At 42.2% G+C, this 57671-nt stretch carries 57 protein-coding genes and 5 pseudogenes (2 of these 62 running past the window's edge); 42 read left to right on the forward strand and 20 right to left on the reverse strand.

All coding sequences use genetic code 11. The features are described 5' to 3' along the window. The 14 genes from AC0L6H_RS15175 to AC0L6H_RS15240 all read left to right on the forward strand — a co-directional run. A protein-coding gene (locus AC0L6H_RS15175; RefSeq protein WP_473389961.1) for an efflux RND transporter periplasmic adaptor subunit crosses the window boundary here: on the forward strand, positions 1 to 1522 show its 3' portion. 95 nt of this gene lie to the left of the window's left edge; 1522 of the gene's 1617 nt are visible here — the last part of the coding sequence; its start codon lies beyond the left edge, outside the window; it ends in the stop codon at positions 1520 to 1522. Then, positions 1522 to 4644, forward strand: coding sequence for an efflux RND transporter permease subunit (locus AC0L6H_RS15180; RefSeq protein ID WP_473389962.1), 3123 nt, complete (start codon positions 1522 to 1524; stop codon positions 4642 to 4644). Before AC0L6H_RS15175 ends, AC0L6H_RS15180 begins: the two co-directional genes overlap by 1 nt. 44 nt (positions 4645 to 4688) lie before the next feature. Next, the gene (locus tag AC0L6H_RS15185; protein ID WP_473389964.1) at positions 4689 to 5093 is read left to right on the forward strand and encodes a copper resistance CopC family protein; all 405 of its coding nucleotides are present in this window, start codon (positions 4689 to 4691) and stop codon (positions 5091 to 5093) included. 12 nt (positions 5094 to 5105) lie between these two features. Further along, positions 5106 to 6041, forward strand: a complete 936-nt coding sequence (locus AC0L6H_RS15190) for a copper resistance D family protein (RefSeq protein WP_473389965.1) — start codon at positions 5106 to 5108, stop codon at positions 6039 to 6041. Between the two features lie 40 nt (positions 6042 to 6081). Then, positions 6082 to 6567: a YybH family protein gene (locus AC0L6H_RS15195; protein WP_311360277.1), complete on the forward strand. Its 486-nt coding sequence runs from the start codon at positions 6082 to 6084 to the stop codon at positions 6565 to 6567. Between the two features lie 212 nt (positions 6568 to 6779). After that, on the forward strand, positions 6780 to 7133 hold the full coding sequence (locus AC0L6H_RS15200) for a hypothetical protein (RefSeq protein WP_473389967.1): 354 nt from the start codon (positions 6780 to 6782) through the stop codon (positions 7131 to 7133). Between the two features lie 34 nt (positions 7134 to 7167). Beyond that, positions 7168 to 8391 (forward strand): APC family permease, encoded by a 1224-nt coding sequence (locus tag AC0L6H_RS15205; RefSeq protein ID WP_473389968.1) that lies wholly within the window; start codon positions 7168 to 7170, stop codon positions 8389 to 8391. A 95-nt stretch (positions 8392 to 8486) separates the two neighbouring features. After that, the gene (locus AC0L6H_RS15210; protein ID WP_311360716.1) at positions 8487 to 8918 is read left to right on the forward strand and encodes a MerR family transcriptional regulator; all 432 of its coding nucleotides are present in this window, start codon (positions 8487 to 8489) and stop codon (positions 8916 to 8918) included. A 175-nt stretch (positions 8919 to 9093) separates the two neighbouring features. Then, entirely contained in the window at positions 9094 to 11307 is a 2214-nt protein-coding gene (locus AC0L6H_RS15215; RefSeq protein WP_473394555.1) for a heavy metal translocating P-type ATPase, read from the forward strand. A 12-nt stretch (positions 11308 to 11319) separates the two neighbouring features. Next, entirely contained in the window at positions 11320 to 11673 is a 354-nt protein-coding gene (locus AC0L6H_RS15220) for a cupredoxin domain-containing protein (RefSeq protein ID WP_411693880.1), read from the forward strand. A gap of 82 nt (positions 11674 to 11755) precedes the next feature. Continuing rightward, a complete protein-coding gene (locus tag AC0L6H_RS15225; RefSeq protein WP_411693881.1) occupies positions 11756 to 12043 on the forward strand; it encodes a YHS domain-containing protein in 288 nt (95 codons plus the stop codon). Then, a complete protein-coding gene (locus AC0L6H_RS15230) occupies positions 12040 to 12300 on the forward strand; it encodes a DUF5676 family membrane protein (RefSeq protein WP_411693882.1) in 261 nt (86 codons plus the stop codon). Before AC0L6H_RS15225 ends, AC0L6H_RS15230 begins: the two co-directional genes overlap by 4 nt. Positions 12301 to 12342: 42 nt before the next feature. Further along, a complete protein-coding gene (locus AC0L6H_RS15235; protein WP_473389970.1) occupies positions 12343 to 12885 on the forward strand; it encodes a methyltransferase family protein in 543 nt (180 codons plus the stop codon). Between the two features lie 340 nt (positions 12886 to 13225). Next, positions 13226 to 13588 (forward strand): cation transporter, encoded by a 363-nt coding sequence (locus AC0L6H_RS15240; protein WP_473389971.1) that lies wholly within the window; start codon positions 13226 to 13228, stop codon positions 13586 to 13588. Positions 13589 to 13673: 85 nt separating this feature from the next. Here the strand turns inward: AC0L6H_RS15240 and AC0L6H_RS15245 are convergent, their stop codons facing one another. Beyond that, a complete protein-coding gene (locus AC0L6H_RS15245) occupies positions 13674 to 15797 on the reverse strand; it encodes an SDR family NAD(P)-dependent oxidoreductase (protein WP_473389972.1) in 2124 nt (707 codons plus the stop codon). A 364-nt stretch (positions 15798 to 16161) separates the two neighbouring features. Between AC0L6H_RS15245 and AC0L6H_RS15250 the strand changes: the two genes are divergently transcribed. The 9 genes from AC0L6H_RS15250 to AC0L6H_RS15290 all read left to right on the forward strand — a co-directional run bounded on the left by AC0L6H_RS15250 (position 16162) and on the right by AC0L6H_RS15290 (position 23573). Continuing rightward, positions 16162 to 17340 carry a porin gene (locus AC0L6H_RS15250; RefSeq protein ID WP_412970995.1) on the forward strand — a complete coding sequence of 393 codons (1179 nt, stop codon included), beginning with the start codon at positions 16162 to 16164 and terminating at the stop codon, positions 17338 to 17340. A gap of 168 nt (positions 17341 to 17508) precedes the next feature. Beyond that, the gene (locus AC0L6H_RS15255) at positions 17509 to 17883 is read left to right on the forward strand and encodes a c-type cytochrome (protein ID WP_473389974.1); all 375 of its coding nucleotides are present in this window, start codon (positions 17509 to 17511) and stop codon (positions 17881 to 17883) included. Between the two features lie 94 nt (positions 17884 to 17977). Then, complete coding sequence (locus AC0L6H_RS15260; RefSeq protein ID WP_412970997.1) at positions 17978 to 18415, forward strand: hypothetical protein; 438 nt, start codon at positions 17978 to 17980, stop codon at positions 18413 to 18415. 63 nt (positions 18416 to 18478) lie between these two features. Beyond that, complete coding sequence (locus tag AC0L6H_RS15265) at positions 18479 to 18835, forward strand: hypothetical protein (protein ID WP_411694577.1); 357 nt, start codon at positions 18479 to 18481, stop codon at positions 18833 to 18835. After that, positions 18804 to 19718: a hypothetical protein gene (locus AC0L6H_RS15270; RefSeq protein ID WP_473389975.1), complete on the forward strand. Its 915-nt coding sequence runs from the start codon at positions 18804 to 18806 to the stop codon at positions 19716 to 19718. The genes AC0L6H_RS15265 and AC0L6H_RS15270 overlap by 32 nt, the downstream gene beginning before the upstream one ends. Beyond that, complete coding sequence (locus AC0L6H_RS15275) at positions 19715 to 21673, forward strand: 2Fe-2S iron-sulfur cluster-binding protein (protein WP_473389976.1); 1959 nt, start codon at positions 19715 to 19717, stop codon at positions 21671 to 21673. The genes AC0L6H_RS15270 and AC0L6H_RS15275 overlap by 4 nt, the downstream gene beginning before the upstream one ends. Then, on the forward strand, positions 21674 to 22432 hold the full coding sequence (locus AC0L6H_RS15280; protein ID WP_473389978.1) for a hypothetical protein: 759 nt from the start codon (positions 21674 to 21676) through the stop codon (positions 22430 to 22432). It abuts the gene before it with no gap. Continuing rightward, positions 22432 to 23223, forward strand: coding sequence for a hypothetical protein (locus AC0L6H_RS15285; protein WP_473389979.1), 792 nt, complete (start codon positions 22432 to 22434; stop codon positions 23221 to 23223). The genes AC0L6H_RS15280 and AC0L6H_RS15285 overlap by 1 nt, the downstream gene beginning before the upstream one ends. 185 nt (positions 23224 to 23408) lie before the next feature. After that, positions 23409 to 23573 (forward strand): hypothetical protein, encoded by a 165-nt coding sequence (locus AC0L6H_RS15290; protein ID WP_473389981.1) that lies wholly within the window; start codon positions 23409 to 23411, stop codon positions 23571 to 23573. Between the two features lie 169 nt (positions 23574 to 23742). On the opposite strand, the gene AC0L6H_RS15295 is transcribed toward AC0L6H_RS15290, so the two are convergent. After that, positions 23743 to 24366, reverse strand: a complete 624-nt coding sequence (locus AC0L6H_RS15295; RefSeq protein ID WP_008467336.1) for a recombinase family protein — start codon at positions 24364 to 24366, stop codon at positions 23743 to 23745. Between the two features lie 350 nt (positions 24367 to 24716). Here AC0L6H_RS15295 and merR point away from each other — a divergent pair. The 9 genes and pseudogenes from merR to AC0L6H_RS15340 all read left to right on the forward strand — a co-directional run bounded on the left by merR (position 24717) and on the right by AC0L6H_RS15340 (position 31010). Next, positions 24717 to 25089: pseudogene (merR, locus tag AC0L6H_RS15300) on the forward strand (Hg(II)-responsive transcriptional regulator). Positions 25090 to 25279: 190 nt separating this feature from the next. Beyond that, positions 25280 to 25627, forward strand: coding sequence for a mercuric transporter MerT family protein (locus tag AC0L6H_RS15305; protein WP_016899520.1), 348 nt, complete (start codon positions 25280 to 25282; stop codon positions 25625 to 25627). 46 nt (positions 25628 to 25673) lie between these two features. Then, on the forward strand, positions 25674 to 25958 hold the full coding sequence (merP, locus tag AC0L6H_RS15310; protein ID WP_008110847.1) for a mercury resistance system periplasmic binding protein MerP: 285 nt from the start codon (positions 25674 to 25676) through the stop codon (positions 25956 to 25958). After that, a complete protein-coding gene (gene merC, locus AC0L6H_RS15315; RefSeq protein ID WP_008467331.1) occupies positions 25958 to 26377 on the forward strand; it encodes an organomercurial transporter MerC in 420 nt (139 codons plus the stop codon). The genes merP and merC overlap by 1 nt, the downstream gene beginning before the upstream one ends. 20 nt (positions 26378 to 26397) lie before the next feature. After that, entirely contained in the window at positions 26398 to 27837 is a 1440-nt protein-coding gene (merA, locus tag AC0L6H_RS15320; RefSeq protein ID WP_008467329.1) for a mercury(II) reductase, read from the forward strand. A 113-nt stretch (positions 27838 to 27950) separates the two neighbouring features. After that, positions 27951 to 28235, forward strand: a complete 285-nt coding sequence (locus tag AC0L6H_RS15325) for a MerR family transcriptional regulator (RefSeq protein ID WP_473389982.1) — start codon at positions 27951 to 27953, stop codon at positions 28233 to 28235. 156 nt (positions 28236 to 28391) lie between these two features. Then, entirely contained in the window at positions 28392 to 29918 is a 1527-nt protein-coding gene (istA, locus tag AC0L6H_RS15330) for an IS21 family transposase (RefSeq protein WP_473394556.1), read from the forward strand. A 20-nt stretch (positions 29919 to 29938) separates the two neighbouring features. Then, complete coding sequence (istB, locus tag AC0L6H_RS15335) at positions 29939 to 30724, forward strand: IS21-like element helper ATPase IstB (protein WP_473389983.1); 786 nt, start codon at positions 29939 to 29941, stop codon at positions 30722 to 30724. A 79-nt stretch (positions 30725 to 30803) separates the two neighbouring features. After that, positions 30804 to 31010, forward strand: coding sequence for a MerR family DNA-binding protein (locus AC0L6H_RS15340; protein ID WP_473389985.1), 207 nt, complete (start codon positions 30804 to 30806; stop codon positions 31008 to 31010). A gap of 169 nt (positions 31011 to 31179) precedes the next feature. Here the strand turns inward: AC0L6H_RS15340 and AC0L6H_RS15345 are convergent. The 4 genes and pseudogenes from AC0L6H_RS15345 to AC0L6H_RS15360 form a co-directional block, all read right to left on the reverse strand. Further along, positions 31180 to 34179, reverse strand: a pseudogene (locus AC0L6H_RS15345) (Tn3 family transposase). A 244-nt stretch (positions 34180 to 34423) separates the two neighbouring features. Next, positions 34424 to 35353, reverse strand: a complete 930-nt coding sequence (locus tag AC0L6H_RS15350; protein ID WP_473389986.1) for a hypothetical protein — start codon at positions 35351 to 35353, stop codon at positions 34424 to 34426. Positions 35354 to 35650: 297 nt separating this feature from the next. Next, on the reverse strand, positions 35651 to 36223 hold the full coding sequence (locus AC0L6H_RS15355) for a manganese efflux pump MntP (RefSeq protein WP_473389988.1): 573 nt from the start codon (positions 36221 to 36223) through the stop codon (positions 35651 to 35653). A 40-nt stretch (positions 36224 to 36263) separates the two neighbouring features. Next, positions 36264 to 36623: a DUF3147 family protein gene (locus AC0L6H_RS15360; protein ID WP_473389989.1), complete on the reverse strand. Its 360-nt coding sequence runs from the start codon at positions 36621 to 36623 to the stop codon at positions 36264 to 36266. Positions 36624 to 36710: 87 nt separating this feature from the next. Between AC0L6H_RS15360 and AC0L6H_RS15365 the strand changes: the two genes are divergently transcribed. The 9 genes and pseudogenes from AC0L6H_RS15365 (at position 36711) to AC0L6H_RS15405 (ending at position 45368) form a co-directional block, all read left to right on the forward strand. Further along, positions 36711 to 37109 (forward strand): BlaI/MecI/CopY family transcriptional regulator, encoded by a 399-nt coding sequence (locus AC0L6H_RS15365; protein ID WP_473389990.1) that lies wholly within the window; start codon positions 36711 to 36713, stop codon positions 37107 to 37109. Further along, a complete protein-coding gene (locus AC0L6H_RS15370) occupies positions 37096 to 37269 on the forward strand; it encodes a hypothetical protein (RefSeq protein WP_473389992.1) in 174 nt (57 codons plus the stop codon). The genes AC0L6H_RS15365 and AC0L6H_RS15370 overlap by 14 nt, the downstream gene beginning before the upstream one ends. Before the next feature lie 12 nt (positions 37270 to 37281). Continuing rightward, positions 37282 to 38070: a M56 family metallopeptidase gene (locus tag AC0L6H_RS15375; protein ID WP_473389993.1), complete on the forward strand. Its 789-nt coding sequence runs from the start codon at positions 37282 to 37284 to the stop codon at positions 38068 to 38070. Positions 38071 to 38079: 9 nt separating this feature from the next. Continuing rightward, entirely contained in the window at positions 38080 to 39393 is a 1314-nt protein-coding gene (locus AC0L6H_RS15380) for a TolC family protein (RefSeq protein WP_473389994.1), read from the forward strand. A gap of 11 nt (positions 39394 to 39404) precedes the next feature. Continuing rightward, positions 39405 to 40640: pseudogene (locus AC0L6H_RS15385) on the forward strand (efflux RND transporter periplasmic adaptor subunit). Positions 40641 to 40649: 9 nt separating this feature from the next. Next, positions 40650 to 43787 (forward strand): annotated as a pseudogene (locus AC0L6H_RS15390) (efflux RND transporter permease subunit). After that, positions 43777 to 44472 (forward strand): HupE/UreJ family protein, encoded by a 696-nt coding sequence (locus AC0L6H_RS15395; protein WP_473389996.1) that lies wholly within the window; start codon positions 43777 to 43779, stop codon positions 44470 to 44472. Before AC0L6H_RS15390 ends, AC0L6H_RS15395 begins: the two are co-directional and overlap by 11 nt. Positions 44473 to 44490: 18 nt before the next feature. Next, positions 44491 to 45021, forward strand: coding sequence for a hypothetical protein (locus tag AC0L6H_RS15400; RefSeq protein WP_411694612.1), 531 nt, complete (start codon positions 44491 to 44493; stop codon positions 45019 to 45021). A 20-nt stretch (positions 45022 to 45041) separates the two neighbouring features. Continuing rightward, a complete protein-coding gene (locus AC0L6H_RS15405) occupies positions 45042 to 45368 on the forward strand; it encodes a DUF6488 family protein (protein WP_473389997.1) in 327 nt (108 codons plus the stop codon). A gap of 186 nt (positions 45369 to 45554) precedes the next feature. Here AC0L6H_RS15405 and AC0L6H_RS15410 read toward each other — a convergent pair whose 3' ends face one another. The 8 genes from AC0L6H_RS15410 to AC0L6H_RS15445 form a co-directional block, all read right to left on the reverse strand. Further along, a complete protein-coding gene (locus tag AC0L6H_RS15410) occupies positions 45555 to 45971 on the reverse strand; it encodes a hypothetical protein (RefSeq protein WP_412971010.1) in 417 nt (138 codons plus the stop codon). A 75-nt stretch (positions 45972 to 46046) separates the two neighbouring features. Next, on the reverse strand, positions 46047 to 49157 hold the full coding sequence (locus AC0L6H_RS15415) for an efflux RND transporter permease subunit (RefSeq protein WP_473389999.1): 3111 nt from the start codon (positions 49155 to 49157) through the stop codon (positions 46047 to 46049). Between the two features lie 63 nt (positions 49158 to 49220). Beyond that, the gene (locus tag AC0L6H_RS15420; protein ID WP_473390001.1) at positions 49221 to 50156 is read right to left on the reverse strand and encodes an efflux RND transporter periplasmic adaptor subunit; all 936 of its coding nucleotides are present in this window, start codon (positions 50154 to 50156) and stop codon (positions 49221 to 49223) included. Continuing rightward, the gene (locus AC0L6H_RS15425; protein ID WP_473390002.1) at positions 50153 to 51481 is read right to left on the reverse strand and encodes a TolC family protein; all 1329 of its coding nucleotides are present in this window, start codon (positions 51479 to 51481) and stop codon (positions 50153 to 50155) included. The genes AC0L6H_RS15420 and AC0L6H_RS15425 overlap by 4 nt, the downstream gene beginning before the upstream one ends. Before the next feature lie 67 nt (positions 51482 to 51548). Then, a complete protein-coding gene (locus tag AC0L6H_RS15430; RefSeq protein WP_411694618.1) occupies positions 51549 to 51923 on the reverse strand; it encodes a hypothetical protein in 375 nt (124 codons plus the stop codon). Positions 51924 to 51998: 75 nt separating this feature from the next. Further along, the gene (locus AC0L6H_RS15435) at positions 51999 to 52895 is read right to left on the reverse strand and encodes a cation diffusion facilitator family transporter (protein ID WP_473390004.1); all 897 of its coding nucleotides are present in this window, start codon (positions 52893 to 52895) and stop codon (positions 51999 to 52001) included. Further along, entirely contained in the window at positions 52882 to 53247 is a 366-nt protein-coding gene (locus AC0L6H_RS15440; RefSeq protein WP_412971013.1) for a DUF3703 domain-containing protein, read from the reverse strand. Before AC0L6H_RS15440 ends, AC0L6H_RS15435 begins: the two co-directional genes overlap by 14 nt. Then, on the reverse strand, positions 53244 to 53885 hold the full coding sequence (locus AC0L6H_RS15445) for a cation efflux transmembrane domain-containing protein (protein ID WP_473390005.1): 642 nt from the start codon (positions 53883 to 53885) through the stop codon (positions 53244 to 53246). The genes AC0L6H_RS15440 and AC0L6H_RS15445 overlap by 4 nt, the downstream gene beginning before the upstream one ends. Before the next feature lie 81 nt (positions 53886 to 53966). Here AC0L6H_RS15445 and cadR point away from each other — a divergent pair, with 81 nt between their 5' ends. Further along, complete coding sequence (gene cadR, locus AC0L6H_RS15450; RefSeq protein WP_411694623.1) at positions 53967 to 54356, forward strand: Cd(II)/Pb(II)-responsive transcriptional regulator; 390 nt, start codon at positions 53967 to 53969, stop codon at positions 54354 to 54356. 412 nt (positions 54357 to 54768) lie between these two features. Here cadR and AC0L6H_RS15455 read toward each other — a convergent pair whose 3' ends face one another. The 6 genes and pseudogenes from AC0L6H_RS15455 to AC0L6H_RS15480 all read right to left on the reverse strand — a co-directional run. Then, positions 54769 to 55506 carry a MauE/DoxX family redox-associated membrane protein gene (locus tag AC0L6H_RS15455; RefSeq protein WP_473390007.1) on the reverse strand — a complete coding sequence of 246 codons (738 nt, stop codon included), beginning with the start codon at positions 55504 to 55506 and terminating at the stop codon, positions 54769 to 54771. A 35-nt stretch (positions 55507 to 55541) separates the two neighbouring features. Further along, positions 55542 to 56050, reverse strand: a pseudogene (locus tag AC0L6H_RS15460) (DUF305 domain-containing protein). A 36-nt stretch (positions 56051 to 56086) separates the two neighbouring features. Beyond that, positions 56087 to 56500, reverse strand: coding sequence for a two pore domain potassium channel family protein (locus AC0L6H_RS15465; RefSeq protein WP_411694626.1), 414 nt, complete (start codon positions 56498 to 56500; stop codon positions 56087 to 56089). Positions 56501 to 56521: 21 nt separating this feature from the next. After that, complete coding sequence (locus tag AC0L6H_RS15470; protein WP_473390009.1) at positions 56522 to 56905, reverse strand: copper resistance protein B; 384 nt, start codon at positions 56903 to 56905, stop codon at positions 56522 to 56524. A 1-nt stretch (position 56906) separates the two neighbouring features. Beyond that, positions 56907 to 57287, reverse strand: a complete 381-nt coding sequence (locus AC0L6H_RS15475) for a copper resistance protein B (protein WP_473390011.1) — start codon at positions 57285 to 57287, stop codon at positions 56907 to 56909. Between the two features lie 9 nt (positions 57288 to 57296). Further along, positions 57297 to 57671, reverse strand: the 3' portion of a protein-coding gene (locus AC0L6H_RS15480; protein WP_473390012.1) for a copper resistance system multicopper oxidase. 1464 nt of this gene lie beyond the right edge of the window; the window shows 375 of its 1839 coding nt (coding positions 1465-1839); its start codon lies beyond the right edge, outside the window — the gene reads right to left on this strand; its stop codon occupies positions 57297 to 57299.

Consider the following 57671-nt stretch of genomic DNA (forward strand, 5'->3'; position numbering starts at 1 on the left):
CGCAGCAAATGCCGACAATGCCGATAGCAACGCCCCCTTATATTGGGTCGCCCCTATGGATCCGAACTATAGAAGAGACGCACCCGGTAAATCACCAATGGGAATGGATCTTGTGCCGGTATATGATGATGGGGGCACGGATGAGAGTCCCGGCACTGTCACAATACATCCAAATGTAGAGAATAACTTAGGTGTACGAACGGCGTCTGTGGAGAGAAAAAGCTTACATGTGCCAATTAAAACGGTGGGTTATGTGCAATACAATGAAGACACACTTGTGCATATTCACCCACGTGTTGAAGGTTGGATAGACGAATTATATGTAAAAGCAGCTGGTGAATACGTTAAAAAAGGTGAGCCTTTATACGCGCTCTATTCACCCGAGTTAGTAAATGCGCAGGAGGAATTTCTGCTTGCTCGAAACCGCAATAACGCCAATCTACTGCAGGCTGCTACCTCTCGGCTTGAAGCGCTTCAAATGCCAGCTCAAGCGGTTAAGCAACTCAAGCAAACCGGTAAAGTTCAACAAACCATCACGTTTACCGCCCCTCAAACAGGCTTTGTCGATAATCTGAATATCAGACAAGGCTTTTATGTTAAACCTGGTGTGACGATATTATCTATTGGCGCGTTAGATGAAGTATGGGTGGATGCGGAGGTATTTGAACGTCAGTCGAACCAGATTGAGAAAGGCTTAGCGGTCACCATGACGCTTGAGTATTTGCCAGAAAAAGTGTGGGAGGGCGAAGTTGATTATGTTTACCCAACATTAGACAAAGACACAAGAACGCTAAAAGCGAGATTACGTTTTGACAATCCCGAGTATTTCTTGAAACCCAACATGTTTGCACAAGTCACCATCCATTCCGATCTGGATGATGAAAACCTTTTGGTGCCCACTGAAGCGGTTATTCGCACTGGAAAGCAAGACCGAGTGGTACTTGCTTTAGGTGAGGGGCGCTTTAAATCTATCGAAGTCAAGGTTGGCAATATCGTCAATGAATACACGGAGATTTTAAGCGGTCTAAGAGACGATGATGTAGTCGTCACTTCTGCTCAATTCTTATTAGATTCTGAAAGCAGCATTTCGTCTGATTTTAAACGAATGGAAGAGGCCGAATCCATGCCATCTAAGGTATGGACTACCGCAACTGTCAACAGTGTGATGGCAGAGCATAATATGGTGAATCTTGATCATGCGGCAATTGACGAATGGGATTGGCCTGAAATGACAATGGATTTTTTTGTTGACCAAGATTTGGACATTACCAAGTTAATGCCTGGCATGTCATTGCATTTACAAATTACAAAGACAGATTCAGGTGATTACTTAATTACACAAATCCATATTGTGGATGAAGACGGCAACATGATGCACATGGAAGGTATGGACGATATGGATGATATGGATGATACAGAGTCTATGGAAAATATGGAGAGTATGGATCATTCTGGTCACTCGATGGGCACAGACAATGCAGATAAAGAGATGGATCATTCAGGTCACGGAGGACAGTACTAATGATTGCAGCCATTATTAGGTGGTCTGTCACCAATCGATTTTTTGTATTGCTTATCACCATAATCATTGTTGGTGGAGGCTTGGTCGCTGTAAAAAACACACCAGTAGATGCACTACCTGATTTGTCAGATGTGCAAGTGATTATTAAAACAAGTTACCCTGGGCAGGCACCTCAAGTTGTTGAGGATCAAGTAACTTATCCTCTTACTACCGCGATGCTATCGGTGCCTGGTGCCAGAACCGTGAGAGGTTACTCATTTTTTGGTGACTCTTATGTCTACATCATTTTTGATGACGATACGGATTTGTACTGGGCACGAAGCCGCGTACTCGAATACTTATCCCAAGTTGCTCCTAATTTACCTGAAAATGCTAGGCCTCAACTAGGACCAGACGCTACGGGTGTGGGTTGGGTGTATCTTTATGCCTTAGTCGATAGAACGGGCCAACACGATATTAGTCAGTTGCGCAGTTTACAAGACTGGTTTTTAAAATTCGAGTTACAGACAGTTTCTGGCGTATCAGAAGTATCTTCGATAGGCGGGATGGTTAAGCAGTATCAGGTCAGAGTGGATCCTGAGAAGCTCAGAGCCTATGGCATACCCCTTTCTCATATTCAAATGGCCATTAAGCGCGGTAATCAAGAGGTTGGCGCATCGGTTATTGAGATGGCTGAAGCCGAATATATGGTTCGTGCTACCGGGTACATCGAAAATAAACGAGACATAGAGCTTATTCCCTTGGGCGTAAACAACAATGGCACGCCATTGTTGGTCAAAGATATTGCTGACGTGCAATTAGGACCACAAATGCGCCGTGGCATTGCTGAGTTAAATGGAGAAGGTGAAACTGTTGGTGGAATAGTTGTGATGCGTTATGGCGAAAACGCGCAAAAAACCATTGACGGGGTAAAAGCTAAGCTTGAGGAACTTAAAAAAGGTTTGCCAGACGGTATTGAAGTGGTGACAGTTTATGATAGGTCTGCATTGATTGAACGCGCAGTCAATAATCTTGGTTTCAAGTTATTGGAAGAGTTTGCTGTGGTTGCCGTCGTATGTATCGCCTTTTTATTTCATGTTCGTTCATCGCTAGTAGCAATTGTGAGTCTACCGGTTGGTATTCTCGTGGCGTTCATCGTCATGTATTTTCAAGGGATCAATGCCAACATCATGTCGCTAGGGGGGATTGCCATTGCTATTGGCGCGATGATTGACGGTGCCATAGTTATGATTGAAAACATGCACAAACACATGGAGCGAACGCCACTTACTAAAGAAAACCGATGGCAAATTGTGGTTGACTCGGCTGTGGAGGTTGGCCCGGCGTTATTTTTTAGCCTTCTTATTATTACAGTCAGCTTTGTCCCAGTGTTTACGCTAGAAGCGCAAGAAGGGCGGATGTTTTCCCCTTTAGCGTACACAAAAACCTATGCAATGGCGGCCTCCGCTGCACTTGCCATAACATTAGTACCCGTATTAATGGGGTATTTTATAAGAGGAAAAGTACTACCTGAGCATAAGAACCCTGTCAACAAGGGCTTGTCTTGGCTGTACATTCCATCGTTAAAAACCGTGCTGCGTTTTCCAAAGCTGACGCTTGTTGGCGCATTGGTTGTGCTAGTCATTGGTTTTTGGCCGGTCAATAAAATTGGCAGCGAATTTATTCCGCCGCTTGACGAAGGTGATTTAATGTATATGCCCACCACATATGCTGGCATATCCATCGGTAAAGCAAGGGAGTTGCTGCAACAAACTAATAAGCTTATTTATACCGTGCCCGAAGTAGAAACGGTGTTCGGTAAAGTGGGACGTGCGGAAACTGCCACCGATCCCGCGCCCTTGACGATGATTGAAACGTTCATACAATTAAAGCCCCACGATGAATGGCGTAAGGGGCTAACTACTGAAGATTTGATAAAAGAACTTGATAACCTAATTGACTTTCCAGGGCTCACAAATGCTTGGGTAATGCCTATTAAAACTAGGATTGATATGTTGGCCACCGGAATCAAAACACCGGTAGGTATAAAGATTGGAGGGCCGGAGCTTGGCGAAATACAAGCCATTGGCCAGCAAATCGAAACAATTCTTTCTGAAGTCAAAGGGACAGCCTCTGTTTATTCGGAACGAGTGGCAGGCGGGCGCTATGTAAAGGTTGACATACAGCGCGATAAAGCTGCGCGCTATGGCCTTAACATTGCAGATATTCAGTCAGTTGTATCCAGTGCCATTGGCGGTATGAATGTCACGCAAAGTGTTGAAGGGCTTGAGAGATATCCGGTCAACGTGCGCTATCCTCAATCATATCGCTCATCCCCACAAGCACTATCTTTATTGCCGATTGTAACACCGCAAGGAAAGCGTATTGCGCTTGCAGATGTAGCAGATGTGTACATAGAGGATGGCCCTCCCGGCATAAAAAGTGAAAATGCACGCCTAAATGGCTGGGTGTTTGTGGATATTGATGGCGTGGATATTGGCAGTTATGTGGTGTCAGCTCAGCAAGCCGTGAGTGAGCAGTTAGTATTGCCTGCTGGCTACTCCATAACGTGGTCTGGTCAATATGAGTATATGCAACGCGCCAAAGAAAAACTCACCTACGTTGTGCCACTGACGCTGGCCATTATTATCATTCTGTTGTACCTCAACTTTAGAAACATTACTGAAGTGGCCATTATCATGGGCACTTTGCCTTTGGCGATGGTTGGTAGCATTTGGTTAATGTATCTGGAGGGGTTCAACTTTTCGGTAGCCGTAGGGGTCGGTTTTATAGCACTCGCTGGCGTTGCAGTTGAAATAGGTGTGATCATGTTGGTCTACCTGAACCAGGAATATAACGCGCTAATTACGCGCTGCAAAGAACAAAATGTCATACCGAGCGATGAGCAATTAACAGAAGCTATATTGCACGGCGCAGGACTGCGCGTTAGGCCTGTCATGATGACGGCTTTAGCCATCATTCTTGGATTACTACCTATTTTATATGGAACAGGCACTGGGGCTGAGGTCATGAGTCGGATTGCCGCGCCAATGGTAGGCGGAATGATGAGTGCAGTGCTACTCACGCTACTTGTTTTACCCGCCATTTATCTGTTGTGGAAAAAAAGCAAATACACCAATTAGCTAAAAACATTTAACCCGTAACTTTACAAAAGAGAGATTAATACATGAAAAAATTTATCGTAACGCTTCTTATCACAATGAGCAGTCTGTCAGCGTTAGCGCATACTGGGATCACGTCTTCAATACCCAAAGATAATGCTATGTTAATGAAGAGCCCAGAGACCATTGCCGTGGCATTTGCTGACGAAGTTCGTTTGGTTAACTTATCTATATTGAACAGCAAAAGTGAAAAGGTTGATTTTGAATTCGCCCCCTCAATGGAGGCGAGTAAAACATTTAGCTATGACTTGCCCCAGTTAATGCCTAGCTCTTACAAAGCGTCATGGACAATTATGGGAGTAGACGGTCATAAGATGAAAGGAGACTTTTCATTTATGGTCCATGCTGCTGGCAACATGAAAGAGATGAAAAATAAAAAGATGGATCACAGCGACCATAGTAATCATTAAATAGGAATTCCCATGACATCAGGAATTTGGATAGGGCTGCTAGTACTCAACAAGTTTCTGGTGTATTTGGGGATAAGCGGAGCATTTAGCATTATTTGCGTGTATCTCTATATCCCGGCGGCTTCGCTTGAGAGTGTTGACAAAGCTGCAATGCGTTGGCGACAGGCTATATGCAAAGTCGCAATGGTATTGGTCATTATTGGTTTCATCGCTAATGTTGTCGATTTTTTTGTACAAACAGGCAACCTTGCAGAAAATGGTGTAAAAGGCATGTTCGACCCCATCATGCTCAACATGATGTGGGCTAGCTCTGTTGGTACATTGACGATGACTAGAGCAATCGCGTTCGGTCTATCTTTTGCACTTTTGACGCTGATATTAATTCGTCCATTATTTCTGACGAGCAAGTTAAACCAATGGATATTTGGCACACTAACATTGCTCGTCATTATTGGCTTGAGCACCTCATTTACGTTATCTGGACACACTAATGCACTCATATTTGGCAGCGTCTCGCTTATCACTCTGCATGTAGCTATGTCGTTTGCATGGTTAGGTGCGCTAATACCATTAGTGCGCGCGACTTACATATTTGAGGGGGAAGCATTGCATGTTGTCATGGAACGTTTTGGTCGATTTGCAGTTTGGGGCGTCGCTATTTTAGTGGCTGCCGCTGTATCTATGCTCATTCAGTTTGTACCTACATTAGAAAGCCTGTATTCAAGCCGCTATGGACAAGTTTTTATACTCAAAATAGCCTTGGTCTTATTGCTTCTCCTGTTTGCCGTGGCTCATAAGTTCGTATTGGTGCCACGCATATTGAGTCGAGAAGATGGCGCCGTCGCATTACGACGTTCCATCATGATTGAAACGTTTGTGGGTTTTTTAATTTTACTCGTTACTAGCGTGGTCACAACAGCGATGGGCCCGCCAATGCTAGCGAGTTAACTTGTTTAATTAAACAACATCTATCGAAGAGGAAACAAAAATGAAAAACACAATTCATCAGGGCCTTTTGGCATTTGTCGCCATTGTTGCTATGAGTCCGTTCGCTTTTTCGCATGACGGTGATACTCATAATGAAGCTATAGCATCTATGTTTACTGGGACTGAAACAACAGCTGCAAAAACTGTACTTGCCTTTCACAAAGCACTTGAAACCGGTGATGTTGAGACTGCTCGAAACCTGCTCGTTGATAACGTGCTGATTTTTGAAGGGCAAGGTGTTGAACGAAGCGCGAAAGAATATGCAAGCCATCATATGTTGTCAGACATTAAATACTTACAAGCCATGCAAATTGACCTAATTGAACACCATGTTCATGAGTACGATGGCATAGCAACCTCTTTTTCAAGAAGCCAATTGACTGGCACATATAAGGGAAAAAGCATTGATAGAGCAAGTAATGAAACTATCACGCTTATTAAACGAGATAGTCAATGGAAAATTTCACACATTCATTGGTCTAATTAAGCGTGCATTACACTCCCTTTTTAACGCAATTAAATTTATATAGCATTGTTTCTATTACATAATTGTAATCAAACGGTAATGCAATAGCCGATTTTTATTGATGTAGATCATGTTGAGATATCAGCTAAAAAGTAAGCTTACCATATGGGTTGTGAGCCTGTTCACAATTCAATCGCAACGTTAGTTGTCAGTATATTAACAAGGAAAAAACTATGAGAAATATCACTAAGCTACTCACGGTATTAACCGTATCTTTATTTTTGCTAGGCGGTTGTGCTAGCCAGGTGTATCACGATTACATCATGAGCGGACAAGTCGTCACAGCCAAAGGAAGCGAACTTGTTGTGTGTGTCGCAGATACTAACAATTTAGAACAAAACAAAGTGTATGACGTGTATCGAGCTGTATACGATGACAAAGTGATCACCGAAGGTGAGTCAGGCTACTCCAGAGAATACGTGGGTAAAGTGCGTTTGGGGAATACTAAGGATGTACACTTTGCTAACGCAACGATTGTGAGCGGTCAAGTCATGCCAAATGACATTGTAGAGTTCAACGCTAAATAAGTGCGTAGAGGCAGTATATCTAATGGAAAACGGCATGCTCTTAAACAGTGTTGCGATCATATCGACGTTGATTGTTGGTTGGGGCTTATTTAACAAACGCGTCAGATTGTCACCACAGTGGCGAGCAACTGTGACACCTCTTGCCTCCATCATTGGCAGTGGCTTTTTAATTGTTGCACCACTGCTTCATTCTGTTATGGGGAAATGGGCACTACTGGGGATCGTGTTGTTATCTGCTCTTGCATATTGTTTAGGGGGTGTCATTCGGCTTAACATCGCTCACGCTGAGCCGCATTTAGACGACCATCCTAATGGAGGCATTGCTAAAATAGAATATGTTGGACAGTGGTTTTTAGGGGCGGCGTATGCGATTTCAGTCGCCTTTTATATCAGTCTATTCGCATCATTTGTGTTTGAAAGAATAGGCGTTACTGATGATACCGTGATAAAGGTAGCTACCAGTCTGGCCTTACTATCTATTATGTTTATTGCGTGGCTAAGAGGAGCTAAAGGCCTTGAGGTGATTGAGCTCTATGCGGTCACTATCAAGTTAGCGATTATAGTGGGAGTGCTTGTTGCATTGCTGACATTTGACATGTCAAGTGGCGCGACATGGTTTCAGCATGAAGCGCTCAATGCTATCGGTCTTGTTGAAACCTTAAGTATCTTGGCGGGTATGTTGATGGTCACTCAAGGGTTTGAAACGGCAAGATTTATGGGCGCTGAGTATTCGGCTAATCAGCGCATAACGGCAGTAAAATATTCTCAAGGTATTGCGACCGTCATTTACTTGGTGTTTATTGGATTAACTTGCCCCTTATTCAATGTATACCCCATCGTTGAATTAAGTGAAACAACCATTAGCCAGACGCTTGGCCAAGCGATATGGATCCTACCGTTTTTACTTCTTATTGCAGCAACCACTAGTCAAATTAGTGCCGCTTTAGCAGACACAATTGGCGGCGGTGGCTTACTTAGAGAGCTGATAAAAGCGCGTCTTTCAACAAATGTCTATTACATGTTAATCATTGGCATCGCTATTGTACTTGTTTGGACCAGCAATGTGTTTGAGATCATAAACTTAGCAAGCAAAGGCTTTGCGCTCTATTACTTATCGCAAACGGTGCTTGCGACCTGTCTGTTGTCAGGACGAAAGCATAAAACACGGCGTGATTGGTTAACGTTAGCGGGGACAATTATATTGTCTGTGCTATTGGTGTTGGTCATTGTTTGGTCTATGCCGGCACCTCATAGCTAAAATATCACTTGACCTGTGAGCGACTCACAGGCCTATGCTTTTTTTAGCGAGTGAGGAACAGGTTTATTGTCAACCGGAGTATTTGAATAATGAGTATGCAAGTAAAGCAGTTAGCAGACGCATTTGGGATTAACAAGGATACGATTAGGTATTACACCCGAATAAATTTGTTACGACCATCTAGGTCAAGTGAAAATGGCTACAGGTTTTATCCTCTAGAGCAACAAAATCGTCTTAGATTCATACTGAGTGCTCGCGATTTAGGTTTTTCTATCGAGGATATCAAACAGATATTTTCCGAATCCGATAAAGGCAAAACGCCGTGCCCAACAGTCAGGGTGTTGATTGAGAAAAGACTGGCAGAAACTGAACAACGGTTTATTGAAATGGCTAAGTTACGAGACAAAATGCGCAACGCTGTAGATACATGGGATCAAAAACCAGACAAAGAGCCATGTGATAACGTGATTTGCCATTTAATTGAAGATGTCGATTTATCAAATATTGATAACGAACAGGCACAATAATGACTTTTATTAATGGGGAAACGCTATGAGTGATGAACAAACGAATAAAGACAACGAAGTCACGAAGTCGTGTTGTCATAAGCGAAATGATGCGTCCAAAGAACCTCAAGCAGATAGCAATACACGGTCGTCAAGCAACATCGATAGTGCTCAAGAAGCAACCACATATCATTTAATGATTGAAGGAGCGAGTTGCGCGAGTTGTGTCAGTAAAATTGAAAAGGCGCTGCGCGCGGTTAATGGCGTGACAAAAGCAGAAATGAATTTTGCACAACGAACAGTGAGTGTTACGGGTAAGGTGAAGGACGCAGCGCTTTTTACGGCGATTGAAATAGCGGGTTATCAAGCAAAAGTAGATACCAGCGACTCAGAACAAGAAGCCCTTGATGAAAAAGACAAGGCTGATTGGGCTTATTACAAAAAGCTCATGCGAGATATGACAATCGCGCTTTTATTAGGTGTACCGCTCATGATTTATGGGCTAGTGATAGGGGAAATGACGGTCAACACAACTAGTGAACGCCTAGTCTGGTTTGGCATTGGTCTGGCAACGTTAGCCGTGATGTATTTTTCTGGTAAGCATTTTTATGTGGGGGCCTACAACTCGCTAAAAAATCATTCAGCGAATATGGATACTCTCATCGCTTTAGGCACCGGCACGGCATGGCTATATTCCATGGTCGTGGTGGCCGTTCCAGAATTATTGCCAACAATGGCGCGTCACGTTTATTTTGAAGCAACAGCAATGATAATAGGATTAATCAACCTTGGCTTAGCATTAGAAATTAAAGCGAGGGGCAAAACATCTGAAGCAATTAAACGGTTGATTGGTCTTCAAGCCAAAACGGCACGTGTCGTTCGAGGAGGAAATGATGTCGATATACCGATAGAAGATGTGATGCTACAAGATTTTATCCGGGTTAGACCAGGCGAAAAAATTTCTGTCGACGGTGAAGTGGTGGAAGGTCACACCTCAATAGATGAGTCAATGTTAACTGGTGAGCCTATGCCAGTAGAAAAACAAGAAGGCGATAAGGTTGTTGCGGGCACCATTAATAAATCAGGTTCAATCGTATTTAAAGCCACTCGTGTTGGCAAAGACACTGCCTTAGCGCAAATTATCAATATGGTAAAAAAAGCACAAAACTCTAAACCACCGATCGGTCGTTTAGCGGATGCTATTTCCGCCTATTTTGTTCCCGTTATTATGATTATTGCGGTGCTTAGTGCGCTGGCGTGGCTGAATTTCGGTCCATCACCTGCTTTGGTTTTTGCCATCGTATCGGCGACTACGGTCTTGATAATCGCCTGTCCTTGCGCACTGGGTCTAGCGACGCCAATGTCGGTAATGGTAGGCGTGGGAAAAGCTGCCGAAGCCGGTGTATTAATTAGAAATGGTGAGGCGCTGCAAACAGCTTCGAAGATCACGACGATGATTTTAGATAAAACGGGCACCATCACAGAGGGAGAACCAAAGGTCACCGACGTGTTACTAACAAATGATTACTCGCGTGAAGAAGTTTTGATGCTAGCCGCGAGTATTGAGGCGGGCTCTGAACACCCTTTGGCGATGGCGATTGTCGACAGTGCCAAAGCGCAAGGAGTTGATGCCAAGAAAGTAGATGGCTTTCGTTCAATTGCAGGTAAAGGTGTACAGGCTTCATATGAAGGGAAAGCCCTATTATTTGGCAATGAAAAGCTGATGAAAGATAAAGATATTGCCATTGAGCAATATATAGAAAAAGCGCAAGAGTTTGCGCAAGAAGCCAAAACGCCAATGTACTTTGCCATAAACAATACTTTGGCCGCGATCATATCGGTTGCAGATCCCATTAAGAGCGATTCCATTGCCGCGATTGCGCGACTACAGAAAAATGGCATTCGGATTGTCATGCTCACTGGGGATAATCGATTAACCGCGCAAGCGATAGCACAAAAGGTCGGTATCAAGGAATTCGTGGCTGAAGTTATGCCAGAAGATAAAGCTAATAAAGTCGCAGAGCTGCAAGAAGAGGGTGAAATTGTGGGCATGACTGGCGACGGAATTAATGATGCGCCTGCCTTAGCTCACGCCAATGTCGGTTTTGCCATTGGTACTGGCACCGATGTGGCAATAGAAAGTGCCGACATAACGCTCATGCGCGGCTCACTGCATGGCTTAGCAGATGCTATCGCGGTAAGCAAAGCCACGCTAGCAAATATAAAACAGAACCTATTCGGGGCTTTCATCTACAACGTCGCAGGTGTGCCCATTGCCGCAGGCGTGTTATTCCCATTCTTTGGTGTGTTATTGAATCCCGTTATTGCAGGTGCGGCTATGGCCTTTTCATCACTGACCGTGGTTACCAATGCAAACCGTCTACGCCTATTTAAAGCTAAAAATCATTAAAAGGAGAAAATTATGTTGTGGGTAAATATTGCAGGGATGGGAGTTATCGCCCTGATCATATGGTGGTTTTGGCTTTACAAATCATCATCGGTCGAAATGAGTGATGGAGCGATAGAGGTATTGGTGAAGGATGGGGTGTATCAACCGGCAATTATCAAAGTACCCGCCAATCAAGCTTCAACGATTACATTTTTTAGAACTGATTCTTCGCCATGCTCTGAATCATTACATATACCTGATCTGGAGATTGCGGCAACACTGAGGTTGAATAAAAAAGTAGATATATCAATCCCAGCGATGCAACCAGGTCGACATGCATTTCATTGTCAGATGAAAATGTATACGGGTGAACTGATCGTAGAATGAAGGTTTGATGCTGTATCGGCCGAATATACAAGTACATTGCAGAACGCATATTTAATAAACAGAAACTTAAAGGAGACATTTTATGGACGGCGTTTTTTCATTCGTAATATTCGCGGGGCTTTTTTATCTCATGATGAGATATGGTTGCGGCGCGCATATGGCCCACGGTCACCACAAAGAACAAACATCTGAACAACCTGAACCCATTATTGATCCTGTGTGCAACAAGGTAGTGGAAATAGATAAAGGTTACGGGAAACTGCACGACGGTGAGTTATATCGCTTTTGTTCAAAAGAATGTCTAGAAAAGTTTGATGTAGACCCAGTTAAATACGTGACGAAAACGGTCGCCACTGGAGCGCTAAAATGACCCACAAACTATCATTAAGCGCATTTGGGCACGCAACTAGCTTATTCATAAGTATCAGCTTCACACTATGTGTTGTATTCGACCTTATTTTTCCAGAGCACGCGATGTATGAAGTGTGGTTAAAGTTATTACCGGGGTTTGAATGGATAAGTTGGCAGAGTTTTTTCTTGGGACTCGTTGAAAGCTATATGTATGGTTGGTTTATCGCGCTAATTTGGGTGCCACTTTATAATTTTTTTGGAAGCAAAGCGAAATAGCGGCTTTCGTGACTTGGTTATTTACTATTTAGAGATGAGTTTATGAACGAACCGGTAGCACACTCAGGTGTATGGATCCTAGCGCTTATTATGATAGTAGTGGCGTCTTGGTATCTTTATAAATATATGGCTCCTTCATCGTGGCACGAGTGGGCTGGTGCGGGAGTTGTGCAAGCGTTTATCATCGCCTTGTATGCAGAAATGTATGGCTTTCCTTTGACAATATATCTATTGGCACGCTTTGGAGGCGTCGACAGAACCGAGCTTAATGCAAATTTATGGTCGTCTCTTTTGGGGGTAGGAGAGACGGGCATGATGATAGCAATGGTCTTGGGATACATTTTATTATTTTTGGGTATAGGACTTTTCTTTCAAGGTTGGCGACAAGTATATAAAGCGCGACAAGAGAACAGATTAGTGACAGATGGCTTATATGCATTAGCGAGGCATCCTCAATACACCGGTTTGTTTATTGCGCTATTTGGCGAGGGGATTGTGCATTGGCCCACTGTATTTTCAGTCGGTCTTTTTCCAGTGATTATCTTTATTTACTATCGTTTGTCTTTACGTGAAGAAAAAAAGTGATTGCTGAATTTGAGGAGGAATATTGGGCCTACAAAGCACGAGTGCCAATGTTTATTCCGCGCATAGCGCAGTGGAAGTCTTTTGTTAAGCAAGCCAAAATGTAGCCGTTTGTTTTTAGTTTCCTCAAAAAAGAAGAAATTATCCTATTTTAGGATGACTTAGAGCAAAGAGTAGGGTGGCTTTGGTGAACTTAGCCTTAGCCATCTGTACTGGACGCTAACATGACGTTTATTTGATGGTGAGATTAGCTTATTTACAAGTAATCAGTTTGATACAAACTAATGAGTTTAATTTAACAGTAATATTTTTTAGCATAAAAATACCTTTGGAGGTTTTAATTATGAGTAATTTAGAACACAGAGTAGGCGTAAGCGAAGCTAACTTAGTGCTTCGTCACTTAAAGTTAACAAATACTGATGAGGCTAAAATAGTAGCCATCATCAATGACATCGATGCGACGTTTGGTGTTGACGCAGTCAGTTTCGAATCGAAAAAGCAAACACTACACGTTGGTTACGATGCTACTCATTGCGAGCTAGACGGGATAGAAAATATTATTAAAGCCCATGGCGCAGATATATCGCATGATTGGTGGTCAAACTTTAAAGAAGGGTACTACCAATTTGTGGATGAAAATATCCGAGACAATGCAAAACACAAACCTTGGAGTTGTCACAAACTGCCGCCAGGGAGTCGGAAGTAAAGATAAACTTGTTCGTTTATCGATTTTTGAATGTTCAGAGGCCTTTCGCATTATTGAAAAAAGAGGTAGTGGTGCTGTTAGCTTTTCAAAGTACTGGGGATATATGTGCTTGAAGTGATCCAACAAAACGAAGATTCGGGTCATAGCGTTTCTTCATTGCTATCAATTTTTCGGTGTGCTGACCAAAATATTCGATTACGGCAGACTCTTCCCCCATATCATAGTTTTGGTACGCGTAACCATTAAAGAAGGGGGTGAGTCGCTTGTAGGTATCTTGTACCCAGGCAGCTACAAGTTCCTTACCTTGATTTTGCTTAGTAAGTCCGGTAATGCTACAGATGAAGGACGCATTTCTGTGAATAAATGCTGTTTCATTAGTACCTTTGTCTTGTATCGCACCGCAAAGAGGATCTAGCATTATACCACCAGAATCATCAGGGCATTCCTTATAACACGCTAATAGTATGTCAATAAACTTATCCGTTAATTCACCCTGAATAATTCCATGTTGCCAATATAAACCCAAACCACTTTCGTAGTTGTTTGATTGACATTCGATATACTGTTTCCGGTCAATTGATACTGTCGCACCTTCCCGCCATGAAGATACTGTCTTTAAACGATGTGACCTTGATTCACTAAACCCCATGATAGAAATATTAGCTTTGTGAGGCACAGAGTGGGCAATATAGGCATATAAAAACTGTGACTTTGGTCCCTCTAAAACTGCATGACTATAGGCTTTTAAGATATTTTTGGCCTCACTAATTGGCCACTCTATGGTTCCTCCTTCAACAAACTCAGGAGCAGGGTGCAGTGCAAATTCTATACTGACTACGACACCAAATTGACCGCCGCCACAGCCACGCAGTGCCCAATAAAGGTCTGGATGTTGATGAGGCGTCACTTTTAATAACTTTCCATCAGCCATGATGACATCGAATCGTGTGACGTTGTCGCAACTTAGTCCGTGTTTGCGCGAGAGGAAGCCAATTCCGCCGCCTAGTGTTGCACCAATAACACCTACATCAGGGCAAGTACCTAGCGGTACTACTTTGTTTATGCGAGATAAAAAGTGGTCTAAATGTTTATTCTTAACACCCGCACCAACACTCACATGCCCCCCATCGGCGCTGAGTGATATTTCTTGGAAGTTTGCCATATCAAGAACGACGCCACCATCAACTATAGAGGCTCCTTTAATTCCGTGTCCGCCACCCTTTATTGATATCAGCAAAGAGAGTTTATTAGCAAATTTGATCACTTCTATAATGTCATGTATCGACTGCGGTGTAGCAATCATCATAGGGTATTTAGAAACAGCCTTATTGAAAACTCGCCTGCGTTTCTCATATTCCGCACTGCCGAAGGTATTGACTTCGCCTCTCATTTTTCGTTGCAAAAACAGAGTCCTGTCAGCTTGCACGATAGGCGGCTCTCTAGTTTTACTCATATGAGTGAAATGGCTTAGTTCATTGATGTCTTTTAACAAATTCCATGATCTTGTTCCAAATGATGTTCGGCTGACAGACATTAACAATTCTTTTAAATATTTAGCCACGAGTGCAGTTGGGATAAGCTTATTTTGATCGTGCATTTCGCGCAAAAAATCCGATAAAGGTAACACATCACTTGACGCTTGGCGTATTTCAGCCTGCATTGGGGTATCTACGTTTCCAGGAGCAACGCTTGTAAATACTGCGATATTTGCAGTGACTTCTTGTCGGAAGCAGTCTGTTAGCGTATTGATGCCAGCTTTACTAATGCAATATGCGGATGCCCCAGTCACTGGAGTGATAGGGTGGTCGCTTGTTAAAAAAAGTACTCGGCTACGATTAAATTTAATAATACACAATTGAGTAATTAGCAAGGGCATTTCAAGGTTGACCTTATGATTTTTTCGCCAATCATCTAAATTTAATGAAGATAGTTTAACAATGGGTGAAACTAATCCAGCGCAATGCACCAAATAATCGACTTGCTGATAGTTTTCAAGAAAACGCTTAACAGAAGCAAATGCTGCATTGTGATTAAAGTCGACTTGTCTAATGAGCAACCTGTCTTTATACCTGTTTTTAAGGGGTAGTAGATTGTCTTTGTTTCTGCAAAATGCGATGACCAATAATTGTGAGTATTCAAATAGCAATTCATTAGTTAACGCCAAACCAATTCCAGACCCTGCACCAGTGATCACTGCGATTTTTTTCATTATTTTGCCCTGACTACCTATTTTCTACACGAAATATATCAGCTCATTTCTTCGTCAAAGAAAAAAAGATATTTGCTAGATTTAGGGTAAAAAGCATAAGTAAACTTAATGTTGATTGAAATAAGTAACTGGTTTAATTACGAAAATGTAATCGAACTGTAATCTAATCGTTGTGAATGCTTGATCTAAATCAACTATATTTAATGCGCAATAAATAAGATGACCGCTATGTAAAAGCAAAATGAAATTAGTGTTTTGATGTGAAGGCGAATTTACTATTTTGTTTTTTATAACTTTCACTAACATTAGAAAACGCCTAGAACCAAGTTCTTGACGAATTTTCGCTAACATAAGGTAATTCGCTATGCGAACCAAAGAAAAAATAAGACTCGCAACGGCTCTTTTTGGTGCTCTTACTGTGCAGTCTTCTCTTTATGCAAATGAATCCAATGATCGTTTTGTCCTTGTTGGTTACGGCGATGTAAAGTACGAAAACACCGATGTCGCAAATACAAGTGCTTTCTCGGCACGTTTTGTTCCGATATTTTTATTTAGTTTAAATGACAAGATGCACGTGGAAGCTGAACTTGAAGTTGGCTTAAATGAAGATGGGGAAACAGAAACTGAGCTTGAATATGCAGATATCCATTACTTCTTAAACGACAACACGACCATTACAGCAGGCAAATTTTTACTGCCGTTTGGACAATTTAGTGCCAACTGGCATCCCAGTTGGATCAATCGCAGCATCTGGACGCCTGGCATATATGGTGCCCACGGCTCTAGCCAAGCAATGGATCCCATGTTGCCTATTTTAAGTGATGTCGGTGTGGCAGCACAGCAAGTTTACCAAGTAGGATCCGCAAAGGTGTTTTTCGATGTCTTTATGACAAATGGACCTCGTTCAGAAGCAGAACATGACGAAGAAGAAGTAGTGGAAGACGACCATAATATTGCGTTTGCTCGCTTGTTTTCGCCTACGACCACACTCGATCCAGATGTGGATGAGGATGAACATGGCGAAGCCTTCCCTGAAGTCGAGTTTGAGGCGACGAGTTCAGACAACAATAGTAATAAGGCGTTTGGCGGCCGAATCGCCGTAGCTTTTCTCCCGTCAATTGAAATAGGCACGTCTTACTATCAGGGCGCTTATGATGAAGGTGGACAGCTGGATATTAGGGCTAATGGTATCGACATCAATTTGATCAGTACACACGCAATTTTGCGAGGCGAGTACATTCGCACTGAAACCGACGCGTTTGTAGAGCGAGATCATGAGGATGTAATTGATTCGTTTTCTCGCAATGGTTGGTTTTTACAAGGAACATTTTTTGTAGGCCATCTATTCGAAGAGCTAGGGAGTACCGAAATTGTTATTGAACATGCGCAAACCAAAAAAGTAGAAGAAGCCGAGCGATGGATGGTCGGTATTAATTACTGGTTGGATCCGCGTTCAGTCATCAAAGTGGGTTACGAAGATACAGACGTTGCTGATGGCCCTGACGACAAACGTTTCGCCGTGCAATTTAGTTATGGCTTCTAGGAGGACTAATTATGAAACATCAATCTACCATTAACATATTTGTGTTGTTTACTTCTTTATTCGCATCGCTTCACGTGCACAGTAGTGAACCACTGTCAGGCGCCGAATTGATAAATAATAATTGTGCGCGATGCCATAACAGCCGTCCAATACAAGAGTTTTCCATGAGTGAATGGAAAGTCATTATGCCTCATATGCGAGAAAAAGGCCCACTTAACCGGAACAGAAGTCCAAGCCATTCTCAAATTTATGGAAATTGCTTCAACACCTGTGCAAGCACCGAAAGTTCTTGCGAGTGTCAATAATACCGTTGAGCCAAGAGAAGTTCTGACTCGCTATGGTTGCCAAGGGTGTCATCAGGTGCAAGGCGCAGGAGGCACCCTTGGCCCGTCACTCGATAATATTATCAGCGAAAAAGGAATAGCATTTTTTGAGCGTAAAGTTAAAGAGCCTCAATTTAATAACTCTGCGTCAGCGATGCCGAAAATGCCCATAACCGATGAAGAAATCGCAGCATTGGTAGTGTTTTTGTCGCCTCAATAACGTAGCGCCGTCAAAAAAATACAGATTCAGTATAAGCAAAATTCATTTTTAAACATAATCTGCTCAATTGAGTATCACTAAAGGAAATAAAATCATGAAAACAATAACTTCATTATTATTCGCCAGCGTTTTAGTCATTTCACCTATTTCTGCTGTCTATGCACACCAAAACGCGGACAAGCATGAAATGCCGATGATGAAAGACCAAATGATGAAAAAAATGCAAAGTCATATGGAAGATATGCGAGCAATGTTAGCCGCGGTTAAAAAAGAAACAGATCCTAACAAACGAGAAGCAATGTTGCATGAGCATGCTAAAAAAATGGAAGGCATGATGGGCATGATGAAATCGGGTGACAGCAAGGGTATGAACAACATGAAAGGCATGAAACATAAACATGATGATATGTCGGCTGAGGATAAAATGGCGATGATGGAAAAGCGCATGAGTATGATGATGGACATGATGGAGCAGATGATGGGGCACGCAGCGGAAAAAAGTAAACCAAAGCATCAGCATAAAAAAAATTAGTCGTTTTATAGCAGGATAGGTGCAACGCGCCTATCCAAAACACCATCATCGTTGGATAATATTATGAATAGATTCATTAAGTTTTTTGCAATTGCTGTCTTAGCAATAGGCTTAGTTAGTGGTTGTACTAGTCAGGTTTACCATGACTATGTAATGAGCGGCCAAGTAGTCTCTGTTTCCGACCGACAAGCAGTTATTTGTGTGTCTGATACAGATGGATTGAAAGAGCATCAAGTCTTTAACGTGTTTCGAACAGTGTATGACCCGGCCGCGATAGCGGAAGGTGAAAGTGCATATTCTCGGGAATATATTGGAAAAATAAGACTGGGAAAATCTAAGAATCAACATTTTGCTGAAGCAACTGTGTTAGATGGTGAGATTGTTCGTTATGACATGGTTGAATTTGATCGTGATTTTTAATCCTCACGTCATTCTTTGGCTGTCACGCGCTGAGCTTAGAATAAATTCTAAGGAATACAAGTGGGGTGCTAAACTCGCAACGATTGCATTTAGCGCCTTCTTTGCCTTATCTTGCTCGGCTGCGACTCAAGTCACGGAGTCGATGGAAGAAGCTGGAAAACCTGAGCAAGCATTGCATAAACAAATAGAACAAACAGCTCCTAAGTCAACCAGCGACGACTTTGCAGATATTCAAAAAGCCTTGCGAGCATTAGACAATTCTCTCGCGCCCACAACACAAAAAAACATAAGCAGGGAGGCATACAGTCAGCCATCTTCAACTTCTGGTGAACCTAGTAATACAATTAAAACAGCAATGGGCATGGGAAAAAATAGCATGACAATGATGTCTAAATCCAATCAGTCTTGCATGGGAATGATGTGCAAAATGAAGATGAAAAATAGCTCAATGATGGGTGTGCATCAAAAAATACCACCAGTGGTAACGGATACAAATACGTTAATTACATTACCTGGCAAAAGCGACGCATTACATTTGTATCATCTTGGAGAAGACTCGTTTTTTATGAACTTCAAAGACGCTCTGTTTCTATCAGATGAGCAATTAAATCAATTAGTAAATATTCAGGACAAATGGCAAACCTTTCAAGTAAGCCAGACTGAAAAGCGAAGCAGATTAGAGTCAAGCTTATGGACGCTTACCTCCAAAGGATTACCGAATTTTAGTGATATTAAAAGTACAATCTCTGCAATTGAAATTATAAACAGTGAGCTTCGTATCCAATTCATCGTGTTGGTCGGTGAGGCTGTGTCAGTTTTAACACCGTCGCAACTATCTCAAATTGAAGCCCTTTGGCACAAACAAAAAGGGCTTTCGCAATGAGATTTTCGTTGTTGCCTATATTTACCCTGAAATGTCGGTTTGTACTTTTAATCATGTTTACCTTGACGGTAATAGGTTTTTCTTCTCAGCCAATGGCGCTTCAACAAGCTGAGAACGAAGAACATGCTGGACATCATCCAAGCAAAGATGAAAAACCAACTAATGAGATCCCAAGCATTCAGCCAGGTATTGACGCTTCCAGTATGATGGGTCCTGGTATGGGCAAAGGAATGGACAAAATGATGGAGAAAATGGGAGCGCCCAAACCCAAAGATCTCTATCCCTCTTTAATGAGAATGCAGTCAGCTACGCCTGAGCAAACGACACTTCTCTTGAGTAAAGCGACTGAGCGAATGCGATTAGGCAACGAACAACTTTCTAATGGGTTTATGTGGTTGGCAGAGGCCTCACAGGCAGAAGATTATGCCCAAATGCAAATCGCGCTTGAAACGGTAAAAGAGGGAATTTCCCATTTTGATAGTGGTCTTGCGACTAAACGTGCGCTGCTAGATGGACAGGAGCCAAGACGCGTAGCCTTAACGTGGTTCAAAACTCAGATGGATATACTGCCCAGCATACCTGAAGACAAACAGACTATTATTTTGGGAATGACGCCCTTTCACACTTCTATTATGGTGATTTTATTGCTCTTTGCTGTTGTCATGATATACGTATATGGATTTAAAATGCGTAGAGCATCCGCGTTGCTTGCGCAACTCAAAAATAATGAAAACAATACTAAGGCTTCAGGCACAAGTCAAAAAAACAACACTGGCTTACCCACAAATACTGATACGCCAATAGTTGATGTAGAAACAGCGACACCCGTCCCAACTAATAATGGTGTAAACAGTGACTTATCAGCCTCAATACCTGTAAATTCTGCTGACTCAGGGATGCGACGAAATGTGTTTAGCGGTGAGATGAAAGTCACAGCGATATTCATTGAAACCCATGATGTTAAAACATTTCGCTTTGCTCATCCGAACAATGACCTCATTCCTTTCAGTTACGAGCCGGGTCAATTTGTCACTTTTTCGCTGCAAATTGATGGCGTCGATAAGTTAGTTAAACGTTCTTATACAATAGCTTCATCACCCACACAAACACATTATTTTGAAGTCACCATAAAACGTGAAGAGCATGGTGTGGTATCTCGTTTTTTGCATGACAATGTAAAAGTGGGGGATTCGCTTAAGGTCAAAGCGCCAGGTGGAAAATTCTTTTTTAATGGGAAAGGCGAAAACAGTGTCATGCTCATATCAGGCGGTGTCGGGATCACCCCTATGATGAGCGCAGTAAGATATTTAACCACGACTTGTTGGGACGGTGATATATATTTTCTGTTTTGCACACGTACTACGAAGGACTTTATTTTTGAACAGGAGTTAAGGTATTTACAGGCTCGTTATTCAAATTTGAAAGTACTTGTGAGTATGACGCAAGCAAAGGGGACATCATGGATGGGTCCACAGGGGCGTTTGACCTCTGGATTAATTCAAGATTTTGTGCCTGAAATTGAAGCAAAAACTGCCCATATCTGCGGACCGCCAGCCATGATGGAGGCCATGAAGGGGATCCTTTCTGGTTTAGGCGTGCCTGAGAGCCAAATAAAAACGGAGGCTTTTGGGCCTGCAACTCCTAAAAGTCTTAATAAACCTAACGTTACTCAGCCTGTGCTAGAAAAAGTGAGTGAAAAGCAAATCACCTTTAGTCTTTCTGGTAAACAAGCTCCGGTTAATGCAGATGAAACAATCTTAGATGTTGCTGATTCACTCGATATTGATATTGATAACTCTTGCCGTGCCGGCTCATGTGGAAGCTGCAAAGTAAAGCTCACTAAAGGAGCCGTAGAAATGGACGTTGATGACGGGTTAGAGCCGCAAGATAAAAAAGAAGGATATATACTAGCATGTCAGGCTATCCCAACGTCTGATGTTGAGGTCGAAGCTTAAATGAATACACATGAGCGAAATTTAGTCGGTAGCTTAGTCGCACTCATGATTTTACTTTGGCTAGGCTTTTTGTGGCATCGCTCTTCACAGTTTCCGGGTAGTCTAAGCGGTTTTGTTGTCGGAGCACTAGCCAGCATATTGATGCTGATCCCACTTTTATATATGTTCATAAAGCGAACAAAGTCCCTAAAAAAGAGCATCACAAAATTCATTCCTATGGCAACTCTGCTCAAAATCCATATTTACGCGGGTGTGCTAGGACCAATATTGGCGTTGATACATAGCGCGCACAGATTTGCTAGTCCCGTCGGTATAATACTTGTGTTGTTTATGATGGTAGTGGTTCTGAGCGGTTTTGTAGGCCGATATGTACTTGGTTTAATATCAACGAAAATGAAAGAAAAAAAGCGTCAATTAAACGAGTTTCAACACGCATTAAATGACTCAAAAAACAACTTGAGAGATGGCGTTAGTAATGCTCAGTATGAAGCGTTTACTAAACGCACTTCAGATATCCTTCCGTCCTTTAGTCTAAGCTTGCTCGGCGCTAGACAAGGTAAATCATTGCTAAAAGAAAAAGAGTTGCTGAAGATAGTGGATGCCATCTCAGACATCGAATATAGCATTATGATCCATAACACAGCAAAAACTTGGTTTTCTCGCTGGTTGAAGTTTCACATCTTTATTTCAATGACGCTATATTGTGTTCTGTTTATACATATAGCAAGTGAGGTTTATTTCGGGCTTAGGTGGCTATAATGAAATGGTTTGTCGGTGTATTAGCAATCATAGTCTTAGCGTTTGGCCTGAGTCATTTTTGGCACGAGCCTGAAGATTTATCCAAATTAGATTGGGAGCAGGCAATAAGCCCTGGCTCACTTAGTCAATCTCATTCCTTTATTGATAACGATTGTTTAAGTTGTCATACCCCAATTAAAGGGGTAGAGAGAGATAAATGTGTTGCTTGTCATGCGAATGATACGCATATTGTTGCGCGTCAACCAACCGCCTTCCATGCTGATATACAGGAGTGCACCAGTTGCCATATTGAGCATGAAGGTCTTAATGCCAATATCTCTAAGATGGATCATGGTGCGTTGGTTGATATTGGCTTTGACATGCTTCCAAATCTTGATATGCCTTTTGACGAGGACGCCACAACCATTGAACTTGTTACTTATTTGCTCGCGAATAAACAAAGACCTGAACCGCTCTTTGTTCACCCTGAAGTAACCAACAAAGAGGCTTTACTCAATTGTTTACAGTGTCATAGCAATGACGATAAACATTTTGGTTTGTTTGGAAACGACTGTGTGCAATGTCATAGCACAAATACATGGTCATTACCTAAATATACGCATCCTTCTAGTCAGTCACGTGATTGCAACCAATGCCATGAAGCACCGCCGAGCCATTACATGCAACATTTTAAGATGATTTCAGCAAAAGTAGCCGGCGAGCCTAAAGCAAAAGTAGAGGCATGTTACGCTTGCCATCAATCGACGACTTGGAATGATATTAAACGTGCTGGGTGGTATAAGCATCATTAGTGCATCCCTGAGCTCGGCCATTGTCTATATTACAATGCAGAAAAGTAAAAGTAATTCTACATGCTCGCAAAAACGTCGCTTGGCAAGGTCATTAATCATCATTTTGGCTTAGTTTTTGCTTATAAATAGATACAACTTCATTATTAAACTATCAAGTTCGATACAAACAATCAAGGAAATACAAAATGGTAAACTTAGATACCTCGTCAAATCTCATTATCCTTAACCAACCAAGTAAAACCGTAAACGATGCCTCAGAACGACAAGAATCGAAATGTTGTAACAAAGAAAAATTTGCTGAAAGTCTAGACGAAGCATTCCAGTCACTTTCGCCGCAAAAAAAGAACTAAGCGGCAAATATTGTCCGTTTGTGTCTCGGGCGTTTGTACGCTAATTCATAAGCTCTGACGGCATGATATATATATCGATTTTGTCCTAAGCAATAGCTGTCGAAAAGACGCCATTGCTTACTTTGGCATTTGAACCTGGGGTTTTGCGCCCATCCCCTCGAAATTAACCTTAGTCTAAATTTTTAAGCTTTTTTCTAACTCTAATTACCGTACTTCGACTAACTCCAACTGCTTCAGCCGTTTTATTAATACTAAATCCAGCTTCAGTAAACGAGGCAATCCTATCATGAGCCTCTAAATCAGGCTGACGACCGTGATAAAGTCCCTTTTGCTGTGCTTTTACAATACCTTCTTTTTGCTTACGTTCACGTTCTCGATATTCTTTATATGCACTGGCCGCTAATATTTCTAACAGCATATTATTAATAGCACTAAGTATTGATCTCATAAAATCATCACTTGGAAAACTGCCAAATGTTAAATGACTGGTTGGTAGATCTAAACTAACAACACTAATTCCTTTTTCATTTATTGAGGCTACAAGAGTTTTCCAATCATCAGGGCTTAGCCTTGTTAAACGATCGATTGATTCAACTAACAAAACATCACCGGACTCTGATTCATCCAATAAACGAATTAGCTCTGGTCTATCTAAAGAATTACCAGATTTATTTTCTATATAAAAAGAAGCAATTCGTTTGCTGAAGCCAGAAACGAATTTTTTTAATGAGCTTTTTGCTCTATTTGCATCTTGCTCAGAAGTTGATGCTCGTAAATATGCTCTTATGAACATTTTTGCCTAATTAGGTCTATTTAGATGGTGTCATATCATATAGGTTTATTTAAGTGGTGTCATTACGTAATTGCCTGTGATATATTAACAGTATCTTTAGGGTGTACTCATGTAGAACTGCATGTAATAACACTAATTTGGACTTTGATAATGAAAAAGGATAAACCATACATTGTTGTGGTTTAATATTGTTGTAACAACGGTAACTTTACTTATTTAATAGAAGAAAAAACAAAATCAATTAGCGATGTTTAAACTGGTATTCATTGATGGTCACTTTAATTAGATATAAAGTAAGTAAACAAAAAGTCAGTAAGGTAATTGATAACGTGTCTAAACGAACCATAAGTATGTTGGCTAAAGAACTGAGTGTAAATGTCGAAACAATTCGCTTTTATGAACGCAAAGGCTTAATTAAACAACCACCAAAGCCTATGCAGGGCTATAGACATTACCCGAAAGAAACGGTAAATAGAATACATTTTATCAAGCGTTCTCAAGAATTAGGTTTTACGCTAAATGAGATTGAAGGGTTACTTGCGTTAAACGATAGTCCATGTAGTAAAGTACAAGAATTAGCTAATAAAAAGCTGATCGCAGTACAAAAAAAGATGGCTGACTTGTTGTTGTTAAGAACACGCTTTGGAAGAACATTTAGGACAATGCCAAAATAATGATGACGATAGCCACTGCCCAATAATTGATTCGTTGCAACCGAAGTAAATGATTCACTTAACTACCATTTCCCACTAAAACAGCATATCCAATTTTACTTCTGCGCCTTAATTCAAGTTAGCTTATTCCCCGTATCTGTCGTAGCAGATTATCAAAGATAAATTTTTTATAAATCACCCTTGACTCCGTACTTAGGTACATGCAATACACTTGCATTATCACTTAATGAGGTATCTATATGAATCAAAAAGAATCAAACCTTCCAATGATAGGAGGCATCATAGCAGCATTAGGCGCAGGCGTATGCTGTGTAGGTCCTTTGCTCCTGTTATTACTTGGGGTAAGTGGCTCATGGATTGGTAATTTAACTGCATTTGAACCCTATAGGCCATTATTTATCGCATTTGTAGTGTTGTTGTTTGGTTACTCAGGTTGGAAAATTTACCGTCCTGTAGAAGAGTGTGAGCCGGGAACGGCCTGTGCAATTCCTAAGAAACAGCAACAACGAAAAGTCATTTTCTGGCTGAGCGCTATAGTTGCGACAATTTTAGTGACCAGTAATTATTGGATACTTTTGTTTGCTTAATATACAGATCAAGAAATTTATAACATTTTAAAATTTGGAGCTAATTATGAAAAAATTATTATTAACCGCACTGCTTTCACTTTCTAGTTTTGGTGCTTTTGCTGAAGTAAAAACAGTTACACTGGAAGTGCCAACGATGAACTGTGCGACATGTCCAATCACAGTTAAAAAGTCATTAGAAAATGTTGATGGCGTTGAAAATGCGAAAGTTACCTACAAGCCTAAGCTAGCTGTTGTTTCTTTTGATGACACTAAAACCAACATCAATGCATTAATTGCAGCGACTACCAACGCTGGCTACCCTTCAAATTTAAAAAGTGAAAATAAGTAATGTTTAGCCCCTTAGAACTAGTTACGCGTATCGGAGATAAAGCAGGCTCTATAGGTGCACTTGTTTCGGCAATGGGATGCGCCATGTGTTTTCCCGCGATAGCTAGTCTTGGTGCGGCAATTGGGATGGGATTTCTTAGTCAGTGGGAAGGGGTATTTATCAATACGTTGTTACCACTGTTTGCAGTATTAGCGCTGGCAATGAATATCTTAGGCTGGTTTAGCCATCGTCAATGGCACCGTAGTTTTATCGGTTCAATTGGCCCCATTTTGGTTTTACTCTCTTTATACCCTTGGTTCCAGTACGGGTGGAGTTCATACGTTACTTATACGGGGCTAGGACTAATGGTTGCTGTATCAATTTGGGACATGGTTTCTCCTGCGAATAAACGCTGTGATGATGAAACTTGTACCGCTTAACTTTTTAAGAGGAATAAAATATGTCAACGAATAGTTGTTGCTCGTCAAATGACATCCAGCCAGAACAATTACATGTAGCCATTATTGGTAGTGGTTCAGGGGCCTTTGCCAGTGCGATTAAAGCAGCAGAAGGCGGAGCAAGAGTTACTATCATTGAAGGAGCCGATGTAATCGGAGGTTGCTGTGTAAATGTCGGCTGTGTTCCTTCAAAAATATTGATCCGTGCTGCGCAATTAGCGCATCAGCAACGTACTAACCCGTTTGATGGTTTAGAAAATATTCAGCCACAACTTAGCCGCTCCTTATTAGCACATCAGCAAAACGCTCGCGTCGAAGAACTACGCGATGCTAAATATCAACGTATTTTAGAGAGTAATCCCGCGCTATCTTTACTTAAAGGTTATGCACGTTTTAAAAATCAAAATACCTTGCTAGTTCACAAGTCTGATGGTAGTGAAGAAGAGCTGGTTGCAGATCGCATTTTAATTGCAACAGGCTCTACACCAAGCATTCCGCCAATTAAGGGTTTAGTTGATACACCTTATTGGACATCAACAGAAGCCTTATTTGCAGAAGAGTTACCGAGTAGTCTAGTTGTCATCGGCTCCTCCGTTGTTGCTCTGGAAATTGCGCAAGCTTATGCCCGTTTAGGTAGCCGTGTGACAATTCTAGCCAGACATACCCTTTTATATGCTGAAGATCCGTTATTAGGTGAAAAACTGGCAGAGTGCTTTGAAAAAGAAGGTATTAGGGTACTTAATAATACGCAAGCAAGTCATGTTTCTTATGATAGCAATGGTTTTTCATTGGAAACTAACGAAGGAACATTAATCGCTGAAAAATTGCTTATCTCTACGGGTCGCCATGCAAATACTGGAAAGCTTGGTTTAGAAAATGTTGGTGTTGAAACAGATAAAAGTGGTGCCATTGTTGTTAATAGTATGATGGAAACATCAACAGCTAACATTTATGCCGCTGGAGATTGCTCCAATATGCCACAATTTGTTTATGTTGCTGCTGCTGCCGGAAGTAGGGCTGGAATTAATATGACAGGTGGAAATGCGCAACTCGACTTATCTACCATGCCTGCTGTTATATTCACCGACCCACAAGTTGCTACGGTAGGTCTAACCGAAGTACAAGCTTCAGCGGTAGGAATAAATACGATAAGTCGTGTACTTGATATGGAAAACGTACCAAGAGCTTTAGCAAATTTTGAAACGGATGGTTTTATCAAGTTGGTAGCTGAAGAATCCACGGGAAAACTGATAGGCGCACAAATTTTAGCCCATGAAGGCGGAGAACTGATTCAAAGTGCGGCTCTTGCTATTCATAATAAAATGACAGTCGAAGAATTGGCAGGTCAACTATTTCCGTATTTGACGATGGTTGAAGGATTGAAGTTATGCGCTCAAACCTTTAGCAAAGACGTTAAAGAGCTATCTTGCTGCGCAGGGTAATCATTTAACGGTAATGTACTTACAGAAATGTTAATGGAGTGCCAATTGATTGAATGTAATCAAGATATCTTAAGGCATTCCATTAACAACACAAATTGGAAGCATGCTAAATCATGATTAAATCTAAGGTTGAAAACATTCCTGTTGGTGAAGTCAGTTTTTTGACAGAGATACCTGACATCAATAAGTTCATTAGTAGTGATGATGATGCGTTGGATTTTCCTTTGAGTATTTCTCAACTGGCACTAGCTGCACAAACATCTGTCCATACGGTAAGAAATTATGTTCTTGAGAACTTAGTACACTGCGAAGAAAAAACTAAGTCAGGCCATTCACTTTACGGCTTATGTGCATTTGTTAATTTGCACCGCTATGGAGCCATTCCACTTGCGGCGTAATGGCGCCACCTAATTTGCGGTTAATGGCGCCACCCGATTTGCGGTTAATGGCGCCACTTTAGTCACCCTTTTTCCCCTCAAACTTCATTGTAAATAGCGTATCTTTGTGTCTACTTTTTAGACAAGGAGATGCGCATGGCAAACAAGAGGTTTGAAATGTATCAATATCGACAAATACTTGTTCGGATGCGAATGGGTGAATCTAATCGTGCTATTGCCCAAAGTGGCCTAATGGGCAGAAAAAAAGCGCAGAAGTTAAGAGAAACAGCACAGGCACAAGGCTGGCTAGATAAGCTGAAGCCACTACCCGATAATGCTGAATTAGCAACGGTGCTTAATGTGACGGTGCACACGCCATCGTCGAGTATGTCCAGTGTGTTACCGCATGCAGACAAGGTAAAAACATGGATGAAAAGTGGTGTACAAGCCACGACTATTCACCAACAACTTGCCCAAAACTATGGGTTTACCGGTAGCTACTGGTCTGTCATTCGTTACATTAATAGTGTTAAAGAGAAAGAACCAGGTAGTGTCTCAACTGTCATGGAGTTCGACCCAGCAGATGCCGTACAAGTTGACTTCGGCGCAGGTCCGCTGATGGTGGATACGCGCACCGGTGAGCTGCGTAAAACATGGGTGTTTGTGATGACGCTGGCGTGGAGTCGCCATATGTATGGCGAATTCATCTGGGACCAAAGTACCGCCACATGGTTATCGTGCCACCGCCGTGCCTTTGAATGGTTCAACGGTGTGCCAAAACGCGTGATAATAGACAACCCCAAATGCGCTATCACCAAAGCATGTTATCACGACCCTGACGTGCAACGGGCTTATGCGGAGTGTGCAAAAGGCTATGGTTTCTTAATTGCCCCTTGTCCAGTGCGCGATCCGCAAAAGAAAGGACGAGTTGAATCCAACGTTAAGTACATTAAAAATGCGTTTGTGCCGCTTCGGGAGTTTCGTAGCCTAAGCGATGCTAATGCACAGTTAAAAGAGTGGTTAGTCAGTGTGGCGGGCAACCGTAAGCACGGCACAACGCGCAAACATCCTTTAACGCAGTTCAAGGAAGTGGAGCAAGAGTTACTAAAACCCTTGCCTGACGTGCCGCCTGAAGAAGCGGTATGGGCACAAGCAAAAGTCCATGGCGATGGTCATGTGCAATTCGAGCATTGCCGCTACTCAGTGCCATATTTACTTATTCGCCAAACCGTGTGGATACGCGCTGGGGATGCCACGGTGCGTATTTACCAACAGCACGAACTCAAAGCCACTCATGGACGATTACGCCACCAAGGCGGGCGATCAACCGTGCCTGAGCACCAACCACCTGCGGCCCAAGCCTACAACATGCAAGATCCGCAATACTGTTTAACCCAAGCCAGAAAGGTTGGGGAATACTGCCATCTATTTATCGAAAGACTGTTTGCCAGTCGCGTACTGGATAACCTGCGTGCGGCGCAAGGCGTAGTTGGCTTCGCTAAACGTTATGGGCCTGTGCGCTTAGAAAGAGCCTGCTGCCGCGCTTTAACGTTCGACAATGTGCGCTACAGCGCCATTAAGCAAATACTGGAAAAAGGCTTAGATGAACTCCCCCATGAAACCAATGCCTTCGATAGTTTAAGCGACAGCTACACCGGCAAAGGCCGCTTCCATCGTGACCCCAACAAACTTATCCCCCATTAAAAACACAAGGAACAATGACCATGATTAACCCTATTCCAGAATTATCACCCTTACTTAAGCAACTGCGCCTATCAGGTATGACTGATTCATTGGCTCAGCGTAATCGCGAAGCCATTGAGCATCAGATGACATACCCTGAGTTTTTAGCCTTACTCGTGCAAGATGAAGTCGCCAGACGAGACCAAAAGAAATATGCCACACGGCTGCGCCGTGCAGGCTTTAAATGCAATAAAACCCTAGAGAGCTTCGACTTAACCACCAACCCCAATCTTAACCGTGCCTATGTGCAAGAGTTAGCAACATGCGGCTTCATTGATGAAAAAGTCCCTGTACTGATAGCAGGGCCATGCGGCACTGGTAAAAGTCATTTAGCCCAAGCGATTGGGCATTGCGCAGTGCAAAAAGGCGTTGACGTATTATTCTTTACGCAAGCGAAACTCCTAGCGAATCTGTATGCAGCACGAGCTACCAACAGCTATGAAAAGCGCTTCCAAACCTTAGCTAAAGTACCGCTACTTATTATTGATGACTTCGGCTTAAAGCCACTGAAATCGCCACAAGACGAGGACTTACATGACTTGATTGATGAGCGGTACGAACAAAGTGCCACCATCATTACCAGCAACTTAGACTTTACTGAATGGGGTGATGCCTTCCCAAATAAACTCCTTGGCTCAGCTACTCTCGACCGGCTTCGCCACAACGCATATCGATTAATATTAGAAGGAGAAAGTTATAGAAGATTAAGAGAAGAAAGCACCACTAAAAACAAACAAACTGGACTCGCTTCAAAAAGCGGTCAATAATCAACTTGTTTGAGGGCAAAAAGAGCACTTCTAGGTGGCTCCATTAGGCCGCAAATGGGTGGCGCCATTAGGGTGCAAATTGACAGCATTAAAGAGATTAAAGTTCATTCGAGCAGCAAGGGCGGCAGGTCTTCTTGTAGTTGATATCAAGCCATTACTAATGGCAATAGATGCAGGAGAAAGAAAAGTTCCTGAAGACATCCAAAAGCTGCTACTTACTAAAATCGAGCATAGAAAAGTATTTTTAAATCTAGTAACAAACCAAATTGAAGAGTTTTGCAATTAGAACAATTATAGAACAGTTCATGGCTCGACTAAAAACTTGTTAGCTTATCTGTTTTCTATCAATGTTAGCTTGTATATATCAAGCATATAGAATATCAACACCTCCAATTTTTAATGGCACTTTGATGCGCAGTACCTTTTGAATTAGAAATACAAACAGATGGCATTCTTTAACTTATTGATTCTACATCACTAAGTAAACCAGCTAAGTCGATTTCTTTGCGGTCTTTATTAAAGGCATATTCCCCATTTAGATTAATGTGTTGCCAAGCAACAGGTGAAAGCCGAGAAATAACATCAACCACATCTTGCCTACCGTTCCTCTCTTGGATTTGTAAAAATGCCGATAGTAACGCGGAATTATAATAAATAATGCAATTTGAAATGAGTCGAGCACAATCGTTCCATTGTGATACTTGGTAATCATTCCCCCCACGAAATTTATTGCCATTAACTGAAGTAATAGCACGTTTTAACTGATGGTATGCTTCACCTCTGTTCAAGGCTTGCTGGACGTAATGACGCAACGTTGAATTATCAACATACTCCAAAACATAAATAGATTTAATTAAACGGTCGTACTCATGCAATGCTGACAATCTTCGGCTCTTGCCGTTACTCAACTTTCTAATGATTGTGCTTTGAGTGGTGGTTTTACGACTCAATGAACAAACAATATGCTGAATATTGTCCCATTCTTCAGCAATTAGCTTATGATTAATATCTTTCTTTAATTGAATACGGCCTCCGTTCTCTTCAGTCACTTCAAATAGCTCAAAAAACACCTTTTTCATTTTCGCGTATCGAGGGGCGAATGTGTAACCAAAGAAATCTAATATAGCGAAGTTAACATTATTGGTACCATGCGTATCGGTCGATAAGGTATTAGGCTGTATATCTGAAGAGTTGTTATAGAGTAAGTCAAAAGCAAAGTGACCTTCATATTCGTTAGCGCCAATGACTTGCGTACTCACCGGAACATGATTAGAAACCAATGTTAATGCTGAAACACCTTTACCTTTGGAGAAGTACTTAGACGAATACCGAGCCTAAAACGTATTTATGCGACACTCAAATTTTTGACCATCAATGCTTGAAAACAACTGATTATCGTCCACATGGTAATAGGCAAATATTGGCAACGTGGCTATAGCATTAGAAACCTGATCATTAGACGTTTTGAGTGTTTCATATCTGACATAACTATCATCTACACTGCGTAATTTACCCATTGAACGGTCAGAGATATTCGCCATTTTATATAGGCCGTAATTGGTGCCGTTTGCCAATATACAGGCGATCAGATCTTCTTTATTTACTGGTGATTTTTCTTTAGTTGCTGATATGTGTGTAAATGAATTTAAGTAACCTGTCTTTTGATCAACAAACAACATGAGTTCAACGATACCCATGTGTTGAATTTGATTGTAGAGCGGGTTTTCAATTGTTTGTTGCCAACGGCTGTTAGGAATTGACCACTTGAGTTCGGCTTTGCCAGGAATAAACTCAACATACTTATTATCACCACTAAAGATATGCTCGCTTGCTTCCTTCAGCTTAACTTCTAATTGTTGGCTCTTATCTGCGAGTGTTTGGTTAATCGGTGTTGCCAGCTTATCAAGGCCAGTGTTTTCAATGATTGTCTCTTTTTGCTGCCATTCTTTAGGTTGTATAAGATCTGACGTTAAACTACGGTTATTAACGCTTTCTTTCACCGTTAAGCTATTACTGTGAAATAATTGTTCGGCTTTACGATAAAGGAAATACTCAAATCGATTAGCAATTAATTTGGTATTTTCTCCCTCTAAATACTCTCGGTCATGTTTAGGTACCACATCGATGTTAATGGTTTGGATAGCCTTTAATTCACTAAGTTCAGAATGTGCCATAACATACTGCTCATGGAGTTCATCCTTTAAATGAATGAACTCAATATCGATAGACATAAATAATGAGCGGATAAGTTTTTTAATTTTACTGGATTGTTTATCAATAAATTGCCATTCGTACTGACGGCCATCAAAGTCGTTATTATCTAAGTGATCACTTAACAGTTTAATACTGTCAGCAGGGATCAATTCAAAGGCTTTTTTACGTACATCACCAAAGCTTAAATCATCGTCCATATCGGTATCGATGAAGTACTTTAATAAACTACCAGCGGATTTTAATTTGGTTCTTACAATGGTTACATCTTCAACAATACGCTGCTTTGCATAGCCTTTAGCTGATTCGGTTAACTTCCTTACCAAGTAAATAAATGCAGCAACAAGATTGTCGTTAGTCTCTCGGTACCTGAAGAACAAGTAACAAACGAGATATAAAATAGTTTGGCTATCTGCGTGTCTTCTAAGCTTATAAACGGACTTGTGCTTTACCAGTGAAGCATAGTATTCAAGATTTTTAGGTGATAGCTCCAGTTCAGCAATCAGTGACTTAATTTCTGGATAAAGCGAGCGTATAATTTTATGCGTCTTCAGCTCTTGGGTGATTTGGCTCGTTGAAAAGTCCTTAGCCATTTTCTTTAACTTGGCTAAGTCAGTAAAGGTATTATTTGACTCAAGTAATTTAAGTAATGTTTTTCTGGTACCTGAAGACAAACTATCAAGCAGCACCATTTCAATTCGGTTACGCTCATTTGATAATACCGTAGAAATAGTGTCTTGCAGCGTTGTATAACCAGCTAGCGCTATTCTGTTTTGACCAAAATAAGCAATACATTCATCAAAAACATACCTTGGTTCAAGGTTGATTTTTACAACATCGTTAAGCCTTTTTAATAGCGGCTCTTTATCTAACTTGCTTTGGTATGCTGTAAACCCTGTATATTTTAATAACTTATTAATCAGCTTAGTTTTTGTTGTTGGTGATAAATCCTCAAGAGACATATCTTTATCGCTGAAATACTTGGATCTTACATAATCTAAATCATTACTGACTTGAGTAAATGAGAAATTAAATACTATTGGCCGTGACCTAAAGTAACCAAGCAGTAAGATAAAATACACTCTGGTTTCAATACGTCTTAATTCGTTGACGAGCCTTTGAGTTTCACTATCTAACGAAAAATAATCATCACGATCTTTACGGTTAAAATTGGGTAAGGCATAGAGTTCGTTGATTTCTGATTCGCTGAGAATTTGTATACGCTTGGTGTTTGATGAAGAAATAGTGGTAAGCCTTTCTTGTTATTTTTAATCAGCATACCTTAATCAATGAGGTTAATGTTTACCAGTCAACTGCTTAACATTACCATAAAGCCGATTTAAGCGACTAAAGTGGTAAACTTTTCATAAGATAGTTTACCACTGTGTATTATTACTTAAGAATACTAATGCCGATTTCGAGGGGATGGGCTAAATAATACAAACTGTGTTATTCAAGGGGTGAAGTCCAATGGTACGAAAAGTTACTCTAAGCGTGAAAATTCAAGCTAAGGTTAATTTCGAGGGGATGGGCGCAAAACCCCTTAAAGGTAGGTGATTGCTTTCTTAGGGTCGGAATTTGGTCTGAAATGAAGCTATCTGCAGTTGCTCCGGTCGATTCACGCACTAATTGTATTACTCTCTCATCACTTAGTTTCCCATATACTTTAGAAGCATGAATTTCACCACCTAATTGCTTCCAAGCAAAAGCAACACTGTAGATTGAATTTAGTGTCAGTGAATTGATTAGTGGATCGGTTGTGAAGTAAACGACCGAGGGGTTAATAGGGCGGTGACCGAGTGTGCCGCGAGCGCCAACAAACAAGACTAGGACGATTAATACAAAAGAGGCAAGCAAAGTCAGTCGAGGCTTCTCATTTCTTTTTTGTTGTTGTGATACGACAAGTAAACACTGTTCGTTATTGACAATGCGCGTTATTAGCTTCCATATAAACAATGAACTAATGACAAGCAAAACTGTGGTAATTAACACCGGCAATAAATGACCTTCCATTAACATGCCAAATACTTCTTTTGGATAAACTAAATATTCAATGAATAGGCGATTAGGGCGAAGGTCGTATTCGTTGATGAATTTGGGCGTTGCTAGTTCAAAAAACAATACTGAAACAGCACAAACGAAAAACCAAAGCCGTAAGACTGACAGCCAAATTTTGGCGAACTTGGAGTAGAGCATTAGAGAATGCAATAAAGCGGGTATGAACAGCAAATATGACAGCGTACTGATATCGATGCGCAAACCGTTGAGCAACACTAATACAGACGTTGATAAATTCTCGACTCTTTCATATTGCCAAACTAGAATACCAGCACGGAACAATGAGAGCATTGTGAGTATAAAAATAAATAAAAGTAAAAATGGTCTAAGTACTTTATATAGGGTGGTGGCTTTTGGCATGCATGTTCTATATGTTCAGTAAAATGGTTACTGATAATACAAAAGTGAACTTAAGAGAAACTGAAGAAAGCTATAAGATCGACTGAACTGTTTAATGATGATTTTTAACAAATCATCCGTAAACGATATTAGTATCAGTGACATTTGGGACACAGAATGTGCGTTATGAGTGAGCCTTTTTTATTACAATGTTTGTCGCAGTTGCAATAAGTGCCTCAACCATGATTTTTATTGACCACCACATTAACAACATTTGCGATGCAAGTTGCGAATTCAACCAATGTCTCAATAGTTCAACTAAACGCTCAGATGCGAATACAAAGTCCATGAACCGATAACTATTAGGATAATACCTCCAAACGCTTCAGCTCTTTTCCCAACTAAGGCGCCCAAGCCTCTTCCTAATAAGGCCCCAATAGTCACCATTAGAGAGGTTGCAAGACCTATCAATACGGAGGCTACAACAATATTTACATCCAAAAATGCAAACGTGACGCCCACTGTCATTGCGTCAATACTGGTACCCAACGCAGTTAACATTGTGGCAGCTAGTGCGCGATTTTTACCTAAAGAGCGAGAAGAAATCTCTGTTTCTTCAGCTTGGAAACTGACATATAACATATGCAGGCCCAGTGAAAACAACAGGATAAAAGCTATCCAATGGTCTACTTCCTGAACGTAAGAAGAGCCTGCCGAACCAATTGCCCAACCGATGATAGGAGTTATACCTTCAATGACACCAAATATTAGCCCCATTTTTAGTGCATTTAGAATACGTGGGTTTTTAAGTTGTGCTCCTTTGCTAATTGAAACGGCGAACGCATCACTAGACATAGCAAACGCGATCAAAATTAATGCAAAAATACTCATAAATAATGTTTCCTAAAACAGAGTATTAAATTCGTTATACTTAAGAAAAAGACAACAAGTGAATATCAAACCGTTTTAATATTAACGCCAGCACGTAAAGACAAAAAATTGACACTATTGAGCCAGCAAAAAGCGCCATCCAAAAACCTACTCGGTCTATCAAGAGAGGAAAAATCAAAAACAAAGGAAGCGAAGGTAGCACATACCAAAATGTGTATCGCATGTGACTAGCAATCTTTGCATTGGGTTGATTTTCTAAATAGAGCCAAATTATTGCCAAGATCGTGACAGTTGGTAATGCGACAAGCAATGCGCCGAACTTATCATTGCGCTTAGCGACTTCAGACACCGCTACAATTATTCCCGCTGTAACAAGATACTTTGTAATCAACCAACCCATATGTTGACCTTTTAAATTAAAACCGATTACCTATCGGTTTTTGTTCTGGCAGTATATACGCTTCATGAAAAATAGGAAAGGCACTTTATGTTCCTCGGTGAATTGGAAAAACAGGTGTTGCAATATTTGTGGACATCGCCTGGTGTTGACGTTAAACGCGTGCATGCTGAACTATCTAAACAACGTGATAGTTCTCTTAATACAGTGCAGAGTGCCCTTGAGCGCCTTTTTAAAAAAGGTCTATTGAGGCGCGAAAAGCAAGGGCACGCCTACTTGTATTTTGCACAGATTGAAAGAGGAGATTTAATTGCTAAGTTGATTGATAGTGTCGCCAGTGATTTCGTCTGTAAAGGTGAAAGCAGCATGGTCGCAGCTTTTTCATCCGTATCCAGTGAAATGGACGAAGCACAATTGGATCAATTAGAGAAATTAATCGAACTTCAACGAAAGCAATTAAAAAAAGGAACTAACAGTGCTGATAAGTGATGCTGCTGTCATCATGAACCTTATTACGATTGCATTGCTTGGATTTTTAGTGAGTGCACTTTTGTTGTCTGTAGCCTGGCAAATAGTAGGCAAATCTGTTGATGCTTACTCCGTTCAATCACAAAAAATGTTAATTTTGATATGGGTGTCAGGCCCATAGATTTTGGGTTTAATGACGATGCTTTTTTTTAGTCCACTTTTCGAGAACACAGCTATTTATAGGTGGGTTGATAGCGTAGCTCATTGGCATCACTTGTACGTTTTTCAGTTAGACAGTTGGCATGGAATCACCATTATTCTGTTTTCGTTGTTCAGCCTGGCACTAATAGTGATTAGAGGAGCAGGGCTATATAGACAAGGTAATGCGCTGTTAACGTTGAACCATTTTTCAAACAATGTGCATGGCTCAAAGAGCTATCCAGGCGTCCAAATCATTGATAGCGATATCCCTACTGCGTTTACATCAGGCTTCTTCCGCCCCCTTTGTTATGTATCAAAAGGGTTGATAGACAATCTTACCGATAACGAATTTAATATTGTTGTTAAGCACGAACTTGCCCACGCCCGCAATAAAGATCCCTTGTCAAAAATCTTGATTGCTTTTCTTTCAGCCTATTACCCAAAGAAATTGGCACAACGTTTTAATGCAAAGTATGCGCTGATAACTGAATTTATTGCAGACCAATCAACTGCAACGGTGCACGAAGCCGAGGATGTAGCAGCAACATTGGTAAAGGTTGCTAGGTTACAGAAAGCTTTTCCACAACGTCAATCAAACACTACTCTTAGTTATTTCGGATCACATGATATAACTCACCGAGTACAGCAACTATTAACACCCACAAAAAAATCGATACCCGTCATGGTACCCATCGCATTTATGTCGGTAATGCTATGTTTAACCATCTTCGCTGTGGATGCAACTCACCATTTAGTCGAATCTATCTTTACTCATTCATAAGGACTCCCCATGCAACGCTCGCTCACTTTTTTCACGACATTAAAACCGATTGCAGGTCGGTTTTTAAGCCAAGATGTTAGGCAGTTTGGACTGTATATTGTTGCTGTACTAACCATGTTCCCACTTTTCGTTAATGCACAAGAGGTAGAAGCAAAAGAAGCGTTGAATTTGTCTCAAGCGATCAGCTTTGCTTTAGCAGAGCACCCTGAAATGAGTGTGTTTGGACATCAGCGCAAGGCGCTTGATGCAAAAGTAAAACAGGCAGCTGTGCTACCAAGGCCTACAATCGACTTTACCATTGAGGATGCAATGGGTACAGGTACTCACAGTAATTTTGGCGCAGCACAAAGTACTTTGAGTATTGCATGGGTGCTTGAACAACGTGCAATTGAGAAACGTGTAGATGCGGCAGCGAATGCCGTTACGCAAATCGATTTTGACATTGAGATAAAGGCACTTGATATCTCTGCATATACGGCAAAGCTGTTTATTGAATCCTTGATATTAGAGCAGCGCTTACAACTTGCGGAACTGGCAGAACAACAGGCTGATAGTGCGCTATCTGCGATAAGACGTAGGGTTGAAGCAGGAAAAAGCTTGTCGATTGAACAATTGCAATCAAAAGCAGAGTTAGTGCGTCGAAGTCTGGAGGTAGAAGACTTGGAGCATGAGCTTGAGGCGAGTCGTTATCAGTTGGTGGCACAGTGGGGCGGTGAGGTTAATGATTATGTGCCTCAAGGTGAATTGCTTAATATCCCTGTCGTCAAAGATTTACCCTCGCAATTAGCAAAACTACAAGCTCATCCTGCAATTTTAGCGTTTGCTAACAAACAACGTGTTGCCCAGTCACAGATTGAGCTAGCACGCATTGAAGCGAGCCCCAAGTGGCAAGTATCAGCAGGCATAAGACGCTACGAAGCTACCGATGATTTCGGATTAGTCGCAGGTATCTCTATTCCGTTTGGCAATGACTCACGAAGCTTAGGCGAAGTACAAGTTATTCAAGCTCAGCAAGCCGAATATCAAAGCCAAGCTGATGTTTTGGCCAGAAAGCTCAACACGCAGCTGTTTGTGTTGCTGCAAAACATGAAACACAGCAAGCATGTTATTGATACGCTCACCGAGCAAGTGATCCCCTTGCTCGAAAAAGCAACCGAGGAGGCCAGTAAAGCATACGATATTGGTCGCCTCGGTTATTTAGAGTGGACGTCAATTCGACAAGAGTTACTCAGTACGAAAGCACAGTTACTGGATGCCTATCAGGCGATACATCTTCAACATATCGAAATTCAGCGCCTTACCGGCACAAGCCTTTCTAATTAAGTGAGAAACGAATGAATAACCGACTCTTTATTTTTTTATTTTTATGTCAGCTTGGAGCAGCAAGTGCAGTAGTGCCTAGCAGCGCTCTAGCTGAGTCTACTGAAACAGCTGTAGAGGTCGAGCCTGAGAAAGGCCCACATCGCGGAAGAATGCTGCGAGATGGCGACTTTGCCATTGAACTTTCCATCTTTGAAACAGGCGTTCCACCAGAGTTTAGGGTTTGGGTGACTAATGAAGAAAACCCCGTTCCTCCTGAGCAAGTGGAATTAAACATCAAATTAATTCGCTTAGGAGAGCAAATAGATGACATTAACTTCAAAGCGGAAGGCGATTATTTGCGTGGAGATACCGTTATTTATGAACCTCATTCTTTTGTGGTTTCTGTGGCCGCTCGTTATCAAGGAAAAACCTATACGTGGGAATATGACAATTTTGAAGGCCGCACGTTGATTGAATAAAAAGTAGCAGAAGCGATGGAGATTGATACGGAATTTGTCGGTGCAGCAACATTACATAAAACCATCAAAGTGTATGGCAAGCTTGTATTACCAGCTAATGCTAAGCGTCAAATCAAAGCGCGTTTTGAAGGGGAAATCAAACAAGTGCATGTTGCTCTTGGAGATGTTGTCAAAAAGGGACAATTGTTAATTACTATCGAAAGTAACGAGAGCTTACAATCTAATCAAATTAAAGCGCCAATCGCAGGGGTAATAACCGAGCAAAAAGCGAATACCGGCGAACAGTCGGGTCAGCGAGTGCTGCTTGAAATCACTCAGTCTAATAAATTGCTTGCAGAGCTTGCTGTATTCCCAATGGATGTGGCTTCCATAAGACAATCACCGCCCGTTACAGTTATGGTTAATGGTCACAATGCGACAATTGACACTGCTATCAGTGGTAATCGTCTAGGAATGAGAGATGATCAAGCTCGCCTATTTCTTGCAGACGTAGACAACTCTAGCGGGCAATTAACAGAAGGTATGTTCGTTTCCGCGCTAATAGAAATCGAAACTTTTGAGGTTCCCTTAGCCGTTAAGCGAGTTGGCCTTCAGGCTTTCAGAGACTTTACGGTAGTTTACGCCAAAGTAGGGGAGCAATACGAAGTCAGAATGTTGGAGCTAGGTCGTGAGGCTGGTGAATGGGTTGAGGTACTTAGCGGCATTGATGCCGGCACTGAATACGTCACCAACAATAGTTACATCATCAAAGCCGATATTGAAAAATCCGGCGCATCACACGACCACTAGGAGCGCCATATGTTAGATTTTATACTTCGCTTTTCCATTAAGCGCAGCATGCTTGTTATGGCGCTGGTTGTGGCAGTGTCAGCGCTTGGCTTATGGAATTTCACCAAGTTACCGATTGATGCTGTTCCAGACATTACCAACGTGCAGGTAATGATCAATACTGATGCGCCAGGTTATACGCCGCTGGAAGTTGAGCAGCGTATTTCATATCCGCTGGAAACCGCACTAGCAGGCTTGCCAAATTTAGAAGGCACTCGGTCAGTTTCTCTATACGGATTATCACAAGTCGTTGCCGTATTCAGTGACAACACCGATGTGTACTTTGCGCGTCAACTGGTAAATGAAAGACTCTCTGGTGCCAAATCAGAGCTACCCGTTGGCCTTGAGCCACAATTGGGTCCTATTGCCACCGGACTTGGCGAAATATTTATGTTTACTGTTGATGCTAAGCCTGGTGCGACAGATAAAGATGGAAACTTGAAAACGCCCATGGAGCTGCGCTCAGTACACGATTGGGTTATTCGCCCTCAGTTAATGCGTGTGCCGGGGGTGGTTGAGGTCAACCCGATTGGTGGTTTTGAGCGAGAGTTGGTTGTCGCCTTCGAGCCTGAAAAATTGCTGACATACGGCGTTACGCAAGCTGATTTAGTTAACGCTATTGAAAACAATAATATAAACCAAGGCGCCGGCTTTATCGAAAAGAGCGGTGCACAATGGTTGATTCGGATCCCAGGACAAATTGAAAACCTTGAAGCGCTTGCTAATACCGTAGTGAAAACTACAGACGGTGCGAGTGTGCGCATCAGTGATGTTGCAAGCGTGGTTGAAGGTCATGGACTTCGCACAGGTGCGGCAACGCAAGATGGCCGCGAAGTAGTGATGAGCACGGTGTTTATGTTGATTGGCGAGAACAGCCGAACAGTCGCATTTGCGGTTGGTGAGAAGCTCAAAGAAATCAATATGTCACTCCCAGAAGGTATCGTAGCCACGGCTGTTTACGATCGGACAAAGCTTGTTGACCAAACGCTTAACACCGTTAAGACCAACTTAGTCGAAGGTGCTTTGCTTGTCATCGTCATTTTGTTTTTATTGCTAGGAAACTTTAGAGCTGCGCTTTTAACTGCCTTGGTGATCCCCTTTGCTATGCTACTGACCATCACCGGCATGGTACAAACTAAGGTTAGTGCAAATTTAATGAGTTTAGGCGCACTCGATTTTGGTCTGCTTGTGGATGGCGCCATCATTATTGTTGAGAACTGCTTGCGTAGGTTAAGCCAAGCCAGTCCAAGTGGTCAACAATTAGCTTTAAAGCACCGATTGGAAATTGTCTTTACTGCAACGAAAGAAGTAATACGCCCTGCATTATTTGGCGTTTTTATTATCACCGCCGTATATCTACCTATTTTCGCGCTTGAAGGTGTGGAAGGGAAGATGTTTCACCCAATGGCACTGACTGTCGTTATCGCGTTGTTATGTGCCATGGTGTTATCCATTACATTTGTGCCTGCTGCAACTGCTTTGTTGTTTAAAAAACCGGTCAAAGAAAGACGTAATTTCATCATGATGGGAGCTACATTTCTTTACCGGCCTTCTCTTCAGTGGGTTATGAAGGCGAGATGGTTTGTTGTGCTTTTTGCTGTCGCGCTAGTGAGCATAATGAGTTACCAAGCCACCAAACTAGGCAGTGAATTTGTGCCCAATTTGGATGAAGGGGATATTGCAATGCACGCACTTCGCATTCCCGGTACATCTTTAAGCTAAGCAGTTGCCCTGCAAGAAAGTTTAGAAGCGCGCATTATGGAAATGCCTGAAGTTGAAAGAGTGTTCGCAAAAATAGGTACCGCCGATGTTGCTACAGACGCCGTTCCGCCCAGTGTTGCCGATAATTTCATTATTATGAAACCACGCGAGCAGTGGCCAAATCCAAAGAAAACAAAAGCGCAAATTGTTGAAGATCTGGCAGCATTGGTGGAACCCATTCCAGGTAATCGCTATGAATTCTTACAACCCATACAAATGCGCTTTAATGAGTTGTTGTCGGTGGTGAGAGCAGAATTAGCAATCAAAGTGTTCGGTGATGATTTTGAGATATTGGATTCGGTAGGCAATGATATCCAAAGTGCTATCGGCAGCGTAGAAGGTATTGCCGATATTCAGATGGAGCAAACTACAGGATTGCCTATGCTTACTATTGTTCCAAAGCTGGAAAAATTGGCACAATACGGTATTTCAAAAGCGTTGATTCAAGAACAGTTAGCAACGTCATTGGGCGGACGAGTAGCGGGTAAATTTTACGAAGGCGATGCTAGAGCAGATATTGTGGTCCGTTTGCAAGAGACTATGCGCAACGACGTTGATGCCCTGGATCGCTTACCTATTCACTTACCCGATGGGCACTATGTACCTTTGCAAGAATTAGCAAATATTGAGATGGTGTTAGGTGCAAATCAGGTTAACAGGGAGAATGGTAAACGCCGTGTTGTAGTAACAGCAAACGTTCGCGGTAGAGACCTAGGCAGTTTTGTTGCGGATATAAAAACGCAAATTCAGAGTAATGTAGACATTCCAGCAGGCTATTGGCTTGAGTATGGTGGCACGTATCAAAAATTACAATCGGCCTCACAGCGTCTATCTATAGTGGTTCCGGTTACACTAGTATTGATCCTTGGCTTGCTAATATTAGCGCTGGGCTCATTTAAAGATGCCATGATCATATTCACGGGCGTACCTCTTGCACTGACCGGCGGTATAGCGGCGTTAATGCTTAGAGATATTCCATTCTCAATATCAGCCGCGGTCGGTTTTATTGCACTGTCAGGCATAGCGATCCTGAATGGCTTGGTCATGGTTTCGTTTATTCGCGATCTGAGAAAACAAAATATGTCCCTAGAGCAGGCGATATTTGACGGCGCAATCACGCGTTTACGACCAGTTATTACGACTGCGCTCGTTGCTTCATTAGGATTTGTGCCCATGGCGCTAAACACCGGAATGGGCTCAGAAGTTCAGCGTCCATTAGCCTCGGTCGTTATCGGAGGCATCATATCCTCAACGCTATTGACACTATTTGTCATACCCGCCCTTTATCGAATATTACATAAAGACAACATACCAACCGAGGAAAAGGCGCCAGCTCATGCGAACTAGTATCAGACATATCTTCGCGCTGTTTTTAGGGCTGCTGTTGTTGAGTATATCACTAGGCGCTTTAGCGCATGGCGTTGATGACGATACCCGTTTGTTCTTGGAACAAAATACCGGGACGCAATTTTTCCCGTTTATTTATATCGGTGCCAAACACATGTTCACAGGCTATGATCACATTCTATTTTTGGTCGGCGTCATATTTTTCCTATACCGAAGCCGCGATGTATTGCTGTATGTCAGTATGTTTACGATAGGCCACAGCATTACCTTACTTTGGGGAGTGCTGGGTGATATACAAGTTAATCCCTATTTAATCGATGCCATTATTGGATTCTCGGTGGTGTACAAAGGCTTCGATAATTTGGGTGGGTTTAAACGTTTATTTGGCAAGCAGCCGAGCACTAAATTGGCGGTGCTTATATTTGGCTTGTTCCATGGCTTTGGTTTAGCAAGCAAATTGCAAGAATTTGAACTGCCTTCTGAGGGCCTAGTTGCCAATATGATTGCCTTTAATATTGGTGTCGAATTAGGACAATTCATGGCATTGGCCTTCATTGTTATCGCAATTAACTTCTGGCGAAAGCTCCCTTCATTCGAGCGTTTTTCAACGCTTACAAACACGATGTTAATGAGCGCTGGATTGATGCTGATGGGGCTTCAATTAACCGGTTGTTATTTATACTAATTTGAACGAGAGATTGAAATGACACAACATGTAGTAAGTACAAAAACATTAGTAAAGTCGACTATTTTCGCCACCATCATCGCAGCTGTGGTGTTTGTGTGTTTTATTCTGCCAGCAGAATACAACATCGATCCGACACATATCGGTCATAGACTAGGTTTAACCGCTCTAGCGCATCATGACGATGAATTAACAGACACAGGATCAAGCTCTGTCGCTACTGAACAGGGGCAGGAGGTGATTGAAGTAATCGTCCCTGCTGGGAAAGGCATTGAATACAAATTCCAGATGAGCCGGTACGATAAAATGACCTATGAATGGCTAACGGATGGCGAGCCACTCTATTTTGATTTGCACGGAGAGCCAGAAGGAGATACCACAGGTTATTTTGAAAGCTATGCAATAGCCACGTTAGCTGAAATGAAAGGCAGTTTTACGGCTCCTTTTGATGGCTCACATGGTTGGTATTGGAAGAATACGAGCGACCAGCCCGTTGCTATCCAATTAATTGCTGAAGGGCAATACACCGTTATTGGATTAAAACAGTAGATAATATATAGGACCGCAACATGAAAATTATTCTTCGTACATTAGCGCTTATTATATTTTTTGGACAAAGCGCAGCATTCGCTCACGAAGGGCACAATGACATTACACAGGAAACTGCGATAAATATTGCCATGAAGTCCGTGCAACAACTCACCTTTAAGGATTTTGGATATGAGGTAGGAAAGCTCGACAAAAGTTGGAAATCCTTATCAAAAGACGATGTTAAAATCAGCGACGTGTTGGACACAGGTTTTATTATCAGCGCTACTAATTCAACCACACAAAAAGTCATTTATTTTGAAATTGCGAAGAACGGCAAAGTTCTAGGAGTCAACGATGGCAATTAATGCATAAGCGCAATTGAGTAACTAACGATAAAGCAGTCGTTTAAACCTAGTTCAGACATGATCTGGCTAGTACCGAATCTACTTATGATTGGCGCAAGTGCTTAAGTCTTGTCTTTAGCAATCTAGGATTATTAAGTAACAAGAGTGGGCATCGACGTTATAAAGCGATGCCCTTTTATTTTTCAACTACTTTCTTTTTTCAACGATGATAAGTTGTGCAACCACTCTCGAATTTTCAGGTATTGATTCAAATGTAACGCTGAAAATAGCTTTGTTCGAATGTCTAGTTTTATGATGTCTACCGTTCTCAACTCTTCTTTTATATGCCGTATCCTTTTGATATAGCACCTCCCCATTATTCGCTATGACAGAAATCCTGACATTCCCATTCAGCTTTTTTGTGTGGGTGAGTGATTGTATTTCACCCCATACGTGCCAGATTTCTGCACGTTGATAAACATTCACATAGCGAATTGTTATTGTTTCATTTGGTAAGTTTACTATTTCAGTTTGTCTGGGGGAAGGGGAGGTGCTGCACGCCAAAACAGGCATCGTTAGGACTATTAAGAGTGCCCATCTTGTCAATGTATATGATTTTTTCATAATTTACTTTCCTTTCAAAAGATAAAGTAATTATTATTAAAAAGCCTCGCGCCTTGTCGACCCGAGGCTTCCTGACTACTTCATTTTTTTAGCATGCGCCATTCGGTACAGCACCGGTAGCACGATAAGGGTGAGTAAAGTCGATGAGACAATCCCGCCAATAACGACAGTAGCGAGCGGTCTTTGCACTTCAGCACCCGTTCCGACATTCAGCGCCATAGGAATAAAGCCTAAGCTAGCGACAAGCGCCGTCATCAACACAGGGCGAAGCCTAGTAATTGCTCCTTCTACAATCGATACAATTAAATCACCGTTCTCCTCTAATTGTTGCTTGATGAACGATAACATTACCAATCCATTGAGTACCGCAATGCCAGACAACGCGATAAAGCCCACGCCAGCGGATATGGAAAGCGGCATATCCCGAAACCACAGCGCAAACACCCCGCCTGTCAGCGCCAATGGCACACCTGTGAATATAATTAATGCATCGCGAAACGAGCCAAATACCACGACCAACAATACCAAGATTACAAACAAGGTGGCGGGCACCACCAATGATAAGCGTTGACTGGCACTTTCTAATTGCTCAAAAGTGCCGCCGTAGTCCAACCAATAACCTGCCGGTAAATCTACTTGCTGCGCTATTTGCAGCTTGGCGTCATTCACGAAACTACCGAGGTCACGCTCTCGCACGTTCGCTGTCACCACCACTCTGCGTTTTCCATTCTCACGACTAATTTGATTGGGAACAGAAGAAAAGCCTAAGTCAGCGACTTCAGACAAAGGCACAAAGTCCCCATCCGGTGTTGCAATTGGGATATTACCAATTGCATCTAAGTTACTCCGCGTGGCTTCATCAAAGCGCACCAGAAGCTCAAATCGTCGGTCACCCTCAAAGATTAGTCCCGCTGTATTACCGCCAATCGCTGACGATAGCCACTCTTGTAAATCTCTTATATCCAATCCATAGCGTGCCAATGCTATAGGTTTGGGATTGATAGTGAAAAGCGGAATATCGTCTACTTGTTCAATTCGCGCGTCAGCCACTCCTTCTATGGATTGCAGCACCTTGAGAATATCGTTTGCAGAACTGACGAGTGTATTTAAGTCATCGCCAAATATCTTTATCCCTAAATCAGAGCGCACGCCACTGATCAGCTCATTGAAGCGCATTTGGATTGGTTGCGTGAATTCGTAGTTATTGCCTGCAACACCTTGTAATTCCTGCTCAAGTGTTTCAACAAAGTCAGACTTCGATTGAGTTGGATCGGGCCATTCATCTCGCGGGTGTAACATCACAAAAGTATCAGTCACATTTGGTGGCATCGCGTCTGTAGCGACCTCTGCGGTGCCCGTTTTCGCGAACACGGTTTTCACTTGAGGATACGTCATTAGCTTTGCTTCAAGCGTTTTTTGCATCGCTACCGCTTGCTCAATACCTGTGCCAGGGATACGCATGGCATGCAGTGCAATATCGCCCTCATCAAGCTGAGGAATAAACTCCGTGCCTAATCTGGTCGCCAGTAAAACACTGACCACCACTAAAGACGCGGCACCTACTACCACAAACCACCTCAGTTTTAGGGCGACGTGTAAAACGGGTCGATAAAGAGACTTACCCGCCACGATAATAGGACTTTCTTTCTCACTCACTTTTCCATTCATGAACATGGCAACCGCTGCTGGCACAATCGTGATTGAGAAGAGCATCGCCGCTAATAGCGCCATGATGACTGTGGCCGCCATCGGGTGGAACATTTTACCTTCAACCCCCGTCAGGGAGAATAAGGGGATATACACCACGGTGATAATGAGCACACCAAACAAGCTGGGGCGTATTACCTCATTAGTGGCTTGGAAGACGAGTTCAAGACGGTCTTTCAATGGCAGCACCGTGCCAGTGCGTTTTTGCGACTCAGATAAGCGTCGTATACAGTTTTCAACAATAATGACGGCACCATCCACTATCAGGCCGAAATCCAGTGCTCCCAAACTCATCAAATTGGCAGACACACCATAATTGACCATACCTGTGATGGTGGCAAGCATGGCAAGTGGAATGACGGCAGCGGTTATTAAGGCTGCTCTTATATTACCCAGCAGCACAAATAGCACCACAATGACTAATAGTGCACCCTCTACGAGGTTTTTTTGTACGGTACTGATTGCTTTGTCGACAAGTTGGGTTCGGTCGTATACCGGGTCAATGATAATACCATCAGGTAGGCTAGATTGTATTTCAGCGACTTTTTGCGATACCGCTTGTGCGACTGCGCGAGAATTACCACCAACAATCATCATGGCAGTACCCAGAACAGTCTCTCGTCCCTCTTGCGTTGCTGCCCCTGTTCTTAGCTCTTTTCCAATCGCCACACTACCAATATCTTTAACCATGACAGGTATAGTATTCACCCGTTTAACCACCACGTTTTCGATATCGTAAATAGTTTGCAGTTGCCCCTGTGAGCGTATCAGTATTTGTTGCCCATTACGCTCGACAAATCCTGCTCCTTGATTGGCATTGTTGCGCTCTAAAGCTTGGTGGATATCTGGCAAACTTACACCAAAGTTAAGCATCTTAAGCGGCTCTGGATTAACGTGATATTGCTTTACATACCCGCCAATGGCATTAACCTCTGTCACTCCTTTTACGAGCGCAAGTTGTGGTTTGACAATCCAGTCATGTACTTCTCGCAGTGCCATGGAGTTGTAGGGTTCACCGTTTGCTTGGAGCGCATCAACTTGTGCGCGGATGGTATACATGAATATCTCACCTAGGCCTGTGGCGATAGGTCCCATTTCAGGCTCTAAGCCTTGCGGTAACTGACTCTTAATCGCCCCCAGTTTGGTGTTGATAAGATTACGCGCAAAATACAAGTCCGTCCCTTCATCAAATACCACCGTGACTTGTGACAGGCCATAGCGTGACAATGAGCGTGTATAGGAAAGGTTAGGTAAGCCTGCAAGCGCAGTCTCAACCACAAACGTAATGCGCTGCTCAGTTTCAAGGGGTGAATAACCTTTTGCTTGGGTGTTAATTTGCACCTGTACGTTGGTAATATCAGGAACGGCATCAATCGGCAATTTGTTGTAGCTATAAAAACCTGCCGCCATAACGAGGAAGGTCATCATTAGCACGAGTCCACGTCGTTGTATGGACAGTTTTAGTATTGATTCAATCATCTAGTTACCTCACATATAAAAGCGTGAGTAGAAAGTGCTGTTAGGCAATGGTGTATAGATAGATTAATGATCATGTCCAGCCTCCGATTTTTCCAAATCAGCTTTGAACAAAAAGCTATTGCTGACGACTACTGTATCCGACAATGACAGACCGCTTAGGACTTCGACGTTATTGCTATCTTGCTTACCCAATGTGACGGGGGCTGGGTGATATTCATCGCCTTCTTTCACAAAAACGACAGTTTTACCTTCGTATTCTTGTAGCGCAGCTTTAGGCACAAGCATATCGACATCAATCGTATTGATTGCGATATCACCTGTCAAAGCAGCACCAACCGGCCAATGTCCAGAAATGTTATTCACTTTTGCATAGGCAAGCACATAGGGTTGCTCTTCAGGAGACGGTAGGATGTGGCTAATGACACTTTCTACCTTGGCACCTGACAAGCTAAGCGTGACCGCTTGCTGCTCTGCGATTACACGTAATTGATTGGGAAAAATCTTTAGCTGTGCCCATACACCATCGTAATTGGCAATAGAGAATAACACCTGCCCGTTGGATAGCTCACCTTCATTCGCGTGTCTGGCAATCACCGTACCAGAAAACGGCGTGGTAACAGAGTAGCTCTTTAAGCTCTCATTAGATTCAATGATGGCAACTGTCGCGCCTTTTTTTACTTTGCTGCCCAAATTGGCATTAACCTGTGTAATGATGCCATCGAATCTAGCGCGAATATGACTAAGTGAAGCGGGGTCGGTGATCACATTTCCATAAACGGTTTTCGTAATGTTTAAAGTTCCACCTGACACCACTTCGGTAGTAACACCGACTTCATTTGCAATAGCTTGTGTCATGACGACAAATTCATCGTTATGTGTTTTTTCATCTCCGTGGTCATCTTCACCACTAAAGGCTACAAATGGTAGGAATAACGCCACTATTATCATGGCTTGTTTCATTGGGGAAAAGATAAAGTTAATCATTAATTGTCTATTCATTGCGTTTTACTCGGTGAAGAATGTAATAAAGAAGATGATGTCGATAAGGACATTGGCGTGGATGTTAGCGACTCGATGTCAGCTGCTCGCTGATGAGCTAGCCGAGCTGATTGAATGAGGGCTTGTTTAGCACTGAGTAGCTCTTGGCTCGTACTTACCCATTCAAGGAAGCTATAACGTCCATCAAGATAAGCCTGTTCTACTAGCGACGATGCCTCTTCAAGCGGCGGTATTATTGCACTTTGTAAGGTTTGTACATTGAGTAAAGCATTGTCCCGTGCCATCAATGCGGTATTAAGTTGGTGATAGAGCGTTAACCTTGCACCTTGCTGTTGTTGCTCCAACAGCCCCAACATTGCTTGTTGCTTTTCGAACTCGCCTAAATTTCGGTCGCCTGCAAATAATGGCATACTCACACCTGCCACAAAGGCCGTTTCATCAATACCGTTCATGCGACGAATACCCGCTGTCCAACTTAAATCAGCTTGATTAGCGGCTTGGCTTAGTCGCACTTGCGCTTCTTGCAGTCTCGTTTCTTGTGTATAAATATCGATATTGGGACTGTTAACCACTTGCTCAAATAAGACTGACAATGAAGGCGACGGTGATAAGGCAAACAAGTCACCTTCTACTTGATTAAAACGTGGGAATTGCTCCCCCCACATTATGGCTAAGCTTTTAATTAGGCCTTTCAATGTTTGCTCAGCGGTTAGTACATCGAGTCTGGCACGAGCCAGTGATGCACTTGCACGCTGCTGCTCAAAAGCTGGGGAGGCTCCGGCTTCGACGCGTTTCGTGACCGACTGATAGGTGTACATTGCTAAGGATTGGGCATCTTTATACGCATCAATCATGGCTTGTTGTGCTAATACATCAATGTAACGTCGCGTAACCTCAGCCAGAATATCCAAGGTGCGAATTTGCTTTTGTGCCTCAATCACCTGTGATTTGGCACTCGTAAATGAGGAGCGTGCACTTAACTTGTCGCCAAACTCGATGACGGATGACAGCGTGAGGGTGATTTCAGTGTCTTTTATCCCTGACACTTCCCCTGTTCCCAAAAAGTTTTCGAGCTCAATACCAGCCAGTAATTCTGGTTTAAGCGCAGCTGTTTTTAGCTCACCCTCTACTGCTTTTTGTTTAAAAGTGAATTCATGTAAGAAAGGTGCATTTGCTAAGGTGCGTTTTATGGCACTTTCTAAATTTATTTGTTTAACGTCACTGTTGTCTACTTGCGCTCGCGCAAGCGACCCGCCAACAGCGGCAACAGTGAATATTGCCCAAGCGCTAATGCGCATTGAGCATTTCAATGAGGAAAATATCATTGTTTACATCCTAATTTTTCAATAAGTATTACTCGCCATATGAATAGCGAACCAATGTGTTATAAAGTTAGGATGTAAATTTCGGGGGGCGCAATAAGCGGGTGACGGGCGCGTCTATTATTTTAGACAGATAGAAAAAGGCATGACCTTGGTTCAACGGATTATATCGCATACCAGTTGAGTCAGTCACCCATTGAGTGTGTGAGCCGTGGCAATGCCCACAGTGATGACAATCTGACGGGTTGTGGGCATTATCAGAAGTGGATTGTACGCTTGATGCCTTTTCATCTGACAATGAGACATCGTCCTTTTCATGCTCGTGAATTTCGGATAAATGCGTGACATCAACGGTATGAAAATCCAATGAACTGGCGACAGCAGTGAGCGACTGAAATAAAATCAGCATGATCACGATGTAACTTGTCATCTTATGTTTAGCCATTTAGCTAAAGCACTCCCGTTACTAAACGCATGAATAATAGCACGCTAAACCATTTGCACAAACATATGCACATTATTAATGCTCATCCTGTTCATCGCGGCAAGCTTCATCTGCAAATTCAAATTCAATCGTGGTGTGTACAAAATCAAATTTTGCCAACTCTTTGCGCAGCCGCTCTTTTAAAGCAGTAATGTTTTGAATAGAGATATCCTGCTTTAATTCAACATGCGCAGTCATCACATTGTGCTCACCGTCTAACGACCAGATATGAAAATGATGGATGTCTTTCACTTCATCACTGTCTGACAGAGTATTACGCACCTCATCCATTTGTTTCTTATCGGGCGTTGCTTGCAAAAACAATAGTAATGTTTCTTTTAAATTACGTATTACATTAAATAAAATGAAGAGGGTGAAACCGATTGATAGTATTGGGTCGAGTATTGCCCACGGTTTGAACATCAATACAATCGAGACGATTAATACAGCCACCCAACCAAGCACGTCTTCCAATAAATGCCAGTTAAGGATCTTCTCATTTAGGGTGCTGCCGCCGCTTAGTTTATAGGCCGCAAAACCGTTGACGGTGATGCCGAAAATTGAAAGCAGCAACATGCCTTCTACTTGTGGCATCTCGGGATTTGATAAACGAGGAATAGCTTCAAACAATATCCACACCGAGCCGGTAATTAAGACCAGCCCGTTTATCAATGCACCCAGCAGCGAAAAGCGCTTATAGCCATAGGAAAAGGTATTATTGGCCTCTTTATCACCGAGTTTGTTTAAGCCCCAAGCCGTACCTATCGATAGACTATCACCTAAATCGTGCACGGCATCTGCCATGATAGCGGTGCTGTTTGTTAGCCAGCCGCCAATAAACTCGATAATCGTAAACACCACATTCAGGAAAAATGCCCAGCCTATTCGATTGGAAGCGCCGTCACTGTCATTTGCATGGTTATGACTGTGCATAATCAATTTGCTCCAATATTTTTTGATTTTCATCGCTTATGGGTAGCGTTTTAAACGGGCTAACGTTTGCCCCGCCAGTGTTGCCTGTTGGAATAAAGCCAATGGCTGTTTTCGTTAATGCACCGATTAAACGAACAACCTGTCCTATGGTTTCTTTAGGATCGCGTAGCTTAATGCAGTGTTTGAGCATGTGAAAATGTGCTAAACAATGCAGGTAAGTCGAGTGTTGACCGATGACGTGAGCATCTTCTAAGTGATGAAATGCCGAATCATACTGCTTATTGTGAAGTGCTTTGGAATAGTCCTTAAGTTTACCTTCAACAAAAGACTTTGCCGCTTGATAATAGCTCATGATACGCCCTCAGAATTTGCATTGTCAGTTAGTGTTTGATTAGCGGCTAATTCACTTTTCGCATCTTTTAATATCATCCATGCCCCGCGCAGCACAATGACTGAAACAACCATACCGATAATTAAGTCTGGTAGACGGCTGTCAAGCCATAGCACCAATGCGCCAGCGAAAATAACGCCCATATTCGCAATCACATCATTCGCTGAAAAAATCCAACTTGCTCGCATGTGCACCTCACCATCTTTATGGCTGCGGATAATAAACAAACAAATTACATTGGCGACCAAGGCCACCGTGCCCATTCCTATCATAAGATGAGAGACCGGCTCACTTCCCATCACGGAGCGACGAATAATGTCGATTAGGATAATAGCGCCTAGCATTAATTGAAAATAACCACTCACTCTTGCCGCTTTGGCCTTGTGAATAATAGACTTTCCCACTGCATAAATACCAATCGCATATACAACGGCATCAGCCAGCATATCAAGCGAGTCAGCAATTAAAGCAGTGGAGTCAGCGAGCACGCCAACGCCAAGCTCAATTGCAAACATGACCGCATTAATCCCCAATAGCCAATACAAGACCTTTTTTTGGGATGCATCTTGGATTTCAACTTCGCAGCCGCAACCGCTCATGAAACAGTCCTCTTTCATACTTAATGAAACTAGTATAAAGTCTATACCCACTATAGAGTCAATTAACGAAAAGCGTTTTTTATGAAAATAGGCGAATTATCAAAAAAGAGCGGCTGTTCAATTCAAACCATCCGCTTTTATGAGCGAGAAAAACTCATTAGTCCTTGTCAGCGAACAGATAGTAATTACCGGCTTTATGATGCATCATCATTGAGCCGGTTGCGCTTCATACGTCAGTGCCGCTCACTTGACTTGACCTTGGCGGAAATTACACAGCTATTGGAAACTAAAGAGAGTCCTGAAACGAGCTGCGCAAGCATCAACAATTTGATACTCGACCACATGGTTGAGGTATCCCAGAAAATAGCTGAACTTAATGAGTTGAAGTCCACCCTTGCGGAAATGGTTGAGGCCTGCAATGACAATAATAAGGTGAAAGAATGCGGAGTGTTGCAACTATTAGAGGATTAGTATTTCGGTAAAATTTGCGCCCTGAGTAAATATGATGATGCTTTAAAAGTCGCTATGTGAAAAAGGGAACAGAACTTTTTTGGCTAAATTTTGACTATGTTCTATAACAATATATGTATCTTTCTGCCCAATGAAGCTATTTGATGATGACTTCTCAACGTTCGCTTTCTGCTGTAATTCAGCCATATTGAGGCCGAAAAGCCCGCTCCTTGCATTAAATACGTATTTGTAAATAGACAAGATAGAAGTCGCGTTGTGTCATCAGTAGTAGTCGAACTTAGAACATATTGCTTCTCAAAAAGATCAAAAAAAATCAAGAAATATCAAACATTATTACCTTCGACATCTGTATTACTTAAAAAGTAGAGCATCGACTATCTATTTCGATACTCTACGTCAGTGAGGTTAACTTTCAAACAGCTGAGCACAACATCCACGCCCCAGCTCCGATCATGAACAGATTTTCCGTGAGCGAAACAAACCCAAGCGGAACATCGCTATCTCCACCAACGCACGCGCACTTGAGCTCTCGTTTATCGATATACACTGCTTTAAATACTGATATTGCGCCCACCGTTCCAATGAAAAGGGACACAGGTCCTACAATAAATCCAGATATCGACGCTAGCATGCCAATACCGGCGAACGCCTCCGCAAACGGATAGACATAGGCATATCTGATGTTGCGCATGGCTAACAAATCATAGGTAATAAATGAATTTGAAAAGGTGTATAGGTCGCGCAATTTTTGAATGGCCAATATGGTCATACTATAGGCAACGAACAACTCAACGACATTTATTAAGTTAACGCCGGAGGTGTATGCAAAACTTGTGGCTAAGCTCATTAAAAAGGCGACTGCAAAAATGGCTAGTACGGGCGTATAGGTTGTGCCGGTTTGACCTGCCGGCTCCATGCCAAAATAATCTCTCAAATCGTCATAACCGCCAATTTTATTGTCGTCGATGAAAGTTTGAGGTGTCGTTTCAACATTATTTTTTTTCTTAAACTCGTCAGTTTCTTCTCGCGACTTCAATTTATGGTCTTCTACTTCAAAGCCTTTTCTTTCGAGAAGGTCTTTTGAGCGTAACCCATAAGGGCAAATATGCTCACTGGTGTGCATTCGATAAAGCGTTGCTGTTTTTTTCATCTTATCGTCCTTATATCAATCTAGTTAACTATTGATTATTGTCCACTAAATGCTGGGACAGCTCTTTTAGAGGCGTCATCGGCTGATGTCGCAATACCATTTTTTTCTATATCCTCAAGCAACCATTTCATTTCTTTAATTTCGCGCTCTTGCGCACTGATGATCTCGTTTGCCAATTTCTTAACGCGAGGGTCTTCGATGTTTGCTCTGCCGCTGGTTAATATGGCGATAGAGTGGTGCGGTATCATGGCTTTCATCCACGAGGAGTCTGCAACTGTCGTTTGAGAGCGAACCAAGAATAAGGATATGACAAAAACCACTGCACCACCCAATAATATCATTGTATTTTTTGCTTTTTTTCATACATGTTCAACATAAATAGCAACATAATAATCGCCATCATTGCGCCCATATATATCGCCATATATAAACGAGTTTCACTAAAGAAAACGTGGTCAAACGCAAAGGTGTTAAAATACATCATTAGCAGCATTGCTGCGGTTGAGGTGAAAATCATTGCAAAAAATTTAGTGTACTTGGTCATATTAGGTCCTATTAGGTCCTATTAGGTCCTATTTTATTACTTATTCATTGTTTTAAAAATTAATGATGCAGAACAGCTTACAAGCAAGAAACCTGTCATGGCTTCAATGCCTGCAAGAAGATATAGATGCCGTAATGGCTCAATTGGAGCCATTCCCAGTGTGGTGAGATTGATTAGCGAGAAATAAAAGATGTCGACAAAGGTGGCAACGGCTTCTCCATCAAAATCACCTAGCCCGAGCGTAATGGAAACTCTAAAGCTAATTGCAAACAACAGCGCCGCAGTTAACTGACTAATAGTTATTCCATACACGACGCCTAGTAGAGTTAAAAGCGGCGACAGTCTGGTGTTGTCCATCCACGCTCTGAGTTGTTGCAGCCAAAAATAGTGGCTGCCCGTAGCTAAACCGATGGTTACAAAAGCAATCAAAAGCTGAAGTATAACTTCCATTTTATTGTCTTCTCTATCCTCTTAAAACCAAAAACGCGCACCCAGAACAAGTCCAGTTTCGCTTATCGGTTCACCGGCGAGCTCTGCAACATCGGCGGTGTTGCCCAACGATTTGCTCCAATACATACCCACATAAGGGGCAAACTCTCGCGAGAATTCGTAACGGTAGCGAAGCCCTAATCGAATTGAATTGAAGCCTGATTGGCGATCAAACCGTTCAGACTCCGATAGGGAGGCGCTAATTGCTAAACGAGGCTGAAGATATGAGGTTTGTGTGACTCTTACTTCATATTCTGCTTCCATTGCAAAACTGATGTCGCCATCTTCATTTATCATTAACGAGTTATCCATTTCAAATTGGTAGGGTGCCAGGCCGTAAAGGCTTATTACCGCATAATTCTCCATATTAGATTCTGCTTGTTAATGTTCCTCGAGTTCCTAATCCTGCTTGCAACTCCCAGTAGGGCGCAATTAATTTACTAGCGAGTATCTCTGCTCGTTCAATGTCTGTTGGCTCACCATCATTTTGTTTGTTTTCACCTTCACTTTTGAAATAAAGGCGATATGTGTCACCACCGTACCAGCCAACCATATCCCATACCCCAATATTTTCATCTTCATCGGTGCGGGTATATTCGAAACGGTCAAACAGTATCGTACCAGTGTAATAATCAACAACAGGCTCTGGCCAATCAGATGGTGGTGTTTCTTGAGCATGTGCACCTGCAAGTAGGGCAGTCATGCTAGTCGCTGCAAGAGATAAAATAATAGTATTTACATTCTTCATAGTCATCTCCTAAGATACCGACACAATTCTGAACATACCTGCATCCATGTGATACAGCAGATGGCAATGGAATGCCCAATTTCCGGGTGCATCTGCGCTAATGAGTAGCGATACTTTTTCACTGGGCTTTAAGCTGATGGTGTGTTTTCTTGGCGGTGGATAATTGCCATTCTCCAGCTCCATCCACATACCGTGTAAATGGATAGGATGATTCATCATAGAGTCGTTTACCAAAATAAGCCGTATTCGTTCACCGTATCTAAAGTGTACAGGTTCTTTCACTTCGCTAAATTTAAGACCATCGAACGACCACATGTAACGCTCCATGTTGCCGGTTAAATGCAGCTCAATAGTCTGAGTTGGTTCGCGCTCATCTGGCCATGG

Source organism: Glaciecola sp. G7-5, assembly GCF_055808975.1.

Excerpts from the sequence above, each read along its gene's own strand:
- AC0L6H_RS15280 (WP_473389978.1), top strand. The coding sequence starts at position 21,674 with ATGAATACACATGAGCGAAATTTAGTCGGTAGCTTAGTCGCACTCATG.
- AC0L6H_RS15430 (WP_411694618.1), bottom strand. The coding sequence starts at position 51,923 with ATGGCTAAACATAAGATGACAAGTTACATCGTGATCATGCTGATTTTA.
- AC0L6H_RS15425 (WP_473390002.1), bottom strand. The coding sequence starts at position 51,481 with ATGATATTTTCCTCATTGAAATGCTCAATGCGCATTAGCGCTTGGGCA.
- AC0L6H_RS15245 (WP_473389972.1), bottom strand. The coding sequence starts at position 15,797 with ATGAAAAAAATCGCAGTGATCACTGGTGCAGGGTCTGGAATTGGTTTG.
- AC0L6H_RS15190 (WP_473389965.1), top strand. The coding sequence starts at position 5,106 with ATGACATCAGGAATTTGGATAGGGCTGCTAGTACTCAACAAGTTTCTG.
- AC0L6H_RS15265 (WP_411694577.1), top strand. The coding sequence starts at position 18,479 with ATGAATAGATTCATTAAGTTTTTTGCAATTGCTGTCTTAGCAATAGGC.
- AC0L6H_RS15235 (WP_473389970.1), top strand. The coding sequence starts at position 12,343 with ATGAACGAACCGGTAGCACACTCAGGTGTATGGATCCTAGCGCTTATT.
- AC0L6H_RS15210 (WP_311360716.1), top strand. The coding sequence starts at position 8,487 with ATGCAAGTAAAGCAGTTAGCAGACGCATTTGGGATTAACAAGGATACG.
- istA (WP_473394556.1), top strand. The coding sequence starts at position 28,392 with ATGTATCAATATCGACAAATACTTGTTCGGATGCGAATGGGTGAATCT.
- AC0L6H_RS15225 (WP_411693881.1), top strand. The coding sequence starts at position 11,756 with ATGGACGGCGTTTTTTCATTCGTAATATTCGCGGGGCTTTTTTATCTC.
- AC0L6H_RS15275 (WP_473389976.1), top strand. The coding sequence starts at position 19,715 with ATGAGATTTTCGTTGTTGCCTATATTTACCCTGAAATGTCGGTTTGTA.
- merC (WP_008467331.1), top strand. The coding sequence starts at position 25,958 with ATGTTTAGCCCCTTAGAACTAGTTACGCGTATCGGAGATAAAGCAGGC.
- AC0L6H_RS15260 (WP_412970997.1), top strand. The coding sequence starts at position 17,978 with ATGAAAACAATAACTTCATTATTATTCGCCAGCGTTTTAGTCATTTCA.
- AC0L6H_RS15185 (WP_473389964.1), top strand. The coding sequence starts at position 4,689 with ATGAAAAAATTTATCGTAACGCTTCTTATCACAATGAGCAGTCTGTCA.
- AC0L6H_RS15305 (WP_016899520.1), top strand. The coding sequence starts at position 25,280 with ATGAATCAAAAAGAATCAAACCTTCCAATGATAGGAGGCATCATAGCA.
- AC0L6H_RS15470 (WP_473390009.1), bottom strand. The coding sequence starts at position 56,905 with ATGGAGAATTATGCGGTAATAAGCCTTTACGGCCTGGCACCCTACCAA.
- AC0L6H_RS15285 (WP_473389979.1), top strand. The coding sequence starts at position 22,432 with ATGAAATGGTTTGTCGGTGTATTAGCAATCATAGTCTTAGCGTTTGGC.
- AC0L6H_RS15295 (WP_008467336.1), bottom strand. The coding sequence starts at position 24,366 with ATGTTCATAAGAGCATATTTACGAGCATCAACTTCTGAGCAAGATGCA.
- AC0L6H_RS15205 (WP_473389968.1), top strand. The coding sequence starts at position 7,168 with ATGCTCTTAAACAGTGTTGCGATCATATCGACGTTGATTGTTGGTTGG.
- AC0L6H_RS15360 (WP_473389989.1), bottom strand. The coding sequence starts at position 36,623 with ATGGGTTGGTTGATTACAAAGTATCTTGTTACAGCGGGAATAATTGTA.
- AC0L6H_RS15180 (WP_473389962.1), top strand. The coding sequence starts at position 1,522 with ATGATTGCAGCCATTATTAGGTGGTCTGTCACCAATCGATTTTTTGTA.
- AC0L6H_RS15230 (WP_411693882.1), top strand. The coding sequence starts at position 12,040 with ATGACCCACAAACTATCATTAAGCGCATTTGGGCACGCAACTAGCTTA.
- AC0L6H_RS15400 (WP_411694612.1), top strand. The coding sequence starts at position 44,491 with ATGACACAACATGTAGTAAGTACAAAAACATTAGTAAAGTCGACTATT.
- AC0L6H_RS15270 (WP_473389975.1), top strand. The coding sequence starts at position 18,804 with ATGACATGGTTGAATTTGATCGTGATTTTTAATCCTCACGTCATTCTT.
- merA (WP_008467329.1), top strand. The coding sequence starts at position 26,398 with ATGTCAACGAATAGTTGTTGCTCGTCAAATGACATCCAGCCAGAACAA.
- AC0L6H_RS15290 (WP_473389981.1), top strand. The coding sequence starts at position 23,409 with ATGGTAAACTTAGATACCTCGTCAAATCTCATTATCCTTAACCAACCA.
- AC0L6H_RS15355 (WP_473389988.1), bottom strand. The coding sequence starts at position 36,223 with ATGAGTATTTTTGCATTAATTTTGATCGCGTTTGCTATGTCTAGTGAT.
- AC0L6H_RS15240 (WP_473389971.1), top strand. The coding sequence starts at position 13,226 with ATGAGTAATTTAGAACACAGAGTAGGCGTAAGCGAAGCTAACTTAGTG.
- AC0L6H_RS15325 (WP_473389982.1), top strand. The coding sequence starts at position 27,951 with ATGATTAAATCTAAGGTTGAAAACATTCCTGTTGGTGAAGTCAGTTTT.
- merP (WP_008110847.1), top strand. The coding sequence starts at position 25,674 with ATGAAAAAATTATTATTAACCGCACTGCTTTCACTTTCTAGTTTTGGT.
- AC0L6H_RS15405 (WP_473389997.1), top strand. The coding sequence starts at position 45,042 with ATGAAAATTATTCTTCGTACATTAGCGCTTATTATATTTTTTGGACAA.
- AC0L6H_RS15375 (WP_473389993.1), top strand. The coding sequence starts at position 37,282 with ATGACGATGCTTTTTTTTAGTCCACTTTTCGAGAACACAGCTATTTAT.
- AC0L6H_RS15200 (WP_473389967.1), top strand. The coding sequence starts at position 6,780 with ATGAGAAATATCACTAAGCTACTCACGGTATTAACCGTATCTTTATTT.
- AC0L6H_RS15220 (WP_411693880.1), top strand. The coding sequence starts at position 11,320 with ATGTTGTGGGTAAATATTGCAGGGATGGGAGTTATCGCCCTGATCATA.
- AC0L6H_RS15475 (WP_473390011.1), bottom strand. The coding sequence starts at position 57,287 with ATGAAGAATGTAAATACTATTATTTTATCTCTTGCAGCGACTAGCATG.
- AC0L6H_RS15410 (WP_412971010.1), bottom strand. The coding sequence starts at position 45,971 with ATGAAAAAATCATATACATTGACAAGATGGGCACTCTTAATAGTCCTA.
- AC0L6H_RS15350 (WP_473389986.1), bottom strand. The coding sequence starts at position 35,353 with ATGCCAAAAGCCACCACCCTATATAAAGTACTTAGACCATTTTTACTT.
- AC0L6H_RS15435 (WP_473390004.1), bottom strand. The coding sequence starts at position 52,895 with ATGCACAGTCATAACCATGCAAATGACAGTGACGGCGCTTCCAATCGA.
- AC0L6H_RS15195 (WP_311360277.1), top strand. The coding sequence starts at position 6,082 with ATGAAAAACACAATTCATCAGGGCCTTTTGGCATTTGTCGCCATTGTT.
- AC0L6H_RS15215 (WP_473394555.1), top strand. The coding sequence starts at position 9,094 with ATGATTGAAGGAGCGAGTTGCGCGAGTTGTGTCAGTAAAATTGAAAAG.
- AC0L6H_RS15395 (WP_473389996.1), top strand. The coding sequence starts at position 43,777 with ATGCGAACTAGTATCAGACATATCTTCGCGCTGTTTTTAGGGCTGCTG.
- AC0L6H_RS15455 (WP_473390007.1), bottom strand. The coding sequence starts at position 55,506 with ATGAAAAAAACAGCAACGCTTTATCGAATGCACACCAGTGAGCATATT.
- cadR (WP_411694623.1), top strand. The coding sequence starts at position 53,967 with ATGAAAATAGGCGAATTATCAAAAAAGAGCGGCTGTTCAATTCAAACC.
- AC0L6H_RS15465 (WP_411694626.1), bottom strand. The coding sequence starts at position 56,500 with ATGGAAGTTATACTTCAGCTTTTGATTGCTTTTGTAACCATCGGTTTA.
- AC0L6H_RS15445 (WP_473390005.1), bottom strand. The coding sequence starts at position 53,885 with ATGAGCGGTTGCGGCTGCGAAGTTGAAATCCAAGATGCATCCCAAAAA.
- AC0L6H_RS15365 (WP_473389990.1), top strand. The coding sequence starts at position 36,711 with ATGTTCCTCGGTGAATTGGAAAAACAGGTGTTGCAATATTTGTGGACA.
- AC0L6H_RS15250 (WP_412970995.1), top strand. The coding sequence starts at position 16,162 with ATGCGAACCAAAGAAAAAATAAGACTCGCAACGGCTCTTTTTGGTGCT.
- AC0L6H_RS15380 (WP_473389994.1), top strand. The coding sequence starts at position 38,080 with ATGCAACGCTCGCTCACTTTTTTCACGACATTAAAACCGATTGCAGGT.
- AC0L6H_RS15420 (WP_473390001.1), bottom strand. The coding sequence starts at position 50,156 with ATGAATAGACAATTAATGATTAACTTTATCTTTTCCCCAATGAAACAA.
- AC0L6H_RS15440 (WP_412971013.1), bottom strand. The coding sequence starts at position 53,247 with ATGAGCTATTATCAAGCGGCAAAGTCTTTTGTTGAAGGTAAACTTAAG.
- AC0L6H_RS15415 (WP_473389999.1), bottom strand. The coding sequence starts at position 49,157 with ATGATTGAATCAATACTAAAACTGTCCATACAACGACGTGGACTCGTG.
- istB (WP_473389983.1), top strand. The coding sequence starts at position 29,939 with ATGATTAACCCTATTCCAGAATTATCACCCTTACTTAAGCAACTGCGC.